This is a genomic window from Streptomyces sp. NBC_00078 (assembly GCF_026343335.1).
In the GTDB taxonomy this organism is placed as follows: domain Bacteria; phylum Actinomycetota; class Actinomycetes; order Streptomycetales; family Streptomycetaceae; genus Streptomyces.
Genome location: NZ_JAPELX010000001.1, coordinates 7,932,529 through 7,988,817 on the forward strand (window position 1 = coordinate 7,932,529; position 56,289 = coordinate 7,988,817).

The following is a 56,289-nucleotide window of genomic DNA, read 5'->3' on the forward strand; positions in this document are numbered from 1 at the left end:
CCCAGAGCAAGAAGTTCACCTTCGACTCGCCCGAGGTCGCCAAGGCGCTGGAGTACTACGCGAGCATCCCCCAGCAGGGCCTGGCGCCGACCGACAAGACGGACCCCCTGCCGGCCTTCGAGTCGGGGCGCAACGCCGTCTACACGGAGGGCCCGGCGGTGGGCGGTGGCCTCCACAAGGACCTCCCGGCGCTGAACGGCAAGTGGAAGACCATGCCGCTGCCGTACTCCAAGCAGCCCGCCGGGTTCGCCGGCGGCAGCGATCTGGCGGTGTTCAAGAACGCCAAGAACCCCGACGCGGCATGGAAGTTCGTCAAGTTCCTCACCGAGCCCGCCAACCTGGCGGCCTACGCCAAGGCCACCGGCAACATTCCCCCCTCGCCCACCGCCTGGGACGAGGCGCAGCTGAGCAGCGACGAGAACATGAAGGCGTTCGACGAGCAGCTCAAGGTCAGCAAGGCGCCGCCCGCGATCACGACCTGGCAGCAGGTCGCCGATGCCATCGACTCCGAACTGGAGAAGCTGTCCCTCGGCAAGGCCACCGTCGCCCAGGTGCAGCAGGCGCTGCAGTCCAAGGCCACCAGCATCGGCACCGGCCGATGAGGGCCGGCGCGCATCTCTCGTAGGGACGGATGACAGCCATGTCGACGAAAACGCTCCCCGGGCGGGACGACACCCAGGAGCCGAGCGCCGCGGGGCCGGAGCGCAGTGCTGATCGCCGGCACCGCGCGCTGCGGCGCACGGCGCACGGCAGGCAGGCCCGGGCCGCCTGGATCCTCACCGCGCCGTTCCTTGCCCTGTTCGCGGCCTTCGTGCTGCTGCCGGTGGTGTGGTCGCTGCTGATGAGCATGACCGACACGCAGAGCGCCGACCTGCGCACCCCGCTGAACGTGTCGTTCACCGGCTTCGACAACTATGTCCGGCTCTTCCAGGACGATCAGTTTGTTCACGCCCTGCGCAACACGGGCGTGTTCGTCCTGGTCGGCCTGCCGTTGACGCTGGCCGCCGGGCTCGCCGCGGCGGTCGCCCTCGACCGTGGCATCCGCCGCTTCCGGGCCGTCTTCCGGGTCGGCTTCTATCTCCCGGTGATCACCAGCATCGTGGCCGTCGCGGTGGTCTGGAAGTCCCTCCTGGACCCGCAGGCGGGACTGGTGAACACCGTCCTGGCCTGGTTCGGGATCGACGGCCCGGCCTGGCTGGCCGACACCCGGTTCGCCCTGCCCGTCATGATCCTGATGGCCGTGTGGCGCAACCTGGGCACCGTCATGATCATCATGCTGGCGGGTCTGCAGTCCGTGCCCCAGTCCCTGATGGAGGCGGCCGAACTCGACGGCGCCGGCGCCTGGCAGCGGTTCTGGCGGGTCACCTTCCCGCTGCTGCGCCCGGCTCTGCTGCTGACCGCGGTGACCACCGGCATCGGCTATCTGCAGTTCTTCGACGAGCCGTTCGTGATGACCCAGGGCGGCCCGCTGGACTCGACCCTGTCGGCCACGATGTACGCGTATCAGCAGTTCGGCAACGGCAACTACGACGTCGCGTCGGCCGCCGGCTACGTCGTCTTCGTCCTCATCGTCGCGCTGACCGTCCTGCAGTTCCGGGTACTGCGAGACAAGGACTGATACCTCATGAGCACCCTCTCCACCCTTCGGACGGCACAGCCGGGCACGGACCGCTCCTTGCGGCGCCGCCGCGTCCGGGAGACCTGGGGCCAGCCCTGGCTGTATCTGCCGCTCTTCGGCTGTCTGCTGCTGATGATGGCGCCGTTTCTGTGGATGCTCTCCGGCTCCTTCAAGCCCGAGGCCGACATCCGCAAGATCCCGCCCGTTCTGATCCCGACCGCGCCCACTACCGCCAACTACAGCAAGCTGTTCAGCAAGCTCGACTTCACGCCCATGTTCGCCAACTCGGTGATCGTGGCCCTCGCCGTAACAGCAGGCAACCTCCTCTTCTGCTCGATGCTGGGCTACGCCCTGGCCAAGCTGGAGTTCCGCGGCAAGCGTGCCGTGTTCGCCCTGGTCCTGGGGACCCTCATGGTCCCCGGCCTGGTCACCTTCGTACCGCTGTACGTGCTGGTGGCCAACATGAATCTGACCGGTTCGCTGCTCGGGCTGATCCTGCCGTTCCTGGCCGGCCCCTTCGGGGTGTTCCTGATGCGGCAGTTCATCTCCACCCTGCCCGACGAACTCATCGACGCCGCCCGCGTCGACGGCTGCCGCGAACTGGCCATCTTCTGGAAGATCATCCTGCCGCTGACCAGGCCGGCCCTCGCCACCCTCGGGATCATCACCTTCCTCGGCTCCTGGAACAACTTCCTGTGGCCGCTGGTCGTGGCCCAGAACGCGGACCAGTACACGCTCCCCGTCGGCCTCGCCCTGGCCACCAGCGGACAGGACTTCACTCGCTACGGCATCCTCCTCGCCGGCGCCGTCATCGTCCTGCTCCCCGTGATGATCGTCTTTCTCCTCTTCCAACGCCACTTCGTCGCCGGCATCGCCACCACCGGCCTCAAGTGACACCCCGGTGCCATGCGCCGCACCGGTCCCGCCGGGGGCGGCACAGGGCAGCGAGGCGAGCCCCGCCGTGGCAGGCGGCAGCCTCCCTGCGACGAAGCACCCGCCGCCAGCAATCAACCCCCCTCAGCGACTCATGACTTGGAGACCACAGTGGGACAGCCGGTCCGCTCTGCCGTGTACCTGGATCCGGACGCGTCCGTGGAAACGAGAATCGAGGACTTGCTGTCCCGGATGACCCTGGAGGAGAAGGCCGGGCAGTTGCTGATGCTCGACGCCCAACACGGGGACCTCGAGGACATCGTGTCGGCCAAGCTGGCCGGGTCGGTTCTGCACGTGACACCGGCGCGGATGCCGGAGGCCATGGAACTGGCCCAGCGGACACGGCTCGGTATTCCGCTGCTGACAGCCGACGACTGCATCCACGGCCACTCGTTCTGGCCGGGCGCGACCATCTTCCCGACCCAGCTGGGCATGGCCTGCACCTGGGATCCCTCTCTGGTCCACCGGATCGCCCGTGCGTCCGCGACCGAAATCGCGACAACCGGCATCCACGGCACGTTCTCCCCGGTCCTGTGCATCACCCGCGACCTGCGCTGGGGCCGGATCAACGAGACGTTCGGCGAGGACCCGTTCCTCATCGGCGAACTGGGCGCGGCGATGGTGCGCGGATACCAGGGCGAGGGCCTCGGCGATCCGACAGCCGTGCTGGCGTACGCCAAGCACTTCGCGGGCTACTCCGAGACCCTGGGCGGCCGCGACGCCAGCGAAGCGGATCTCAGCCCGCGCAAGCTGCGCTCGTGGTTCCTGCCCCCGTTCGAGCAGGCGGCCCGGGCGGGCTGCCGCGGCTTCATGCTGGGCTACCAGTCGATCGACGGGGTGCCCATCACCGCGAACGAGTGGCTCATCAACGACGTACTCAAGGGCGAGTGGGGCTTCACCGGCACGCTGGTGACCGACTGGGACAACGTCGGCCGGATGGTCTACGACCAGCGGACCAGCGCCGACTACACCGAGGCGGCGGCGGTCGCCGTCAACTCGGGCAACGACCTCATCATGGCCACACCGCAGTTCTTCGAGGGCGCCCAGGAGGCGGTCGCCCGCGGCATGGTCGACGAGAAGCAGATCGATGACGCGGTACGGCGGGTGCTGCGGCCGAAGTTCGAGCTCGGGCTCTTCGAGGACCCCCGTGCCCCCGACCCGGAGCGGCAGGCGCAGGTGATCGGCTGCCGCCAACACGCCGACCTCAACCTCGAGACCGCCCGACGCTCCCTCGTGCTGCTGCGCAACAAGGAGATCCTGCCCCTGGACGGCGGGCTGACCGCGGACGGCACCGGTCGCGCCGCAGGCACGGGCACGCCGCGCACGATAGCGGTCATCGGCCCCAATGCCGACAGCCCGGAGGCCATGCTCGGCGACTGGGCGGGTGCCACCGGCCAGGTGCCGTGGATGCCCGAAGGACACCCACGCGAGTTGGTGGAGACGGTGCTGGACGGCCTGCGCGCCGTCGTCCCCGCCGACTGGACGATCACGCACGCCCGCGGAGCCGACATCGAAAGCCCCGCCTTCGACCCCGACCAGTGGGTCACCGGGCCCGACGGCCAACCGCAGCCGCCCGCCTTCATCCCCGCCCCAGTCGACGAGGCACAGCTTCGGGAGGCCACCGCCGCGGCAGAGGCCGCCGACTGCGCCGTCGTGGTCGTGGGAGACACCATCGCCCTGACGGGCGAGGTGCGCTCCACGGCCACCCTCGACCTCCAGGGAGGCCAGATCGCGCTGCTGGACGCGGTCGCCGCCACCGGCACACCCATGATCGTCGTACTCGCCCAGTCCAAGCCGAGCACCCTCCCGGACTCCGCACTGAACGCGGCAGCGCTCATCGAGGCGTTCAACCCGGGCATGCGCGGCGGCCGCGCCATCGCCGAACTCCTCCTCGGCCTCACCGAACCCAGCGGCCGGCTCCCGGTCTCCTTCGCCCGCCACGTCGGACAGCAACCCGTCTTCTACAACCAGGTGCGCGGCCAGCACGGCGACCGCTACGCGGACCTCACCCAGGACCCCCAGTTCGCGTTCGGCGAGGGCCTGAGCTACACCACCGTCACCTACTCCGACCTCGTCGTGCACGACGACGACGTGTCCGCGGACGGCACCGTCCACGCCACGGTCCGGCTCACCAACAGCGGCAGCCGTCCGGCACTGGAGACGGTCCAGGCGTACGTCAGCGACCTGACCACCAGCGTCACCTGGGCCGAGCAGGAGCTGAAGGCGTTCACCCAGGTCGTGGTCCCTCCCGGCGACAGCGTGGACGCCCGCCTGAGCGTCCCCGCCTCGCAGTGCTCCATCGTCACGGCCGACAACCGCCGCGTGGTCGAACCAGGAGAGTTCGCCCTTCGCGTCGGCCCCAGCTCACGACGGCAGCAGCAGCTCAGCGCGGGCTTCCGCATCCGGGCCTGAAAAAAACGCCGCTTGAAGACCACACGGAGGCCGCTCGAAGCCCCCGCCCAGCCGATCCCTGACCCGGCTGGGCGGGCCCCTCCGAACCACCGAAAGGCACGCGCGTGTCCACCCCTCCCCGCGATCCGCACCACCCCGTCGCGCACCTGCGCCCGCCCCGCAACTGGATCAACGACCCCAACGGGCTGGTCTTCCACGACGGCCACTACCACGTCTCCTACCAGTACAACCCGTACGGAGCGACCCACGCGAACATGCACTGGGGCCACTTCCGCAGCCCCGACCTGCTGAGCTGGGAGCCGCTGCCGATCGCCCTGGCCCCGACCCCCGGTGGCGTGGACGCCGACGGCTGCTTCTCCGGCAACGCCGTCTCCGGTGAGGATGACCCGGCAGGGCCGGGCGTGCGCCTTGACCTCCTGCGCCGTCCTCGGCGCCTCCTCGAACCGGGGGCGGGCCTGCACGCGGGTGCTGATCTTCTCGCTGTAAATCTTGGCGCTCGGGATGCCGTGTTTGCTGAGCGCGTCGAGCTGGGAGTCGAGTTCCTGCCCGAGCGTCGAGCCGCGGGGGTAGCCGATGCGGATGTCGTCGCTCGGCAGGTCTGGGTCGATCGGCGCGGGGTGCCGGGGCGCCGCGGCCGGCGGCCGCAGCGCCAGCCGGGGCACTTGGTGAAGCGGCGGGTGTGGTAGGCGGAGGCGACCGCGCCGCCGTGCGGTCCGCTGGGCGGTTCTTCGCCGCAGCCTCCGACCTCACGGTCGGTGGGCCGTCATACGTGCCAGTCACTACCCGCTCTTCCCGTCTCCTTGAACGTCCAACCAGGTGGAAGGAAGAGCGGGGGACAGTCGAAAGCGCTCAGGTTTATCGGCCTGCCACTGGATCCAGGAGACAGGCACTTGTCCATACGCGCTGCCGTGGCAGTGGTGTTGACCGCCGCCGAGCGCCACCGGCTGAAGAAGATGGCTTACGGTCACCCGACGCCAACCCGTCAACCATCAACTGAGACTCGACAGGGCTATACGGGGGACCGACGAAATGCATGCATCGGAGCGATTGTCACAGGACGCCACCCTTTGGTGATGGTGACCTTCGATAGCGGCGGCCGTTGATCAGATCATGATGAAGCGAAGCATCCTCACCACTGCCCTTCTCACTGTCGGCACGGCCCTCCTCGCTGCTGTACCAGCCCACGCAGGAATCCTCGACGGCAGCGCCAACAACGCCGACGTCCTTGCCCATATCGGGCTGCTGAACACGAACATCAACAGCGACGTGACGAGCAACGAGCTCAAGAACGCCAACACCCGCGCCGAGGGCAAGGGGAACAACTCCATCCTCTGATTGGCAAGACGCTCACTGAGGCCCCACATACCCCAACGACGCCTCGATCCGCCCCGCCAGATGATCGCGCTGCACCCGCCCCCGCAGTGCCGAACCCACAAGCCACGTACGGCACTTGCTGGCGAGGAGCAGGCCGAAGGCCTCGGCCTCCTGCTCGTCGGCCAGGTCGAAGCGACTGCGGGCGGCCACCTTGCGGACGGCGGCCCTCAGGTCGGCGTCGTCGCCGAGCAGCCGGGCCGCGACCTTGGCGCCCTCGACGTGAAGGCCGCCGTGCCCGGCCCTGATGTGCCACAGCTCGTGCCCGAGGATCACCAACTGGTGGTCCGGCGCGGTCCGTTCCTCGATCACGACGAGATCCTGGTCGGTCATGTCGAGCCACAGCCCGCTCGCCGTGCCGGCCGGGAAAGCGGCCGTGCGGAAGTGGACGGGCCGGCCGCGGCGCCTGCTCATCGCGTCGCACAGCGCGCCGTACAGGTCCGCGGGCAGGGACGGTGCGGCAAGGGTGAGCTCGCCGACCAGCTCGGCGCACAGGCGGCGCATGTCCCTGCCGATGCCCACACCTCTGCCCAGGCTCACGACTCGGGCCGTTTGACGCTCTCCAGGAGCATGTCCAGCCACTCCGCCACCTTGTCGCGGTGCTGGTCGGTGGGCAGTTGCGCGGCCCGCCAGGCGATCCCGCGGACGCCGTGGTCCTGCAGCAGCCGCTCCAGCGGGCCGTCGGCGGCCGCGGCCGCCTCCCGCTCGGCGAGTTTGTGCAGCAGTTCCTGCTCGGTGCTCTGCAGGGCGCCCGTGAGGGCCTCGGGATCCTCGGCCGTGAGGAATCCGGCGTGCACCCGGAAGAAACGCTGGATGGCGTCGCAGTGCTCCATGGTGGGACGCCGGTCGCCGTTGATGAGTGCGCCCGCCTGCTGGCGGGACATACCCGCGCCGTCGGCGATCTCCTGCTGGGTGTACTTGCGCCCGTTGGGCTTGAGCCGGGTGTGGCGCAGCAGGTCCAGTCGCTGAAGGAAGCGTGCCTGCACATCGGGCTCGCCCGCCGGACGGCCGCTCAGCAGGGCCCTGACCACGGGCTCGGCGACCCCGGAGGCGGCGGACAGCCGGCCGGTGTCGAAGACCTCCGCATGCGGCACGCCGAGCCGGTCGGCGAGCGCGGCGACGCGAGCGACGACGGCCGGCAGCGCTGCGGTCGTCGCCGTGGTGCCCGGACCCTCGAAGCCATCCGTCACCGACAGATCTCCTACGTTTCTCACAGGCTTCTCACTAGCGGTTGCCGTGAACTCGACGGAGATTACCGGGTAGTTCGAACTCGCATCCAGGTGTCGCCACAACTGTGGCCAATTTCAGCCGTCAACCAGCATGAAATGCCACGATAGTTGACACCACTCAAGTCGGGGCCGCAGGATCAAGGCGCCGCGTGAAGGCCGCAGAGGCAAGAGGGGTGACCTCCCGATGGCACATCAGGCAGGAGGGCAGTGGTCCGTACCGCGGCCCGTCCCCGAGAGTCTCGAAGCCCAGGCGTATCTGCAGGACTACGCCACCCTCCTGGAGGCCGTCCCTTTTCCGTCCGTCGTCCTCGACCACCGCTGGGACGTTGTTCTCGCCAACAATGCTTTCGCGTCACTTTTCGGCGAGGTGGGCCCGCACCCGACTGCCATGCCGGGTGAGAACTTCCTCAGGTTCGTCCTCTTCCACCCGGACGCGGCCACGGTTCTCGGCGAGCACGAGTCGAGCTGGTTCCTGCCGATGCTGGCGCACTTCGCCGCCGCCGTCGAGCAGTACGGCCACGACCACGGACTCCAGTCCATCCGGCGCGACATCGCCCAGGACCCGATCATGGAGGCCGCCTACCGGCAGGGGCTGCCGCACTGGATCCGCGCGGTGGGTGAACAGGCCGTGGCGCACGACGGCGCCGTACGCCCCCTGATGCACCCCGATCCCCGCTGGGGCGCCACCGATTGCCGTGTCGTGGACGAGACGCCGAGGACGCTGCAGGGCTTGGGGTACACGCGGATGACGCTGGTCCTGCGGGAGACCCGCCGGGACCGGGCCAAGGCCCGCAGACCGCGCCCTGTGGCGGCGCACCTGAGGGTCGTGCCGGCCCCCGGGGCCTGACCACCTTCGACGAGATCGTGGTGACGACGCCCACGGCGCGCCCGGGGAGCGAGACGCTGCCGATCTGGATCTTCAACAACATGCCCCGCCCGCAGCGGGCGCGCCGGTGGTGAACGTGGTCGCGGCCGTGCTCGTGCTGCTGTCCGTCGTCCCGATCCACGTGGCTCAGCGGCTTTCGGCGGACAGGGTCGCGGCAAGCCGCGTGTGAGCGCTGTTCCCGGCCGTTCCGGCCGTTCCAGGTCATTCTCAGGGTCGGCGATATGTGACATAGTACTGATGTGAGTCAGCGTTATGTGACATGGTACTGACGTGAGTAGGCCTCTGACCTGCGACGTCGTGGTCGTCGGCGCCGGCATGGTGGGCGCCGCCTGTGCCCTGTACGCATCCAGCGCGGGCCTGGACGTCGTCGTCGTGGACCGTGGCCCGGTGGCCGGCGGCACCACCGGCGCAGGTGAGGGCAACCTCCTCGTGTCCGACAAGGAGCCCGGCCCGGAGCTCGACCTCGCGCTCCTCTCGAACCGCCTGTGGGCCGAGCTGGCGCAGGAGTTCGGCGAGGCCGTCGAGTACGAGCCCAAGGGTGGAGTCGTGGTCGCCACCTCACCCGGCGGTCTCACCGCGCTGGAGCGCTTCGCCGCCGGGCAGCGTGCGGCCGGAGTCGTCGCCGAAACCGTATCGGGCGACACGCTGTACGGCCTCGAACCCCGGCTCGCCCCCGGTCTTCCCGGCGCCGTGCACTATCCGCAGGACGCCCAGGTGATGCCCGCCCTGGCCGCCGCCCACCTCCTCCGGGCCTCGGGCGCCCGCCTGCACACCGGCCGGACCGTGACCGGAGTCCTGCGCACAACGGACCGTACGGTGCTCGGAGTTCGCACCGACATGGGCGACATCCACGCCCCGGCGGTGGTCAACGCCGCCGGCACCTGGGGTGCCGAAATCGCCGCGCTCGCGGGCACCTTCCTGCCGGTCCTCCCGCGCCGCGGCTTCGTCCTCGTCACCGAACCGCTCCCGCGCATGGTCCACCACAAGGTGTACGCCGCCGACTACGTGGCCGACGTGGCCAGCGACTCGGCCGCGCTGCAGACCTCGCCGGTCGTGGAGGGCACGGCAGCGGGACCGATCCTGATCGGCGCAAGCCGCGAACGGGTCGGCTTCGACCGGACGTTCTCACTGCCCGCCGTGCGTGCCCTCGCGGCGGGCGCGACCCGGCTGTTCCCCTTCTTGTCCGACGTCCGCGTCATCCGCTCCTACGCGGGCTTCCGCCCGTACATGCCCGACCACCTGCCCGCCATCGGCGCCGACCCACGGGTGCCAGGCCTCTTCCACGCCTGCGGGCACGAGGGCGCGGGCATCGGGCTGGCCACCGGCACCGGTCACCTGATCGCGCAGGTGCTGACAGCGAAGACGCCCGACCTCGACCTGACTCCGTTGCGCCCCGACCGTTTCCCGGAGGAGGCCGTGTGAACTCCCCACTGGAGCTGGCCGGGGCCCACCCGCGCCCGCCGTTCACGGTCACACTGGACGGCCGTGAGATCGAGGCACTGCCAGGCCAGACGGTCGCCGCCACGCTCTGGGCGGCGGGGATCACCTCCTGGCGCACCACCCGCGGTGCCGGACGTCCACGTGGCGTCTTCTGCGGCATCGGCGTCTGCTTCGACTGCCTGGTGTCCGTCAACGACCGCCCGGGCCAACGGGCTTGCCTGGTCTCCGTGCAGCCGGGCGATGCTATCCGCACGCAGGAAGGGACCGGTCACGATGACTGAGCGACCGCACCTCGCCGTGATCGGCGCGGGCCCGGCGGGGCTCGCCGCGACCGTGGCCGCCGCGGCGCACGGCGTCGCGGTCACCCTGCTCGACTCGTCCGGGCAGGCGGGCGGCCAGTTCTACCGGCAGCCCGCCGCCGGACTCCGCGCCGGCCGGCCGCAGGCGCTGCACCACGACTGGCGGACGTGGGAGCGACTGCGCGACGGGCTGGACTCGCACGTAAGGGCCGACGCAGCAAGGCACTTGACGGATCATCAGGTCTGGTTCGTCGACCGGCACTCCGGCCGGTTCACCGTGCACGCCCTGCTCGGCCCCGAGCAGGAGAGCCCGGTGACCGTGCGCGCCGACGCCGTCCTCCTGGCCACCGGAGGGTACGAGAAGGTGCTGCCCTTTCCCGGCTGGACCCTCCCCGGTGTCGTCACCGCGGGCGGGGCCCAGGCGATGCTCAAGGGCACCCTCGCGGTGTCCGGACGTACCGCAGTGGTCGCGGGGACAGGACCGCTGCTGCTGCCCGTGGCGACGGGTCTCGCCGCGGCCGGAGTGGAGGTCGCGGCGCTCGTCGAATCCGCCGCTGCCGGGGCGTTCGTACGGCGGACCCGGGCGCTGGCGGCACAGCCGGGCAAGGTCGCCGAAGGGGCCGGGTACGCCGCCCGGCTGCTGCGGCACCGGGTGCGCGCCCTCGCCCGGCACACCGTCGTCGAGGCGCACGGCGCGGACCGGCTGGAGGCGGTGACCGTCGCCGCGCTCGACGGCGAGGGCAGGGTGAGGCCCGGTACCGAACGCCGTATCCCCTGCGACACACTGGCCGTCGGCCACGGCATGCTCCCGCACACCGACCTCGCCGAGGCCCTCGGCTGCCGCCTCGACGGCCTGAACGTGCACGTCGACGACGAACAGCGCACCGACGTACCCGGCGTGTGGGCCGCGGGGGAGGCCACCGGCATCGGCGGCTCGGCCCTCGCGCTGGCCGAGGGCCACATCGCCGGACGGTCCGCCGCCGCACGCCTCGGCGGCACCATGCCCGACCCGCGCGAGTGGGCCGCGGCCGTGAAGTCCCGTACGCGACTGCGGGAGTTCTCCGCCGCGCTCGACGCCGTGTACGCCCCGCCCGCCCACTGGACCGCGCAGGTCACCGACGAGACCGTCGTGTGCCGCTGCGAGGAGGTCACCAGCGGCACGATCCGGGCGGCCGTGGCGGAGCTGGGCGCCGGCGATCTGCGCACCGTGAAGCTGCTGACCCGGGCCGGCATGGGCTGGTGCCAGGGCCGGATCTGCGCACCCGCTGTCGCCGGGCTCGCCGGATGCGAACTCACCCCGTCCCGGCGGCCGTTCGCGTGCCCCGTACCACTCGGAGTCCTCGCCCGCGAGGACGAACACCCCATCGATGGAGGGCCCTCATGACCGACCACCGCCCCTGGCGCGGCGTCCTCGTCGCCACAGCGCTGCCGCTGAACGACGACCTCTCGGTGAACTACGAAAAATATGCCGAGCACTGCGGCTGGCTCGTCGAGAACGGCTGCGACGGGGTCGTCCCCAACGGCTCGCTGGGGGAGTACCAGGTACTCACCCTCGAGGAGCGGGCCAAGGTCGTCGAGACGGCCGTCGGCGCGATCGGCGGTCAGCGGGTCATGCCCGGCGTCGCCGCATACGGGTCCGCCGAGTCCCGCCGCTGGGCCGAGCAGGCCCGCGACGCAGGCTGTCACGCGGTGATGCTGCTGCCGCCCAACGCCTATCGCGCGGACGAGCGTTCGGTCCTCGCCCACTACGCCGAGGTGGCGAAGGCGGGTGTGCCGGTCGTGGCGTACAACAACCCGATCGACACCAAGGTCGACCTCGTACCGGAACTCCTCGCGAAGCTGCACGGAGAGGGCCACATCCGCGCCGTCAAGGAGTTCTCCGGGGATGTCCGCCGCGCCTACCGGATCGCCGAACTCGCCCCGGAACTGGACCTGTTGATCGGGGCCGACGACGTCCTGCTGGAACTCGCGATCGCGGGTGCCAAGGGCTGGGTGGCCGGATACCCGAACGCCCTGCCCACCGCGAGCGTCGAGCTGTACCACGCGGCCGTCGACGGCGATCTGGCCACCGCGAAGAAGCTGTACGAGCAGCTGCATCCGCTGCTGCGCTGGGACTCCCGGGTGGAGTTCGTGCAGGCGATCAAGCTGTCGATGGACGTGGTGGGGCGATTCGGCGGCCCGGTACGACCGCCCCGCGTGCCGCTGCTGCCCGAACAGGAGGCGGCCGTCCGCGCCGCCACCGAGAAGGCCGTCGCCGCCGGACTCGTGTGACGGAAGGGGCCGAACATGCGCAGCACACTCGTCCTGCACGCCGTCGACTCGCACACCGAGGGCATGCCCACCCGCGTGATCACCGGCGGGATCGGGACCATCCCCGGGGAGACGATGAACGAGCGGCGGCTGTACTTTCGCGAACACCGCGACGACATCAAACAGTTGCTGATGAACGAGCCGCGCGGGCACTCCGCGATGAGCGGCGCCGTCCTTCAGCCGCCGACCCGCGCCGACTGCGACTGGGGGGTCGTCTACATCGAGGTGTCCGGCTATCTGCCGATGTGCGGGCACGGCACGATCGGGGTCGCGACCGTGCTCGTGGAGACCGGCATGGTGGAGGTCGTCGAACCGGTCACCACGATCCGCCTCGACACCCCGGCAGGGCCGGTGGTCGCCGAGGTGGCGGTGGAGGGCGGCGCGGCCAAGGCGGTGACCCTGAGGAACGTGCCGTCGTTCGCGGTGGCCCTCGACCGCAAGGCGACGCTTCCCGACGGGCGGTCAGTCACTTATGACATGGCATACGGCGGAAACTTCTATGCCATCCTCCCGCTGGACCAGTTCGGTCTCCCCTTCGACCGCACCCGCAAGGACGACATCCTCGCCGCCGGGCTGGCGCTGATGGACGTCATCAACGCCGAGGAGGAGCCCGTCCACCCGGAGGACCCCTCCATCCGCGGCTGCCACCACGTCCACCTGCTCGCTTCCGGCTCCACCGCCCGTCACTCCCGGCACGCGATGGCCATCCACCCCGGCTGGTTCGACCGCTCGCCCTGCGGTACCGGCACCAGTGCGCGCATGGCCCAACTGCATGCGCGAGGCGAACTCCCGCTGCGCACCGAGTTCGTCAACGAGTCGTTCATCGGCACCCGTTTCACCGGCCGCCTCCTCGGCACCACCGAGGTCGCCGGCCGTCCCGCCGTCCTGCCCAGCTTCACCGGCCGGGCGTGGATCACCGGCACCGCCCAGTACCTGCTGGACCCAAAGGACCCGTTCCCCGCGGGATTCGTGCTGTAGGCGACCCGATAATGTCCGGTGACCCAAGGAGGACGATCACGATGGCCCAGCAGCACCGCCCTGCCCTCCCCTCGCTCGGCGGCAGGAAGCCCAGCTTCCGGGAAAAGGTCGTGGACGTGCTGCGGGCCGCGCTGGTCGCGGGTGAACTGCGCCCCGGCCAGGTGTACTCGGCGCCGGCCCTCGCATCCCGTCTCGGCGTCTCCGCCACGCCGGTGCGCGAGGCGATGCTGGAGCTGGTGAGGGAGGGCATGGTCGAGATCGTTCCGAACAAGGGCTTCCGGGTCACCGCCGTCTCCGACGGGCAGCTCGACGAGTACACCCACGTACGGTCCCTGATCGAGATCCCGACGGTCGTCGGCCTCGCGGACACCGCCGACCCCGACGACCTCAGGGCGCTGCGCCCGATCGCGATGGAGATCGTCACCTCGGCGGCGAAGGGCGACCTCATCGAGTACGTCGAGGCCGACCTGAGCTTCCATCTGGGGCTGCTGGCCCTCGCGGGCAACGACCATCTCGTGGCGGTCGTACGGGACTTGCGCCGCCGTTCGCGGTTGTACGGGCTGACCGCGCTGGTCGAGGCGGGGCGGCTGCGGGCCTCCGCCGAGGAGCACCTCGAACTCCTCGACGCTCTGCTCGCCCAGGACACCGAGGCCGTGCGTGAGGTGATGACCCGGCACCTCGGGCATGTCCGGGGCCTGTGGGCCGCCCACTGAGACGGCGGCGAGCACCATGACGCAAGCCGTTGGCGTTTCTTGCGAGGACGCACCACTTCGGCAGTTCAGCGAAGTGAAGCCATACCGGACTCCGTGACCGCCACCCGCGAAACCCCACGCGCCCCTGGTGTGCGACTGGTCGCGTCCCGCACTCCGACCGACCTTCAACTGCCTTTGTACGACGGTGGCGGAGGCGGGCAGGACGACCACCTGCTCGCCACAGCCTCCCGGCTCGACACCGCCCTCGGAATCACAGGTCCAGTACAAGCCGCTTCCCACGGCAGCGGGACACACAGACCATCATCGTCTCCCCGCTCTCCCGTTCGGCGTCGGTGAGCACCGAGTCCCGGTGGTCAGGCGTGCCCTCCAGCACGTCGGTCTCGCAGGTGCCGCAGGTGCCCTCGGTGCAGGAGAACAGCACCTCGACACCGGCGGCACGGACGGCGTCCAGCACGGAGACGTCCGCAGCGACCGTGACGGTACGCCCGCTCTGCGCCAGCTCCACCTCGAACTCGCCGTTTTCGCCGCCCACTTGGGCCTTGGGCGAGAACCGCTCGACGCGCAGCCGCTGCGCCGGGCACCGCTCCTCGACCGCGTCCAGCAGCGGCCCGGGGCCGCAGCAGTAGACGAGCGTGCCCTCGGGCAGGTCGTCCAGCGCGGAGCCGAGGTCCAGCAGCCCGGTCTCGTCCTGAGGGGAGACGGTCACCCGGTCCCCGTAGCGCCCCAACTCCTCGGTGAAAGCGATGGAGTTGCGTGTACGACCGCCGTACAGCAGCGTCCACTCCGCTCCCGCGGCCTCCGCCGCGGCGAGCATCGGCAGGATCGGGGTGATGCCGATGCCGCCCGCGACGAACCGGTATCGAGGCGCCGGCTCCAGCCGGAAGTGATTGCGCGGACCGCGCACCCGCACCTTGTCGCCCAGCCTCAACTGCTCGTGCACATGGGCGGATCCGCCGCGCCCGTCCGGCTCCCGCAGCACGGCGATCCGCCACACCGAACGGTCCGCGGGATCACCGCACAGCGAGTACTGCCGTTCCAGCTCCGGCCCGAGCACGACGTCGACATGGGCGCCCGGCTCCCAGGCCGGCAGCTCCTCGCCGAGAGGGTGGCGGAGAGTGAGGGCGAGCACGCCGTCGGCGGCCGGCTCACGGCCGTCGACGACGAGTTCGGCTTCGTAGGCGCTCATGAGCTGTTTCCTTGCGGCCGGGGCCCTTCGGGCTGGTCGTGTCCTTCGGGATGCCCGAGCATCCACTCCCACATCCCGACCGGGTCCTGGGCGGTGTGCTGGGCGCCACAGTGACAGGTTCCGTGCAGGGTGTCGGTACCCGGCAGCCAGTCGATGCGGTAGATCTCGCCGGTGGACGTGCTCACAGGACCGTCTCCACGGGCTTGTCGCCCTCCTCGACCAGGCGGGCGAGGATACGGCGGGCGGCCAGGCCGCCGGTGTCGATGTTGATGCTCAGCTCCTGGTACCCGGTGCGCTCCGTACCGAGCGTCTTCTGCAGCAGGTTGAGCGCGTCGACGTCCTGCATGACCACGGTGTGGTTGTTGCCCCGCAGGAACTCCGTGACCTCCGTGTTGCCGATCGCCCAGTCGCGCGAGACCATCCAGAAGTCGTACACATGGCCGTCGTTGGACGGCGTGATGGCATACGTGATCTCGGTGTGGAAGCCGTTCGGGTCGCTGCCGTCCGCCTCCGGCACCACACCCACCGGCGCGATGCGGCTGTGCAGCAGATACAGGCACGGCGCGTGGTACTCGATGTCCTGCCAGCGCGTGATCCGGCCCTCGATCCCGGTGGACTTGGCGTAGAACGGCGGGCATTCGGCGTCGTCCATGTGCCGGCTGACCCGCACGATGCCCGCGCCCTCGTCGACCTCGGTGGTGATCGGCGTCTCGGCGACCTCGGGGGTGCCGATGTAACCGCCGTGCAGATAGGTCTCGTGCGACAGGTCGAGGAGGTTGTCGACGAGCAGCCCGTAGTCGGCGTCTATGGGCTCCATGCCACGGACGGTCGTCCAGCCGGGGGAAGCGAGGTGTCGCGCCCGCGGGATTTTCTGCGCGTCCGCGAGCGCCGGGTCGCCGATCCACACCCACACCAGCGAGTCCTGCTCGACCACGGGGTAGGAGGCGACACGAGCGGTGCGCGGTACGCGCTTCTGACCGGGCACGTACACGCAGGTCCCGGTCGTGTCGTAGGTGAACCCGTGATACCCGCACACGATGCGGTCGCCGTCGAGCCTGCTGGGCTTCTCGTGCAGTGGGAACCGGCGGTGCACACAGCGGTCGGCGAGTGCGACGGGCGTCCCGTCCTCCTCGGTCCGGTAGAACACGAGGGGCTCGTCCAGAACCGTCCGGCCGAGCAACTCCTCGCGCCCGACCTCGTGGCTGTAGGCGGCGACGTACCACTGGTTCCTGGCAAAAGCGGTGATGTGCGGCATGGCGGTTCCCGTCCCTGTCGGCGGGACGTCCTCGCCCCGCGTGCCGTGGTTGGAATCAGGGTCGTGAGGCTTGTATCGGCTCGGCAAGACGGCTTCTGCCAGGCGGAAAGGTTTTTGTAAAGATGCTGGTCAGAGCCCTGTTCTGTCAGCGAGGACGATCTTCTGGCGACCATCAAGGCCGAGCGGGAGATCTACCGGACCTTCTACACGTTCTTTCGGCTGGTGGACACGGGCCGGTACCGGCAGCTCGTGGAGTGCTTCACGAAGGACACGCTGATCGAGTACGACGTGATGGCCGGGCCGACCCAGCGCTTCCACGGGCGCGACGACTTCGCCGCCTTCGTGTCCGCGGGCCGGGCCGGCCGGCACGAGCCCACGGTCGCGCACGTCGTGGGACAGACCCTGATCGAGTGGACCGACGGGCGGCCCCAACCTTCCGCCGGCACCGTGCTCCACCAGAAGGGCGGCTACACCTGGACTCCAGGGGCAGCGCCCCGACGGCACCTGGACCCCCGTGCCCATCGGGTCGGACGCCCGCCTCACGGAAATCACGTAAACGCGGGAGCTTATCTCAGCGCAACAGTCCCCGTACGGCGTCGAACGCCGCCGCCACCGTCGCCGGATCCGCCCCCGGGCGGGCCAGCGCGCTCATGGGGATCGGGGTGACCGGGGGCAGCCCCTCGTAGGAGGTCAGGCCGTCCGGTGCCGGGCCGACCGCGGCGAGCAGGGCCACGCCCTGGCCCGTGCGGGCGATGTCGAGGACGCCGGCCAGATATCCCGCGTCGCCGACGACCGTGGCCTGCACCCCGTGCGCGGCAAGCGTCGCTATGGCCCGGCGGCGGATCGCGCAGGGGTCCTCGATGGCGACCAGCGGCACGGGAGCCGGCGCGGTCGGCGGCTCCCAGCCGGGCGTTGCGTGCCAGAGCAGGGGAAGGCCGCCGACCGGCGTGCCCTCGGTGGCCGCGGCCTCCGTTACGTACACCGCGACATCCACGCTGCCCCGCTCCACGGCCTCGACCAGCCGCGCCGAGCGGTCGATGCGGAACCGCACCCGGCAGCCGGGCCGCACCTCCTGGACGGCCGCGGTGAGGCGTGGCAGGAACTGGTCGGCGGCGTGCTCGGTGGAACCGATCGTCACGGTGTCGCCGTCCACGTCGAGCAGTGTGCGCACCGCCTCGTCGTGGACGGCGAGGATGCGCCGAGCCTGCTCGACGAGAAGGCGCCCCTGAGGGGTGAACCGCATGCCCCGGCCCTCACGTTCGACGACCGGGCCCCCGAGCGTCTTCTCCAGTCGGCGTACATGCTGGCTGACCGCGGACTGGCTGAGCGCGAGAGAGCGGGCCGCGCGGTGGAAGCCGCCGCAGTCGGCTATCGCGGTCAGGCTGCGCAGGGCCACGATGTCGAGGACAGGTTGGGGCATACGGCGACCGTAGCCCGTATCCGGCATCGATCGCGATTGCTGATCGGTTTCGATGCGGAATCGTCGTTGGACGTGGTCCGTCCCGGCCGGTCATGATGAGCACATGGTTCCCACGACCGCTTCCGCTGCCCTTCTGACGCAGCGCCGAGTCATCGACTTCGGCGTGGCGTGCAGCGCGCGCTGTCGTTGATCTCCGCCGCGTACCGGCGTTCCCGTTCTCCACACCGGCGCCCTCGCCGGGCCTGAGCTGATCACATCTCGCTTGTTCTGACACGTGTCGGCGGCCCCTCCTGCTCTTCACGTGTCCATTCCCCCTGCCCCGAAACGGGAGTTGCTTCCCCATGCCCTCCTCTCCTTCCCCCTTGCCTTCCTCCTCCTGGGACGAACCCGAAGGCCTCGCCGCGCGCGGCACGCTCATCGTGCTGGCCGGGCGGGGCGAACACGGGGGCGTGTACGAGCGGTTCGGCCGCCGTCTCGCCTTCGACGCCTACCGGGTGCGCGCCCTCGGCGACGCCTCCGCGGATCCCTCCGTGCTCGACGAGGCGGCCAAGCTCCTCGCCGACGAGTCGCTGCCCGGCCCCAAGGTGCTCGTCGGGTCGGACACGGGCGCCCGGTACGCCGCTCGGCTCGCCGCCGAGCAGACCGCGGGCGCCCAGCCGTCCGGCACCGGCGACGTGCGGCAGCAGCCCGTCGAAGACTCGCCGGCCTTCGGGATCCTCGTTGAAGCCCTGGTGGATGAAGTCGCGGATGGCCCGGCCGGTCTGCGAACGTCCCCATCCGTAGGCATGGTCGACGGGGCCGGCCGGCTACGGACCGCGCCAAGTACGACGACCTCATCTCCTACGCGTCCTACGAGGGGCCCTCGCCCTTGACGGCGGCTGGAGCGGCCTCGACCTGTCCGAACTCGCGCCGAAGCAGCCCCTGGAGTACGTCGACACCGACGCGGTCCACTCGGCGCTCACGATCTTCTCCACCGCCGATCCGGCCCGCCGGTGGACCCCCGATCAGGTCGCCCGCTACCTGGGCATCGGCGGCATCGGCCCCGTGGTGGTGGGCTCCCCGGCGACGGTCGCCGACGAACTGGAGCGCTGGGTCGAGGAGGCCGACATCGACGGATTCAACCTCGCCTACGCCACCACCCCTGGCACCTTCGTCGACCTCGTCGTCCCGGAACTGCGCAGCCGCGGCAGGGTCCCGGCCCCGTCCGGCGGCGCCACCCTCCGCGAACGCCTCCATGACGCGGCCGGCAGCCCCCGGGTCAGGGACGACCACCCGGCCGCCCGCCATCGCGAACTCGCCATTCGGGAGCGCGAATCAGCCGGAGCACACCAGCTTTCATAGTTTTCCCATCGGATTACTAGGGAATCGTTGACGGTGGTCGAAGAGGAGAGTGAGGATGATGAAGCCGACGCTTCACTGCGCATCGCTGCACTCCCACGCAGCCTCGCCGGGCACCGCGTCGTCCTCGGTCCCCTGTAAGGAAGACGCCATGACCACAGCACTGAGCTGTAGCGACAGCCGCAGCCGCATGAAGCGGGCGAGGATATGACGGTGACGGCGGACGAGGTGACCGACGCGGGAGCCGGGCAGGCCGACTGGCTGCACATAGCCCGTGAGATGGCGGACGACCTGGCCACGGACGCGGTCGAGCGCGAACAGGCCGGCAAGGCACCGCTCGACGAGGTGTCGCGGTTGCGCGAGTCGGGACTGCTGACACTGCCGGCGCCGGCCGAACTCGGGGGAGGCGGTGGGGACTGGCGCACGGCCTGCGCGGTCATCCGGACCGTCGCCGCGGCCGACGGGGCCATCGGCCACCTGCTGGGCAACCACTACTTCCTGTTCTGCAGCGCCCGGTTCTTCGCCGACCGCACGCGTGCCGCCCGCATCGAGCGGGAGTCGACGGCGGGGCAGTGGTGCTGGGGAGGCGGTATCGCCTCACATGAACCACCACTCATCCTGACCCCCACGGCGGGCGGCTATCTGCTCAACGGCTACCAGAGGTACGCCACCGGAGTCGGGATCGCCGACCGGCTGGTGGTTCGAGCCGCCAAGTACGGGACCGGTGAGCCGTTGGCCGTCCTGGTCGACCCCGCCCGCTCGGGCGTCGTGAGCGGCAGCAGCGGGGACGTCTTCGGTCAGCGGCTGGCGGCCGGTGGCGGCGTGGAGTTCGATTCCGTGCCGGTCGCGGCCGACGATGTGCTCGGCTCCCTCTCGCCGGACGAGGGCGTCCTGTCACCCTTCGCCTCTCTGGCCGCGCCGACAGCGCGTCTGGTCTCCGTCCAGTTCTGTCTTGGCGTGGCAGAGGGCCTGCTGGCCGAGGTTCGCGAGTGCGGAAGGGGCATGAGGTCCCCCTGGCAGCCCTTCTCGCCTCAGCCCTGGCCGGACAGCCCGCCGCAAGATCCGTACGCGCTGACCGTGTACGGCGAGCTCACCGTCGTCGCACGTGCCGCGTCCGCCCTGGCCGAGCAGGCGGTGGATGCCCTGGTGCGCGGCCTCGTACAGGGCGAGGATCTCGACGACGAGGAGTGCGCGGAGATCGCCGTCCTCGCGAGCGTGGCCGAGTCTGCCGCCTCCCGGGCCGCGCAGGAGATCACCACCCGTGCCCTGGACGTCATCGGCGCCGACGCCGCCTCCGCGCGGCATGGCCTCGACCGCTTCTGGCGCAACGCCCGGACACACACCCTGCGCGAGCCGGTCGCCCACAGACTGCTCGAGGTGGGCGACTACTTCCTCAATGGCGCGCACCCACCCTTCGCCCTTCCAGCCTGACCGGGAGGGTGACCGGTACGGGAGCCGACACGACACTGACGGACAATCGCGGTATGCGGATCTCGGCGCGGGCGGACTATGCGGTGCGGGCGGCACTGGAGCTGGCCGCAGCAGGGGGCGAGGCCTCGCTCAAGGCCGAGGCGATCGCCGCGGCACAGGGCATCCCGCACAAATTCCTGGAGGGCATCCTCGGCGACCTGCGCCGGGGCGGTCTTGTGGTCAGCCAGCGGGGCGGCAAGGGCGGCTACCGGCTCGCCCGCCCGGCGGACTCGATCGCCATCGCCGACGTCATCCGCGTCGCGGACGGCCCGCTGGTCTCACCGGCCAACTCAGGTCCCTCAGAGACCAGTTGCAGAGGCTGATGCCTCTGACTGCCTCCACTCGCCTCTGCAACCCGTCCTGGCAGGTCACAGCCTCATCGCCCCCACACAAGCGCAGGTCAGAAAGATGCGCTAGCTGTACCACTGGTTCCTGGCGAATGCGGTGGTGTGCGGCATGGTGGCTGGTTCCCGTCTCTGTGGCGTGGTGACATCGTCCGCAGGAGGTTCACGAGGCCGCAATACCGCTTCCGCCTCAGGGAAGCGGATTTCGAAGTTGCCTGCTCTTGGGGGCTGTTGGCGTGCGGGAGCAGGTTTCGAGCAACGGTGAAGGCGTCGACCCCGATCAACGTCGTCGATCGCGCCATGTGCCGCTCCGCGCATCAGGCCGGAACGGGCAGCAAAGCCCGGACAATCTGCCATTCCCCCTCCGCCACGTCCGAGCCGTAGCAAGGGGCACGGTCTGGGCCGTCCGCCGCATTGCCGAACCTGCTGGCGAGGCAGTCACACGCAGGAGACGACGAGTTGGACTCCACACACGCGAGCGCGAAAGACTGCGGCAACAGGGCCTCCCGGAACAGTTCGTTGGCTTCGACAACCCCCGAGTTGCCGCGAGGCCCTGCCTTCATGCGCCGACCCCACCGCGATCACCCGATCAAGACCCTCGTTCGACCAGACAAGCCCGTTGATCGGTAAGCGGATGGCTTCTCAGGCGGACAACTGACAACCGACAAATACCGGCAGAGCCATCCTTGCGAAAACCATTGGTCCCCGGCTTGCTCCGCTGATGGACTGACGTCCTACCGTGAGTCTGCCGCGTGACGGAGGTAGTGGTTGTGACAGGTTATGACGTGCTTGCCGAGGTGTACGAATGGCTCATCTCGGATGCGAAGTTGCCTCCAGCCGAATTCGCTGCGTCGTTCGACGACGTCCTCGATCTCCTGCCGTCGAACGCTCACGTCCTCGACTGTTCGTGCGGAACCGGACAGTTGGCGGTTGGCCTCGCCGGTCGTGGCATGCAGGTTGTCGCAACTGACGCCAGCGAGGCGATGGTTCGTCGGACTGCAGAGTTGTCTGAGGAGTTCGGGGCATCCGTCCGGGCCGTACGGGCGAACTGGGAAGAGTTGCCCGACCATTTCCAGGACAACACGTTCGACATGGTGTTCTGCGTTGGCAACTCGCTTCACCATGCCACGGGCGCGACAGGCAGGGGTGCTGCTCTGGAGTCGATGTCACGGCTTCTGCGCCCCGGCGGGCGCTTGGTACTCACATCCCGCACTTGGGAACTCGTGAGGGCCAGAGGTTCCCGGCTGGAGATCGGTGACCGACTCGTCCGCCGGAACGGTCGCGACGCCGTCGTGGTCTACCGCTGGGAGATTGCGCCGCATTGGGAGGAGGAGCACCACATCGAGATTGCGATCGCGCAAGTTGATGCGACCGGGTTGGTTCTTGTCCGCTCGGAACTGCTGTCCTGCTGGCCCTACCGGTACGAGGAACTCGAAGTCGAGCTGCACCGGGTCGGACTCCAGACGGAACTGAGCACGTTTGATCTTGAGGCCGAGAACTACATGGTGGTCGCGAGCAAGGTATAAACACCGGACTCTCAGTTCCTGGCCGGACCGCGCGGTTGCTCGCAGGACGATTGCGCCCTCTCATCGGTGCGGGTTCAAGTGGTCAACGCAACGCCTCGGACGAGGAGTGCTCGTCGATCAGACGGCGGTAGATCCGGGGTGACGGTGTGGCGCTGTTTCCTGGTCGCATCCAGATCAATGAGCAGGATCTCGTCGATCAGCGGCGTGAACGGATCCAGCTTCGACGGCCGCGCCGAAGCGGTTGTCGTGCGTGGCTGCGGCCAAGCCGAGGGCAGGCCTTGTTGACCGTGCTCCAGGTGACGCCGTACTTGCACTGCAACGCCCGGTTCGACATGCCATCGGGAGTCGCGCCGCAGCGCGGCGTACAACTCGACCTTCGACTGGCCAGGCAGCACGCTGCGAGGGTCGAGCCCTCGCTCTTTTGCCGGATGATCACCGGCAGGCGCTCACATCCAAACGGGGCGTCAGCCGCTTCTCAATCCGCCGGACCCGGCGGCCGTTCCAGCCGGTATCCGTGCCCTCGCAGCGTGGGATCTCCGGCAGGCGGACAGGACCGCTCCCGGACCGCACTGCCCCGGTCAGTCTGCGTCGCAGGCCCGCCATCGTCACGTCGAGAGTCTTGGTGGGTCCGAACCAGTTCTCGTCCCATACCTCGGAGGCGAGGTCGCGGCCACGACTCATAGCGGGTGTGCGGGGCCGCCCAGGTGGATGTCACCTGGGCGGCATCGTGCCGGGTGGGGGTTCAGCCGGTCGGTCCTGCCGGGGTCGTGGTGGTCTTGAAGCCCTCGGTCTTGTCGGCCTGGAGGGCGAACTCATTGGTGAACGTCTTGCTGAGATCCACCGAGCCCTTGACGTCGCCGACCAGCTGTTCCGTCGCCAGGGAGGTCTTCGGGCCGCCGGCCGGCATGAGGCCGTCCGGGAGGAACTGACCCTTGTCCTCGGTCAGGGCCTTGATGTAGTCGGCCTTGGTGACCAGTTGGTTGGACACGAATGAGGACGGCAGCTTGTTCGCTATGTCGGCCGCGCTGTGGGTGTTGATCCAGTGCATGGTGGCGACAAGTGCGTCGACGACCTTCTGCACCGTCTCCTTGTGCGAGTTCACCCAGTCGGTGCGGGCGAGCACACTGGCCGCGGGGTAGGCGCCGCCCATCGCCGCTGTGGCGCCCTGCGTGGTGGCCAGGTCGATCGCGGAGGCACCGACGCCCTTCTTCTGGATCGCTGCGACCGTCGGCTGTGTCGTCATGACGCAGTCGACCTTGCCGTTCTGCAGCGCGGCGATGGCGGTGGAGCCCGCGCCCACCCCGATCCGGTGGAACTGGCTGGTCTTGACGCCCTTCTTGGCGGCCAGGAACTGGGTGAGCGTGTCGGTGCCCGAACCCAGGTCGGTGACGCCGAGGGTCTTGCCCTTGAAGTCGGCGCCCGAAGTGACGCCCGACTTCTTGGTGCACATCTCGCGCTCGCCCGGCGCGCCGGAGAGCTGGACGACGTCCTCGACCGCTTTGCCCTTGGCCTGGAACTCGATGGTGTGGTTGTACCAGGCGCCTGCCATGTCCACCTGCCCCGAGGCCATGGCCTCTTCAGCGCCGACACCGCCGTCCTGCTCGGTGCTGAGCTGGACGTCGACGCCGTACTTCTTGTAGAAGCCCAACTGCTGGGCGAGCTGGTACGGCAGGTAGATCTGCTTGTCGAGGCCGCCGGCCATGAGCTTGACGGTCGGCGTGCCGCCGGAACCGCTGCCAGCCGTGCCGGCGCTGGAGTTGCCTGAACAGGCGCTGACTGCGCCGAGAGCGAGGACGGTGAGGAGAGACGCGGCGACGGCGACGGGTCGTCTGGACATGGCTGGCCACATTCCTTTGCTGGGTCCGAACAGGGGAGGGGAGAGGGGTCAGAGGGCGTTGGACGCCTCGGTGGGGGCCGGCGGGCGCCAGGACAGCAGCCGGTGCTCGAGCTTGCCGATCAGCCACTCGGCGCCGAGCACGATGACCGAGATGACGAGCATCGTGGCGAACACGCCGTTGGGGTCGAAGTTGTTCTGCGCGGTCTTGATGACCAGGCCCAGGCCGCTCTGTGCGCCGAGCACCTCGCCGACCAGCGCGCCGACGATGGCGAAGCCGAAGGCGCTGTGCAGGCTGGCGATGATCCACGTGAGGGCGGACGGCACGATGACGTGCCGGATGATCTGCATCTGCGAGGCGCCGAGCACCTTGGCGTTGGCGAGGATGTTGCGGTCGACCTCGCGGACGCCCTGGAAGGCGTTGAAGAAGACGATGAAGAACACCAGCACCGCGGCGAGCAGGATCTTCGGGAGTACGCCGATGCCGAACGCGACGATGAAGATCGAGCCGAGGACAATCCGGGGGATCGCGTTGACCATCTTGATGTAGGGGCCGAGCACGTCGGAGAGGTAGCGGCTCTGGCCGAGCGCCACACCGAAGATCACTCCGGTGACGGCCCCGAGGGCGAAGCCGGCCAGCGCCTCCTGGATGGTTGTCCAGACGTTTGAGTAGAAGGACCCGAACTCGGTGCCGTGCTGGAAGAGGTCGGCCAGCCGCTTGGCGATGCCGGACGGCTGCCCGAAGAAGAACGGGTCGACGATCCCCCAGGTGGTGAACGCCTGCCAGCCGCCGATGACCAGGACCGCGAGGCCGATACGACCGGCCCACACCTGGCCGGTACGGCGCCGGAGGGCGCGTTTGGCGGCGGCCGCGCCCGACGTCGGTGCGCTGCCTTTGACGGGAGTGCGCGAAACAGCGGACGTCGTGCTCATGCCGTACCTCCTGCGGTGCGTGCGTAGGCGCGCTCCACCTCCTCGCGCAGCGAGTCCCAGATCTGGTGCTGAAGTTCGATGAAGCGGGGCTGGAAGCGGATCTCCTGGACCGAGCCGCGCGGGCGGGGCAGGTCGATGTCGAAGACCGCCTTGACCGATCCGGGGCTGGAGGTCATGACGACGACCCGGTCGGCGAGGGCCACGGCCTCGTCGAGATCGTGGGTGATGAAGATGACCGACGGCCGGATCTGCTCCCACAGGCCGAGCAGTTCGGTCGACATGATCGCCTTGGTCTGCACGTCCAGGGCGCCGAACGGCTCGTCCATGATCAGGATCCGGGGTTCGTTGATCAGCGCCGCGGCCATCGCCACGCGCTTGCGCATACCGCCGGAGAGCTGGTGCGGGTAGCGGTCCTCGAACCCCGACAGGCCCACCCTGCGTAGCCAGTCGCGTGCCGAGGCCTGGGCCTGCTGCTTGGGCACCTTGCGGAAGACGGGGCCCATCAGCACATTGCCCAGGACGGTTTTCCAGGGCAGCAGTGCGTCGGCCTGGAACATGAAGCTGACGCCGTCGGTGACGCCGTTGACCTCGCGGCCGCCGACCTTGACCGATCCCTCGCTGGGCCGGTCGAGCCCGGACACCATGCCCAGCGTCGTGGACTTTCCACAGCCGGTCGGGCCGACCACCGCGCAGAACTGGCCGGGCTCCACGGCGAACGAAACGTCCTGGAGTGCTGTGAACACCTCACCCGCGGGAGTCAGAAATCGTTTGGTGAGTCCGGAAATCTCGACTCGCGCGCTGTCCTGGCCGGCTTTCTCGGCGACCGGGCTCACCGCCGCATCGTTTCGCGAAACCATCTGAAGCTGTCTCCTTCCTGACCTCGGAGGTCGAGGAAGGCAGACGCTAAAGGCCGGCGGGTGTTACGTCGCTGTTTCATCCGTATCCCGCGTTAGCCGTCTTAGCCCGGCTTTTGCTCGTTCTGCTCAGCCGGTCGGGGGTGGGCAGAAGGCCCTTGGCGGGGGCACAATCACGCCACCACGGGCGCGGCGCAGGGCCGCGCCCAGCAGCCGTACGACAGGCAAGAGACACCCGTGACACGCATCCGTATCCCGATCCGCCGCGTCGGCAAAGGGAAGCTCTCCGCGCGGATCCTGGCCAACCAGCTGGTGATCCTGGCGCTGACCGGGCTGATCGGTTTCGTGCTGTTCGCCTTCGCGCAACGGGGCGAGATCGACCGTGCCTACGAGAAGCGGGCCCTGGCCATTGCCAAGACCACGGCCGCGGAACCGCAGATCCGCCACGCCATGCAGTACGGGGGCGGTGGCGACGTGGTGCAGACGGCGGCCGAGCGGATCCGCAAGGCGTCGGGCGCGTCGTACGTGGTCGTGCTCGACCTGCGCGGTATCCGCCACTCGCACCCCGACCCGGCGCTGGTCGGTGAACCGACGGGGGACCGGATTGTGGTGCTGGACGGCAGAACGCATGTCGGCACCGACCAGGGCGCGACCGGCCGTTCTGCCAACGGCAAGACTCCGCTGCACGGGCCGACCGGCAAGCTGGTCGGCGAGGTGTCCGCAGGTATCCCCGAGCACTACGTGCTGGGTGAGCTGTGGCGCGAGCTGCCGACCTTCGGCCTGTACAGCGCCATCGCGGTCGTGCTCGGCTCGACGGCCGCGTTCCTGCTGGCCAGGCGACTCAAGCGGACGACGTTCGGGCTGGAGCTGGAGGAGATCGCCGGGCTGCTGCAGGACCGGGAGGCGATGCTGCACGGTATCCGTGAGGGAGTCGTCGCCTTCGCCCCGGACGGCCGGATCACGGTGGTCAACGACGAGGCCCGCGAGCTGCTCGGCCTCGGCACCGCGCTCGGCAGCACGCTGGAGGAGGTGCTGCCCGACGGGCGCCTGCGCCGCGCCCTGGACGGCACCCTGGCGGGCGGCGACATCAGCGTGCTCACCGACGACCACTGCCTGGTCGTCAACCGGATGCCGGTGGCCCTGCACGGACGGGAACTGGGCGCCGTGGTCACCGTGCGCGACCGCACCGAGATGATCGGTCTGTTGCGCGAGCTGGACTCGGTGCGCGGGCTGACCGACGCGCTACGTGCCCAGCAGCACGAGTTCACCAACCGTATGCACACGGTGGCCGGGCTGCTGGACATCGGCGACCACGACGCCGCCTACGAGTTCGCCGTCGAGACGGCCGGTGCCGAGCAGGCGCTGACCGAGTCCGTGCGGGAACGGATCGGAAACCCGCTGCTTGTGGGGCTGGTCGTCGCCAAGATCACGGTGGCCGCGGAACGTGGGGTGCGGATCGTCCTCAGCGAGGACTCCGCCCTCGGCGAGCATCCGCCGCATCTGCGTAGGCTGCTGACCATCGTCGGAAACCTGCTGGACAACGCGGTCGACGCGTCCGCGTCCGGACCGGCGCCGTCGGGCGGTGCGGAGGTTTGTCTGTCGCTGGTCGAGGCCGTCGACGTGGTGCGGGTGGAGGTGGCCGACACCGGCCCCGGCATCCCGCCGGACATCGTCGAGTCGATCTTCGAGGACGGCTGGTCGACCCGGCCGGACCGGGGTACGGCCCGGCGCGGCCTCGGCCTCGCGCTCGTCCACCGGCTGGTGCAGCGGCACGGCGGCACGATCACCGTGAGTGAAGGGCCCGGTGCCGTCTTCACTGTGATGCTGCCGGTGCCCGATACCGCGCCCGGACCGCAGGGGGCCCTGTTCACGACGGTTCTGCCGGTGCTGGACGGTGTGGCGGGAGGTGATCGCTGGTGATCCGGACCCTGGTGGTGGAGGACGACTTCCGGGTGAGCCGCATCCACTGCGACTACGTGTCCCGCGTCCGGGGCTTCGAGGTGGTCGGCCAGGCGGCGACGGTGGCCGACGCGCTGGCTGCGGTGCGCGACCTCCACCCCGACCTGCTGCTGCTCGACATCTTCCTGCCGGACGGCAGCGGACTGGACGTGCTGCGCCGGCTCAGCGGCGACGAGGGCGGCGACCGCCCCGACGCCATCATGATCACCGCCGACCGGGACATCACCTCGGTGCGGATCGCGATGAAGCTCGGCGCCGTCGGCTACCTGGTCAAGCCCTTCGGCGCGCCCGACCTCGCCGAGCGGCTCACCGCCTACCTGGAGCTCCAGGACCGTATGGACGCCCTGGGTACGGTCCCCGAGACCGACCAGGCTGACGTGGACGCGCTGTTCAGCGCCGCCCGGCCGCCGGTCGTGCCGCGCGTCCCTGCGAAGGGCCACTCCGCGCCGACGCTTGCCCTGCTGCACCAGACCCTGCGCGGCGCGCACGACGCTCTGTCGGCTGCGGAGGCCGCCGAACGCACCGGCGTCTCCCGCGCCACGGCGCAGCGGTATCTCTCCTACCTGGTCAAGGAGGGCATGGTCCGGCTCGAACTTCGCTACGGGGCCACCGGCCGCCCCGAGCACCTCTACCGCATGACGCACTGAGCGGACGCTTTCGTTTGTTGAGCCCGCCGAGCGGACGGCTGGGTGGATCTTACGCCAGGGGCGTGTCCCGCCACCGCGTTCATGCGGGTGCCTCCCGTCACCGGGGGCGGTGTTCACGGTGACGCGGGGCAGGGCGGGTGCCGATGACGCTCTGTCCGCGCGACCCTGCTCGCGGCTGTCTTCTGCAGCAGTCCGTAGGCGAGCACCGGCAGGAGCAGGTGTGGTTTGTCGGGCAGCGTGGTGGTGATCAGGACCGCGCTCGCGCTGCTGTTGTTCATGCCGCAGGCGAGCGTCAGCGAGGAGGAGGCGGGGCCGTCCAGATGCAGGAGCCGCGCGGCGGTCCGGCCCAACGCGAAGGACAACAGGCAGACGAGCGCAGCCACGGCCAGTGCCGCGCCGAACAGGAGGGGGCGAGGGTGCGCGAGGAACGAGCCCAGGGCGCCACTGGCGTTCACATATGTCAGGACCAGCGATCCGGCCAGCGCCACGGGCACGATCACGCGCAGGGCCCGGCTGAGCCACGCCGTGGACAGCGCGATTCGGAACAGGATGCCGACCGCACAGGGGAGGACCACGGTGACGAGAGTGAAGCCGCCGTGGGCTGTGCGGCCCGTCTCTGCGAGCGTGTCCGCGTAGCCGTCGTCAAGGAGTGGCACCAGAGTGGTGATGACCAGCGGGATGGTGAGCGGGCTGAGGAGCGTGGAGACGAGGACGAGTCCGACCATGGTGGGTTGGTCGCCGTCGCCCTTGCCGGTCCAGACGGTGGCTCCGGCGGCCACAGGCATCGCCACGATCAGGATCATCGCGGTGATCAGCCCGCTGCCGCCGTCGCTGTCTGGGGTCCGGTGCAGTCCGAACGCGACGACGGGGATGACCAGGAGAGGGATCACCAGGTGCAGGACCAGCCCGGCCAGCAGGGCGGTCGGCTTGCGGAGCAGGCGGCCCAGTTCACGGACGGGAACCTGGAGTCCGGCGGAGAAGAGCACCAGGGACAGCAGCAGCGGGGCGGTGCTCAGGGGCAGGCCGGTGACGGTGCCCAGCGGCACGGTGTGGTCGCGGCGCAGCCACAGGCCGGGCCCGGGCAGGACGAGGGCGGCGACGTAGGACAGCACGACGGCCCGGCCGAGCCGACGGCGCAGCCACGCCGTCACCCGGTCGGCAGGCGGTGGGGCAGTCGGACGGTCCAAGGCGGTCTTCTTCCATGGCGGCGGAGGGGACGGGGCGGAACGCCGCTATGCGGAAGCCGTGATCACGAGTCGTCATGGCACTCATGATGCTCGGGTGAGGCGGACGGGCCAGCCGGTGACGCACGGCGGTCAGGATGTGTTCAGGTATCGGGTGGCACGGTCGGGCCTCATGACATACGAGACCTCACAGACCCCTGCGGCCTCTGCGGCCGATCCCCAGGTGTCGCCCTCCGGCGGGCGGCTGGGCTGGAACAAGGTGCCCGAAGTCACCGTCTACTTCTGGATCATCAAGGTGCTGTGCACAACGGTCGGTGAGACGGCGGCCGACCTGCTCAACGAGAAGGCGGGTCTCGGCCTGACCGGTGTGTCGGTCCTGATGAGCGCCCTGCTGGCGGTCGTCCTGGTCGTGCAGTTCCGCACCACCGCCTACCGCGCGGGTGTGTACTGGCTCGCCGTCGCCCTGATCAGCGTCGTGGGCACGCTGGTCAGCGACAACCTCACCGACAACATGGGTGTACCGCTGGAGACCAGCACCACCGTCTTCGCGATCATCCTCGCGATCGTCTTCGTGGTCTGGTACCGGCGTGAGCGGACCCTGTCCATCCACCACATCGACACCACGAGCCGTGAGTCCTACTACTGGCTCGCCGTGCTGTTCACCTTCGCTCTCGGCACCGCGGCCGGTGACCTGGTCTCGGAGCGTATGGCCCTCGGCTACTGGCTCTCGGTGGTGCTGTTCGGCCTGGCCATCGCCGCGATCGCGCTCGCGCACTTCAAGCTCGGTCTGGACGCGGTGTGGAGCTTCTGGATCGCCTACATCCTCACCCGCCCGCTCGGCGCGTCCATGGGCGACTACCTCTCGCAGCCGGCAGGAGACGGCGGCCTGGGCCTGGGCACCGTCATCACCAGCGCGCTGTTCCTCACGGTCATCCTCGGCATGGTCGTGTATCTCTCGGTGACCCGCAAGGACGTGGCGCAGCCTCAGCACACCGCCCGACACGCAGCCTGAGCAGGCACGCGGCAGTCGTTCAGGAAGCGTTTGACCTTCTGACCAAGCCGGTCGCCAAGGGCGGCCTTGACCTCGGTACCGCGGGTTCCTCGGCCGTACTGCTGGCCGTTCTCGTCGGCCTGATGGCCTATGCGCAGGTGCAGGAGCGCAGAACACCGCAGATGACGGAGCGGGAGATGGTCGCCCGGCGGGCCGGCTGAGGCACGTCATCCGGCGGGCAGGTCGACCAGGAAACGTGCTGCGGGTGTGTGTCCAGGGCCGTGGGAGACCTCGCCGCCGACGGTGCGGGCCAGGCGCCGCGCAAGCGGCAGTCCCAGGCCCGCCCCGTCGTGCCCGTCGCCGGAGTCCGCGCGCCGGCCGGGCTGGAAGAGATCGTCGAGGAACTCCTCGGGTACGCCGGGACCGTCGTCGGTGACGTCGATGCGGACGCCGGCGGGCAACTGCCTTGCGGATACGGTCACCGTGGAGCCGGCATAGCGAACGGCATTGGCCAGCAGCCGGCTGACGATGCGTTCAAGGAGAGCGGAAGTGACGCCCGCCTCAAGCTGCTGGTCCGGTACGTCGGCGACGGTCTTCAGCTGCTCCCGCACATCGAGGCCCTCGACCAGCCCACGCAGCACGGGAGCCACAGCGGTGGCACCGACGGCCGTGGTCGTGTTCTGAACGCCTTCGCGGGCGTCGCTCAACAGCGGGTCGCAGATGGTTCGCATGGACTCGGCGGCCTCCGCGATCACCTCGTGGGTGGCGTGGGTCTCGGCGGCCTAGCGCGGGCGGGCCTGCCACCAGTCGAGCTCGACGACGATCCGGGTGAGCGGGGTGCGCAGTTCGTGGGACAACTCCCCGGTCAGCTGTTGCTCGTGACGCAGCACGGTGCGGATGCGGTCCAGCAGTGCGTCCAACAAGGTGCCCAGGCGGGCCAGTTCGGCCGGCTGGTCCTGGGCGCCGAAACGCTGGTCGGAGCCGACGGCGCTCCACTGGGTGGCCTGGTCGGTCATGGTGCGCACGGGGCGCAGTGCCCGTCCCACGGCCAGCCGCGTCAGCGCGTAGGTGCACGCGAGCATGACGGCGTCCAGGATCAGCGAAGCCGACAGCAGGGTGGCGGCGGAGTTGCGGTAAGGGGGGAGGCCCGCGGCCGTGATGACGGTGGCGGTGCTGCGAAGGCCCGACACGGGCTGGGAGCACAGGCGGACGAAACGGGGGTTGTCGGTGTGCACGCTCGCGCCGACCGGCCTGCCCCGCGCGGTGAGCCGATCGGCTGCCTGGGCCAGCGCACTGTCGGCCGTGGCGGACGGTGGTTTCTCCAGCTGCCGTGTCCCGGTGTAGATACACGTGTTGGCGTCGAGGAGGCGGTCGTTGACGGTCTCCAGGACCCGCACCCGGGGCCCGCTGGTGTCGATGGTCGTGGCGACGGCCGCGGCACGGTTGCGCAGTTGGTCGGCCGCCTGGTCCTGCAGGTGCCGGTCCATCACGGTGTTGAACACGACGGTCAGCACGGTCATCAGCAGCGCGGCGGTGGTCAGTGCCACGAGGGAGAGCCGACCGCGCAGCGTGCGGGGCGCCAGATGGCGGGCGAGCCGGTTCACGACAGGCGGTGTCCGATCCCGCGGGTCGTGGTGAGGCAGCTTGCGGCGCAGCCGGCTCAGATACTGGTCGAGGGTGTTGTCGCTGACCTGTGCGCCGTCCGGCCACGCGGCCCTAACCAGGTCGCGGCGGGACACCAGGGTGCCGCCTGCGGCCATGAGCGTGGCCAGACGGAACTCCGTGGGAGACAAGTCGATGTGGAGGTCGCCGACGTGCGCGCTGTGCCGGGTCGCGTCCAGGACCAGGTCTCCGGCGGTGGCCACGGCTGCGGGTGCGGCCCGTTTGAGTGCAGCCCGCAGCCGGGCGACGAGTTCCCCCGGCCGCGTCCGGGCGATGGCCGAGCGACCAGGTCAGGAAACCGTCGTCCGCCCACAACGGGGCGCCGTTGTGGCCGATCACCACCATCGTGAGGATGCCGAACGCCACCCAGGCGCCGAGACCGACGGTCCCGGCCAGGTCGGAGGCGTCGCGCCGGTTCATGAGGCCGTAAGCAGCGGGCGCAGGCGTCCGGAGGCCAACCATCCGGCCACCGGTCGCGACCACCGCCGCAGAGCGAGCATCAAGCCCAGGGCGACGAGCCCGCCGACGATCACCCCGGCCACGACGTCGTGTGGATAGTGCGCGCCGACCCACACCCGCGAGACTGCCATCGCCAGGGCCGCCACGGCCGCGACCGCCCCCAGCCGACGCGAGACGAAGAGCAGGGCCACGGCAGCGGCGGCCGCGATCGCCGCGTGGTTGCTGGGGAAGGACCAGTCGCCGGGCGCCGGACACGTCTCCAGGGTCTTCACTCGAAGGCTCTGGCACGGCCGGTCCTCGCGCACCGCGACCTTCGTCAGGGCGTCCACGCCATACGCGACGACCACGACCACCGGCACGGCCAGCGCCCTCACCGCAGCCGCATCCCCAATTCGTCGAGCGAACCACCAGCCCACTACCGCGAGGATGGCGAACACCGCGAGCCCGTACGTCGACCAGAACGACACCGCTGCGTCCAGCCAGGTCGGCGCATGCCGGGCCAGACGCACCACATCCAGGTACGCGGCGCCGTCGGCAGACGACCCGTCGAAGGCCATGATCATTTGCTTCCCCCCTCGGGCCGGCCATCCCGCCGAGCCCTGTACACCTCGGCGGCCAGGGGGATCAGCGACACGAGAACGATCAACGCCACCAGCGGGAGCAGGTAACGGTCGACGTTCGGGATCGACGAGCCCGGCGCGTACCCCGCGAGGGTGAGTCCGAGGCTCCACACGAGGCCGCCGATGATCTGCCACAACGTGAACGTGCGCACCGGTACCTCCAGCGCGCCGGCCATCGGATTGAGTACGGTCCGTACCACTGGCACGAAACGGGCCAGCGCGATCGCCTTCTCATGTCCGTATCGCTCCAGCAGTACCTCGGCGCGTTTGGCACCCTCATGCAGACGCTGCGAGCGGCTATGGGCCAGCAGTGCCCCACCCGCCTTCCGGCCGAGCGCATAGCCGCCCTGTGCCCCGGCCGGCGCGCCTGCCGCCGCAGCGACCAGGAGCGGTCCCAGCGACAGGTGCACACTCGCCTCCGCCGAGCCCGTGCACAGCAGACCGGCTGTGAAGGGCAGCGAGTCGCCCGGCAGGAAGAAGCCGACCAGCAGCCCTGTCTCGGCGAACATCACCACCCCGACGCCGAGCACGCCGAACGCCGCCGGCAGCGAATGAGCGTCCAGCACGTTCACGGCCAGCTTTGAGGCCGGATGGATCGGTGTGGTCATGGCGGGGATGCCTTTCCTGCAGACGGATTCTTCGTCCATCCGCGTGTACGTGGCCTGGAGGGAACCGCACCCGCCGAGCCTACATCTACAAGATGTAGTAGATGTTCTGTGGGTGGCCGGATGTGAACGGTCACTCAAACGGAACGTGAGGCGGAGGAGACGGGCGTCATGGCTGACACCTATCGCACAGGGACCGGCGCCTGGACGCTGCGGCGTGGGACCAAGGACGCGACGGCGCCACCCCCGACTCCGGCCCGGGTATCGGGTCTTCCGGGCAACGGCCCCCAGCAGTTGCATCGAGGGATGACCCTCGTGGCCACGATCAGCCTGTTCATCGGGACACGGTCCGCCTGGACGACCGCGATGGCCTCACGTCCGGCCGTCGCCGGCGTCATCTCTGTCTGCTACGCCTCGATCCTCATCTGCGCTGCTCTCAGCCTTCTCGTACGGAGCCGTCGGGCGCTGATCCGGGTCGACGCCGTCGTACTGATGACCGCCGTCGCGTTGGTGATCTGCGGCTACCTGCTCGATCACGCGGGCACCGACGAGGGAGTGCTGACCGCCCAGGCAGCGAACGAGATCCTGCACGGCCGTCCGGTCTACGGTCAGCCGTGGCCCTGGCTGTTCGGCACACCGAGCGTCGGGATCACCAAGACCATGTCCGGGGGTGCCGACTACACCTACGGCTACCCGCCGCTGACGGCACTGCTCGCGGCCCCGGTGCACGCCGTGGTCCACTCGACGTCGGCCACCACCCTGGTCACCACGGCCGCGCTGCTCGTCTCCTCGGTCCTGCTGTGGTTCCTGCTGCCGGCACCCTGGAGGCCGGCGGCCACCGCGGTCTGTCTCGGCTTCGGCCTCCTGCCCCACTACGCCTACGCCGGCTACCCGGCGATCACGGCTCTCGCCTTGCTCGTCCCCGTGGTGGTCCGCTGGCCTGCAACCGGTCAGGGTGGCCGTCTCGGCTCAGGCGGAGTGCTGCGGGCGGCGTGCCTGGGCGCTGCCTGCGCGGCCCAGCAGCTCGCCTGGTTCCTCGCCCCGTTCCTGCTGATCGGCCTGTACGCCGTCAGGCGCGGGGAACTCGGTCCGAGGCGGGCTCTGGCGGTGACCGTCCGTTACACGGCCACCGCCGCTCTCGCATGGGCCGCGGTCAACGTGTACTTCGCTGTCGAGGGCTTCTCCGCCTGGCTGCACGGCGTACTGCTGCCGCTCGACCAGAAGGCGATCCTGCACGGGCAGGGCCTGATGGGCATCTCCTATTACTTCGCCGACGGCAGCAGCCGCCTCGACTACTACTCCTACGGCAGCCAGCTGCTCCTGCTCGGCCTGCTCGTCGCCACCCTGCTGTTCGTCCGGCGGCTCGGCCCCGCCCTCACCGTCCTGCCGTGGGTGGCGTTCTACCTCGCCACCCGCTCCCAGGACGGCTACTTCTTGATGATGACCCCGCTGTGGCTCGCGGCCGCAGCCACCGTCCCGGCCGCCGCGTTCGCCACCGCCTGGCAGCCGCGTCTTCCCCTCGTCACCGGCCACCGTGTGAAGGCCGTCGTGGCGGGCGGCTTGCTCATCCCCGCCCTGGTGTGCGTCGCGATCGCCGCGGCGAGTGCGCCGCCCCTGCGTATGAGCCTCTCGGCGCATTTCGCCAGGCACCACGCGCGCGTGGGTGTCACCGCAATCGAGGTGCGGGCCGTCAACACCACCGGTACGGCGCTCACTCCGCACTTCGCGAGCCGCACCGGCCAGGGTGCCTCCAACTGGTGGACCATCGCTTCCGGTCCCGCGGTGCTCGCCCCGCACAACACCGGTGTCTACGACGTGAAACCCCCGGGAGGCTTCCGCGCGATGCCGGGTGTCCACGGCCCGGGTGCCTCTCTCATTGCCGTCACCGGCACCCCGATGACGATCACCACGGCCCACATTTCGGCTGCTCCTTCCGCGATCCAGTAGCGAGGGAACCAGGCGGGGGTACATCCACGGGCGGGCCTGGCGAAGCTGCGGTAGCTGCTGGCGAGGCGCGTTGCCGAGCCCGTACCCCGACTGTTCGGTGTTCGTGTTGGTCAGCCGTGGTCGCGCAGCGGGCCGACGCCGTAACCCCGTTCCTGGCAGGTGTCGAGGATCCGGGGCAGTGCGCCCAGTGCCGAGCGCCAGGCGCCCGGTGCCGAGGTGCAGTCGGAGTCGTGGAGCAGGATCGTGCCGCCGCCGTCCAGGTCGGCGGTGACGGTGCGGTGGACGGAGTGCGGGGTGGCGCGTGCCGTCCAGTCCTCTCCCCAGCAGGTCCACAGCACCGGGGTCATGTCGAGGCGGCGGGCCGCGAGGTGGGCCGCGGTGGACATGACGCCGTACGGGGGCCGGAAGAGTGTGGGCCGCCGTCCGGTGATCGCGGCGACGGTGTCGAGGGCGCGGCGGAAGTCGTCATAGGTGGCGCGCGGGCCGCGCAGCAGCAGGGGGCGGTGCAGCCAGCCGTGGACGGCGACCTCGTGACCGGCTGCGGCGATCTCGCGGACCAGGCCGGGGGAGCGGTGTGCCTCGCTGCCGAGTAGGAAGAACGTGGCGTGTACCCGGCGCTCGGCGAGCAGATGCAGGAAATGCGGGGTGGAGCGGGGGTCGGGGCCGTCGTCGAAGGTCAGGGCGACGTGGTCCGGGCGGCCGCGGCCGGCGAGGCGGGGCATGACGCGGTTGCGCAGCGGCCCGAAGGTGGAGATGACTGGCGCGGCGTGGGCCACGGTGAGGACGGGCAGGGCGGCCAGGGCGGCCGCGCGCAAGGGCCGGGCGGCGTTCACGAGTGGTGGTCTTTCGACCGGGCGGCGGTGTGATCCGGTGGGAAGCCGTCCAGGTCGAGGCGGTGGCCGATGGAGTGGATGAGGTCCGGAGTGCCGTAGGTCGTCACGATTCCGGTGGCGACGGCGCCCGCCCAGATGGAGGAGGCGAGGGCGCCGGTGGCGGCAAGCCGGCGTGGAGTGCGGCGTCGGCGCGTGACGGGACGCGGACTCCGGCCCGGGACTCCTGCCCGGTGCACGCGCGCAATCTCGGCTACCGGACCGGCGTCCGGGGTCCGGGCGAACAGAGCGAGCCCTGTTGCCCGTTGTCGAAGTCCGAGCGGGCCGTCGATCAGGTCGCACAGCACCGTCTTGAGGTCGGCAGGGTCGCGTATCCACACTGCCGCACCGGCCTCGTCCAAGGCTGCGGCGTTGGTCAGCCCGTGCCCTGGTATGCAGCGGTAGCTGGCCACGGGTAGGCCCGACGCGAACGCCTCCAGCGAGGTCAGCCCGCCGGCGTTCTGCACGAGGACGTCGGCGGCGTGCATCAGGGAGGGCATGTCGTCGACCCAGCCGAAGGCATGGTTGATGCCGTCCGCGCGCAGCTGCTTGGCGAGGGCCTCGTTGCGTCCGCAGACGACGACCGGCACGGCGGCGCCGCAGTCGCGTAGTTCCAGCGCCACCCTGCGGACCGGGCCGACGCCCCAGGACCCGGCGACCAGCAGGGCCAGCGGGGCGTTGCGCGGCAAACCGAAGACGGCCCGCGCCCGCTCGCGCCGCTCTGTGTCGCAGGGCCGGAAGCGCGGATCGGTGACCGGTCCGCATACGCGCACGTCCCGGGCCCCGACGGCCCGCGCCTGGGCGGCGGGCACGGCGTGGGCGGCGAGGTGGACATCCACGCCCGGCGCGACCCACAGCGGATGCACCGAGAAGTCGGTCAGGTAGGTGAGGACCGGCGCGGCCAGCCGACCGTCCAGGCGCAGGTTGCCCAGCACCCGGCTGGCCCCCGGATACGTCGAGACGATGGCCCCGGTGTCCGGGGGCAGAGTACGCAGTACCCGGTCCTGCGCCGTGCGCAGCAGCGCCCGCGCCAGCTGACCGCCGCCCCCGGCACGCTCGGTGCTGCTGTAGATCCGCTGGTAGGCCCATGGAGCCCGCACCAGCATCCGATGGTAGCCCTCCTGGACGGTCCGCCCGAGGTGGGCGGGCAGCAGGTCCAGCAGGTCGAAGCGGTCCACGGCGTAACCCTGCGCGCTGAGGCGACGGGCGAGCTCGGCGGCGGCACCGTCGTGACCGGCTCCGACACTGGCGGAGATGATCGAGACCCGGCCCACGCCGGATGTCGCGGCGCGTGGCCGGGGAACAAGGACTGCGGGCGCGCGTGTGGGCGTCGTGTTTGCGGCGTGGGGCATGGGGGCTTCCTCCGCGCATGACGGGAGCGGCGGAACTCTACGAGATGTAGTAGTTCGCGGGTCGAGCCCGGAGCATACCTCCTACGACTAGTAGGAGGTTGCGCAGTAGTCTGTCCGGGCCAACGGCGAAGGGAGGATTCCAGTGGAGGAGCGAGGGGGCGAGGGTGTGTCCGGGGTGTCGGGTCGGCGGGCCCGCGGTGAACTGGAGAGCGATGTCCTTGCCGCGCTCTGGGCTGCCGACGGACCTTTGACGGCGCGTCACGTCCGAGAGGCATTGCTCGGTGACCTGGCCTACACGACCGTCCTGACCATCCTGTCCCGGCTCTATGACAAGGAGATGCTCGTCCGGCACCGCGAGGGCCGCGGCTACGCGTACGAGCCGGTGCGGGACGAGGCGTCGCACACCGCCCAGCGCATGCGGTCCCTACTCGAGGGTGGTTCCGACCGCGAGGCGGTCCTGACCCGCTTCGTTTCGGAACTGTCCGAGCAGGACGAGCACGTGTTGCATCAGCTCCTGTCCGGGCACGATGCTCGCACCGCAGCTGATCGCTCAGGACGGAGGGCGTAAAGCCGTGCTGTTCAGCGTCTACGTCCCCTTCGCAGTCACGGCTGTGCTCGCCGTGCTCGCGCCCCGACTGGCGCAGGTGCTGCCCCCGCGCCGCGCCGCCTGGGCGCTGGCCTGCGCCGCGCTCGTGGCTGCGATCGGCTGGGCGGGGGCACTCGCCTTGCTCGCCTTCACCGGCGTGGCACAGATTCCGGAAGTTGCGGAGGAGGGCCGCTGGTCGGTGGCCGCCCTGCAAGCACAGGATCCGGTCTACCTCGTCGTCGCGGGAGGCAGCGCCCTGATGCTGGCCGTGGGCGTCGTCTCGCTGGGCGTGGCCGCCGTGGGGCAGGTCCGCCACTTCGCCCGGGCGCGGCGGGAGCGCGCCCGGCTGCCGGAGGAGACGGAGCTGGTCGTGGTCGACGACGATGTCCCGATGGCCTTCGCACTGCCCGGGTCGCCGGGCCGGATCGTAGTCTCCCGGGGGATGCTGCGCTGTCTCACCGACTGTGAGCGTGAGGCCCTCCTCGCACACGAGCGGGCTCACCTACGCTGCCGTCATCACCTCTTCCAGATCCTGTGGCGGCTCACGGCCGCCTTGAACCCGCTGCTGCGGCCGCTGGCCGTCGCGGGCGGCTTCGTCCTGGAGCGCTGGGCCGACGAGGAGGCCGCGCAGCGCGTCGGCGACCGTAAGGTCGTCGCGCACGCCGTCGGGCGCGCCGCGCTGGCATCCGCCGGTGCCTCATTCCCGGCCGCACTTGCCGCGACCGGCGGGGCGGTGCCGCAGCGGGTGCGGGCCCTGCTGGCCCCGCCGCCCCCGCGCCGGAGCCTGCCCCTGGTCGCGGGGGGTCTCCTGCTCGCCGTGTGCTGCGCGAGCCTCGCCAACGCCGTATCCGACAGTGATCAGATGGTGGACAGTGCGCAGTGCGCGGCGTACGCCGCCACGGCGAGCGCACCGTCGGCCGGAGACCACCCGCACGGGCCCGACTTCTGCTTCGGGGAACACGATCGCCAGGAACTTCAGGAGCACCGCCCGTAACGAGGCGGCCGGGACCTACCGGCCACGCGTTTTTCCACGGTCCAGCAGCGCACCTGGAAGGCGCCCCCGGACACCTTCCGGCTGCTGGCCACCATCGACCTTCCCACCGTTTTTCACCGAGTGGCGCCGTTCCCCGGAGTCAGAAGCGTGGAGAACCAGGCCGAAGCCTGGGATCACGTCGGCCCGCGAAGAAACCCGCAGTTCGACGACGGATCACAAGTCGACGAACAGCTCACCGAATACACGGCGGGGGCCGGCTTCGCCTATCAACTGACCGGCTTCACCAACGTCCTCTCCCGCCTCGCAGCCGGCGCCCGAGGCGAGTTCAACGTCAACCCCGACGGCGACGGCACGCTCATTCGATGGACCTACGAGTTCAAGGCGCTGCCCGCTCGCCGCTGGATCCTGGCCGGCCCCTTCGCTCCACTCTGGCGCCGATACATGGTGGCCGCCCTCTCCCGGTGCGTGCAAGTGATCGAAGCAGAGGCAGGTGGCGCGTAGGCGTGGCTTCGGTCCCCACCTACGAGCAAGAGCCGTTGCTTCGCATCGAGGCAAGGCACGACCCAGAAGAGCTTCGAAAGCGAAGCACCCCGCGTGTATCCAAAGACGAGGATGTTCCATGAAGGCAGTGCGTTTCCACGAGTACGGCGACCCGAGTGTCCTGCGTTACGAGGACGTCGAGCAGCCCGTCCCCGGCACCGGGCAGATCCTGGTCCGGGTCGCCGCGACATCCTTCAACGGTGTCGACGGCAACATCCGCGGGGGCTTCATGCAGGGCCCCATCCCGGTGACGTTGCCGCACACTCCCGGCATCGACGTCTCCGGCACGGTCGCCGCGCTGGGTGAGGACGTGACCGGCCTCGAAGTCGGCGACCGGGTTGTCGGCTTCCTGCCGATGGCGGACGACGGGGCAGCCGCGGAGTACGTGCTGGCTCCGGCCGGGATTCTGACGCCGGCGCCTCGGAGTATTCCGCTGTCCGATGCCGCCGCGCTGCCGTTGGTAGGTCTGACTGCCTGGCAGGCCCTGTTCGATCACGCGAAGCTGACGGCGGGGCAGCGCGTGCTCGTCAACGGTGCGGGCGGTGCGGTCGGCGGCTACGCCGTGCAGCTGGCCAAGAATGCCGGCGCCTACGTGATCGCCACGGCCCGGCCGCGCAGCAGTGAGCACGTCGAGGCGGCGGGTGCCGACGAGGTCGTCGACCACACAGTCACCGAGGTGAGCGCGGCGGTGACCGAGCTGGTCGACGTCGTGCTCAACCTCGCGCCCATCGACCCGGCGCAGCTGGCCGCGCTGCCCGCCCTGATCCGTTCCGGTGGAGTGCTGGTGAACACCACGGTGTGGATGCCCGCGCCCAGCGACGAACAACGCGCCGTGCGCGGCATCGACCTGTTCGTGAACAGCGACGCCGAACAACTGTCGCGGCTGGTGGCGTTGGTCGACTCCGGCCGCCTGCGCGTCGACGTGGCGCAGCGAGTGCCGCTGGCGCAGCTGCCGGCAGTCCACGCCCAGGCCGCCACGGGCGAGCTGCACGGCAAGGTCGTCATCGTCGCGCCGGCTGCCTGACACTCCTGCGAAAAGAGAGGACCATGACCCCGTGCCTGGAGCCGGAGACGGCCCAGGCGCCGGCCCCGATGGCCGTGACCACCGGGTTCCGTCTCGACCCGGCGTTCTACCAGCCCGTATCGCATGCCTCTGATGCAGGAGAACGTGCCCGCCATGGCCGTGCTTGCCCGGTTCTTCGTCAACGCCGTCGAATCGGGCAAGCACGCGCACGGGCGGCAACCAGAGGCGCCCTCCGCGACCCGCCCGGACGTCCGGCCGGCGCCACGTTCACCGTCACCGGGCCGCAGCAGATGCCCGAACCGTGCGAGCCGTCCACCCAATAGGTGACCGCGACGGTCGACGACTGTCCCTGATCCTCAACTGACCTTTGAACCTGACCGACCTTCGAAGGAGACAACCCCGATGATCCCCGACGACGACCCGTCCCGCCCGCTGACCGTGGTGGACCCCGACGACCCCAGCACGACGTACATCTCTCTGGTGGGCAACACATACGCCATGCTGATCACCGGCGAGCAGACCAACGGCCGGTACTGCCTGATCGACATGCGCGTCCCCGACGGCGGAGGCCCGCCGCCGCACCGGCACGACTTCGAGGAAATGTTCACGATCCTCGAGGGCGAGATCGAGTTCACCTTCCGCGGTGAGAAGCACACCGTACGGGCCGGGTCCACGATCAACATCCCCGCCAACGCGCCGCACAACTTCCGCAACGCATCGGGTGCACCGGCCCGCATGCTGTGCATGTGCACCCCCGCCGGGCAGGACGAGTACTTCACCCGTATCGGCGATGTCGTCGCGGGCAAGGACGCGCCGCCGCCCCAACTGTCGCAGGACGAGCTCGCCGAGCGCCGTCGGCGCGCGGCCGAGTTGGCCTCGACCTACCGAAGCGAGTTCCTGTGACCTACGGGTAGGGCAAGCCCGGCATCGGTCGCCAGGTGCGAGCTGGGCGCAGGTGGGGCCGGAGAGACAGCGCAGGGGCGAGCTGACAGATCGGCACAGGCAATTCATGCTCCTTCAGAAACAGTCCACCGGCTCCACCCTCGGCAAAGGAGTACGGGTGCCCCATCCAGGAATACCTCTAGTCCAGCAGTCCTGGGAGCAAGCCCCTGGGACCACTTGGAGCTCGCGCAGATAGGCGGCGTGGGGAGCCCTGGCAGCAAGGCGGGCGCAGGTTCCGGTGATCATGGAGTTGCGACGCTCTGTGATCACTGGGGGAGGCTGTGCCCGTCCTGCCGTCATGGCTGACCGACCCGCTCTGGGACCAATCCGCTGCGCTGCTGCCCGAGCGTCCTACGGTCGATCCGGCCCACCCGTTGGGCTGCCACCGCCGCCGTATCAGCGACCGGATCGTGTTCGACAAGTTGCTGCAACTGCTGCGGGTCGGCCGCTCCTACCAGGCGATCGCCGACACGACCTGCTCGGCGACCACGATCCGCAACCGCCGCGATGAGTGGATCCGGCTCGGCGCCTTCGCGCGGCTCAAGCAGATCGCGCTGGAGTCCTACGACCGGATCGTCGGGCTCGTGCTCGACCAGATCGCCGTCGACGGGTCCATCACCAAGGCCCCCGGCGGCGGCGAGGTCGCCGGCCGCTCACCTGTCGACCGCGGTAAACAGGGCTTGAAACGCTCGGGCATGACGGATGGTTACGGAATCCCGCTCGGTCGGGCCCTGGCCGGAGCGAACCGCCACGACTCCCCGCTGCTCGCTCCGACCCTGGACCTGCTGGACGACCTGAGACCGCTGCCCGACGACGTCACCGTGCACCTGGATGCCGGCTACGACTCGGACAGGACCCGCACCGAACTCGGCGCGCGCAGCCTGCACGGCCGCATCGCGCACAAGGGTGAGAAGGCGCCGATCCAGGCGAGCCGGCGCTGGCATGTCGAGCGCACCCACGCCTGGCAGAACGCCTTCCACCGGCTCGCCCGCTGCTACGAACGCCGCGACACCGTGATCAACGCCTTCTTCGACCTTGCCGACACGATCATCACCGTCCGCAGCCTGATCCGCCGGGCACGGGTCACCCACCGCTGGGGCACCCGCCCCCGACGCCTCCCATGACTGGTCACCAGGGCACGGGGGTTCCGTCCCAGGAGAAGAAGCCACCGGTGGGGCCGTCGTCCGGCAGCAGGGCCAGGCGGAGAGCACCTTGGGCGGCCTCGGCCGGGTCGCCGCCGGCAGCGGCGGCCCTGGGAGTCAGATCAGTGGCCCGCAGGCCGGGAGCGAGCGCGTTGACCTTGAAGCCGTCCTGGGCCAGCGTCTGGGCGTACAGGACGGTGAGGGCGTTGAGGGCGGCCTTGGACGACCGGTAGGCGGCGGCGCCGCCGCTTCCCGGGATGAACTGGGGGTTGGGATTCGTGCTCCAGGTCAGCGACGCGGTGCCACTGGAGATGTTGACGATGCGCGGGCGCGGCGACCGGCGCAGGGCGGGCAGGAAGGCATTGGTCACCGCCACTACCCCGAACACATTGGTCTCGTACGTGCGCCGGAACTCCTCGACGCCGGTGCCGGCCGGCGGGGCGAGCGACAGCGAGATGCCGGCATTGTTGACCAGCACGTCCAAGCGGTCCACCTGAGCCGCGGCCTGTGCGATGCCGTCGGGATCACTCACGTCGAGGACCAGCAGGCGGGCCCCGGCGCCGATCTCCTCGACGGCCCGCTGCCCGCGCCCGGGGTCGCGGGCGCCCACGTACACGGTGAGGCCCTCGGCGGCGAGCAGCCGGGCAATATGCTTGCCGATGCCCTTGTTGGCACCGGTGACCAGAGCTGTGCGTTCGTTCATGGCAACCACGCTTCCCTGGTCGCAGGCGCCCTGCCAGGGACAGTCTGTACCAGGCAGTGGGAGGAGGCGGTATGGCACGGCAGGAGCTGGCCCACTACCTGCGGGGGCGCCGGGCGGCCCTGCGTCCGCACGAGATCGGCCTGGCGGAGACGGGCACCGCCCGCCGCACACCGGGCCTGCGCCGCGAAGAGGTGGCGGAGCTCGCCCACATGTCGGTCGACTACTACACGCGGCTGGAGCAGGCCCGGGGACCGCGGCCGTCGGCCCGGATCCTGGACGCATTGGCCCGCGCGCTGCGGCTCACGCCGGCCGAGCGCAGCCACCTGTTCCGCCTGGCGGGTTCGAGCGCGCCGCCCGGCACCAGCGCCGTGCGGCGGGTGCGCCCGCACGTGGCCCGGATGCTGGACCGGCTGCCGGAGACCGGTGCCATCGTCACTGACGCGGCGTACCACGTCGTCGCCTGGAACCCCCTGGCCCAGGCACTGCTCGGCGCCGACCTCGGAGACGGGACGACGAACCTGGCCCGCCGCCACTTCCTGGGCCAGGGGCGGACGTACGAGAGCTCCAGCGCCGAGGAAGTCGGGCACATCGCGGTGGCGCGGTTGCGCCGGGCCGCCGACCGCTACCCGCACGACCCGCAGCTGGCCGCCCTGCTGGCCGAACTACACGACGGCAGTGAGGAGTTCCGGCAGATCTGGGAGACGCGTCCGGTCCACGCTCCCGGGCACCGCACCAAGACCCTGGACCACCCGGAGGCCGGCGCGCTCCGGTTGAACTGCGACGTCCTGCTCGTGCCCGAGGACGACCAGGAGGTCGTCCTGATGACGGCCGACCCCGGATCACCTGCCGCGCGGGCCCTGCGCAGGCTAGCCAGGCAAGCAGCCTGAGACGAAGGATGCGCACAGGTCTCGCCGGCGGTCACAGAGCGTCGCAACTCCTCATTCACTGGGGCCTTGTACCCACCTCGATGCCGAGGCTTTCCACGCCGCCTATCTGCGCGAGTTCTTAGCCAGGGACAATTTGTCCGCGGTTGGAACCACCCTTCATCCGGTTCCTGAATCGCGTCAAGATTGTTCTGTCGAACAGAGGAGGCAGGACGATGGACCGGGCGCTGCTGGCAGATTTTCTCCGAGCCCGTCGTGAGGCGTTGCAGCCGGAGGATGTCGGGCTTCCCCGCGGGCAGCGGCGCCGCACCGGCGGGCTGCGGCGCGAGGAGGTGGCGGCGCTGGCCGGGATGTCGGCCGACTACTACAGCCGCATCGAGCAGCAGCGAGGTCCGGCGCCGTCGGAGCGGATGCTCGTCGCGCTCGCCCGGGCGCTGCGTCTCAACCAGAGCGAGCGTGACCACCTGTTCATCCTGGGCGGGATCCCGGCACCGCGGCGGATCCTGCGGGACGACTACATCGGTCCCACGATGATGCGGATCGTCGCCGACCTCTCGGACGTGCCCGCGATCGTGCTGTCACGGCTCGGCGAGGCGTTGCTGCAGACGCGCCCGGCGGTCGCCCTGCTCGGTGACTACACCCAGTACACGGGCATGTCCCGTTATTTGGTCTACCGCTGGTTCACCGGTGATCCGCGGGTCCGTGGCCTGTACCCCGTCGAGGACCATCCCATTCGGGGCCGGGTCTTCGCCGCGGAGATCCGGGACGCCTACACGGCGGATCCCACAGGCAGGGCCGGCGAGATCGTCGCGGCGCTGCTGGAGGTCAGTTCCGAGTTCGCGAACATCTGGCGGTTGCACGAGGTGGGAGTGACCCACCATCACGACCTCAAGCGTTACCTGCACCCCGAGTTGGGGGAGCTGGAACTGTACGCCGAGATGCTGCTGGATCCGGAGCAGTTTCAGACGCTGCTGGTTTTCACCGCCGTGCCCGGTTCCCCGAGCCACGGCAAGCTTCGGCTCCTGACCGCCGTCTAACGGCTGCCGCCTCTCACACACCTGAACGCATGTCTCGAATCCGAGGCGTGCCCCTGTCTCACGACGATCCAAATTCGCATCATCCTCTCTGCCGCGAAAGGTGGCATTTGTTATGAAAGCAGTGCGTTTCCACGAGTACGGTACTCCGGACGTCTTGCGTTACGAGGATGTGGAACAGCCGGTCCCCGCGGCCGGGGAGGTCCGGATCCGGGTGGCCGCGACGTCGTTCAACCCGGTCGACGGCAACATCCGCGCGGGCTTCATGCAGGGTCCCATTCCGGTGACCCTGCCGCACACCCCCGGCATCGACGTCGCGGGCACGGTGGACGCGCTGGGCGAGGGCGTGGACCGGGTCAGGGCCGGCGACCAGGTTGTCGGCTTCCTGCCGATGACCGGCGCCGGCGCGGCGGCGGAGTATGTGCGCGCACCGGCCGGCCTGCTGACGACGGCGCCCGCGAGTATCCCGCTGGCCGATGCGGGCGGCCTGCCGCTGGTCGGGCTCACCGCCTGGCAGGCCCTCTTCGACCACGCCAAGCTGACTGCCGGTCAGCGGGTACTGATCAACGGTGCGGGCGGCGCGGTCGGCGGCTACGCAGTCCAGCTGGCCAAGCACGCCGGCGCACACGTGATCGCCACGGCCGGTCCGCGCAGCAGTGAACAAGTCAGGACGGCGGGCGCCGATGAGGTGTTCGGCCACGGGGTCCCCGAGCTGTCCGCGCTGGTCGACGTCGTGCTCAACCTCGCGCCGGTCGATCCGATGCAACTGGCCGCGCTGACCTCCGCGGCCCGCGACGGCGGCATCGTGGTGAACACGACGGTGTGGATGCCCGCGCCTTCCGACGAAGAACGGGGCGTGCGCGGCGTCAACCTCTTCGTCAACAGCGACGCCGCGCAGCTGGCGAGGCTGGTGACGCTGGTCGACTCCGGAGCGCTGCACGTCAATATCGCCCGCAGGGTGCCGCTGGCCGAGCTGCCGGCGCTGCACGTGGAGGCCGCAGAAGGCGCGCTCTCCGGCAAGGTCCTCGTCCTTCCCCCCGCCGTATCTCTCACCTAGTCGACCGGTTCCGGCACGTTCCCCCAAGGGGTGAGCCATCGCGGAGGGCCGCGCTCTGCCAGACCTGGCGGAGCACAGCCCCAGTACATTTCATGCCGGCCACAGCCGATTCCTGGCCCAGGACTCCAAGACTCGTAGGGTCCGACGGCCTCACCGAGTGCCAGGTACAGGCCGGACCACTCGGTGGCGCATCGGCCGTCGCGTCGTAGGCGAGCCCGACGGGCTCGTCACCGCAAGGGCACCCCAGCTCAGAGGTATGGCTGGCGCGTGATCTGCTTCTGGCCCGCCCGGTGCCGTGAAGACGCTCCGTCCGGAACTGGCGGCGGACGCCGATCACTGGGCACGGTTCGGCAGGGAGGCCGTCTCGGCCGCCCTGCCGGGCCACCCGGCGATCGTCTCCGTCTACGACACGGGCGAGGACATGGCCGGGGGCGGACCGGTCCCCTACATCGTGATGGAGTACGTCAGGGGCGGCGCCACGCTGCTCCAACTGGTGCGCGACGAGCGGATCACCGGGCCCGATCACGCCCTGGAACTCACCCTCGGCGTACTTCAGGCGCCGGAACACGCCCACCGTCACGGCATCGTCCATGGAACAAGCCGGGCGCCGTACCTCGCCGCCCGGCAGCGATCACGGCCGTGGCGACCGGCCAGAGCCGGCCGCGCGGGCGGCGGGCCGTTCAGCGCGGAATCACCCAGCCCGGCCTCCAGGTGCCGGCGGCGTCGTGGTCGGCCGTCGTGGCGGCGAGGTGGGTGCGGAGGGTGGCCAGTGCCGGGTGGGGGTTGTCGCGGTGCCAGAGGAGCGAGTGCGGGTAGACGGGCGTCGGGTCGGTGACCGGGATGCGGCGCAGCCCGTGGTCGGCGGGCCAGACGAGGCGGGTCTGCTCGCTCATGAAGGTGGCCAGGGCCGGGGTGTCGGCGATGGTGTCGAGGAGCGCGTCGGAGCCGAAGTTGGGGCCGGTCGCCTCGATGGTGAGGCCGAACTCGGCGACGAGGTCGTCGTAGTAGGCGGCCCATTCGCTGCCGGGGAGGATGCCGGGCATCCAGATCCGGTGTCCGGCGAGCCGGGCGAGGGGCACGGAGCGGGCGCCCGCCAGCGCGTGGGCGGGGCCGGTCATGAGCTGGAGCGGCTCGTCGAGCACCCGGACGGACTCGATGTCCTCGGGAAGGGGCCGGCCGGGCATCGCGACGGCGCGGAAGGACGCGTCGAGCGCGCCGGAGCGAATGGCGGTGACGGCGGTCTCGATGTCGAGCAGCATCAGCATGTCGAGGTCGATCTCGGGGTGCGCGTGGTGGAAGCCGCGCATCAGGCCCGACGCCGCGCCGCGTGAGGAGATCATGTCGACGCGCAGGGGACGGTGGCCGGTGCGTACGGAGGCGACCGCGCGCTCGGCGACGCGCAGCAGCTCGCGCGCGTGGGGCAGGAATGCCTGCCCGTCGATGGTGAGCTCAGCGCCGCGTGCGGCACGGGTGAACAACCGCACGCCGAGGGTGCGCTCCAGCGTGGCGATGCGTTTGGAAACGGCCTGCTGGGTGACCGACAGGTCTGCGGCGGCTTTCTGGAACTGGCCCGATTCCGCGACGGCGACGAAGGTGCGTACTGCTTCGAGATCCACGCCCACCCACCTTAGTGAACAACCAAGGGTTGTGCATGGCTGGTAGGTCAGTTGTTTGACCTGCTGTTGTCCTGCCCGCTTAGCTCTCGTTGGTCAACATCAGTTTGTTCGGGTGGGACTTCACGGGGAGCGCGCTGAGCATGATGGGCAGGAGAGCGTTGGGCCGGCAGTTCGGCTGGCTGTGGGCGGCGTATGCGGTGAGCGCGTATGGGTCCGGGCTGGGGTTCGGGGCGTTGCCGCTGATCGCTGTGCTGGCGTTGCATGCCGGACCTGCTGAGGTGTCCGCGCTGTCCGCGGTGGGGCCTGCGGTGGGTGCGCTGATCGCGGTGCCGCTCGCGCCGTGGGTGGAGTTCCGGCGCAAGCGCCCAGTCATGATCATGATGGATCTGGTCCGGTTTGCGGCCATGGCGACGATCCCGGTCGCCTACGCCTTCGGGCGGCTCGGTTTCGTCCAGCTGCTCGTGGTCTCGGCCGTGGTCGCCGCAGCCAAGATCGCGTTCAACGCGGCGAGCGGTGCCTACCTCAAGGCCCTCGTCCGGCCGGACGACCTTCTCGTCGCCAACGCTCGGTTCGAGTCCACGAACTGGAGCTCCATCGCGGTGGGGCCACCGCTCGGCGGGGCGGCGATCGGCCTGTTCGGGCCGGTCACCACCGTGGTGGCCGACGCGCTCAGCTACCTTCTCTCCGCGCTGGGCATCACCGCGATCCGCGGCCAGGAAGAAGCGCCGGGAACGCCCGACAAGAGCCCGGTCCGGGCGGGCGCATTGCTCGACGGCTGGCGACACCTCATGGGCCACCCCGGTCTGCGCGCCCTCTACCTCAACCAACTGCTCGTCGGCGGTCTGATCATGGCCACCGAGCCGCTGCTGGCGGTGCTCCTGCTTCGCCAACTCGGGTTCCCGCCCTGGCAGTACGGCCTCGCCTTCGCCGCCCCGTGCCTCGGCGGACTCATCGGCTCGCGGCTGGCCCGACGTGTCGTGGCCCGCTTCGGCCGGCAGTGGGTCTTCCGGACCGTCGGGACCCTGCGCGCCATCTGGCTGATCGGCCTGGCCTTCGTCCGCCCCGGCGTCGTCGGCCTCGTCACCGTGATGGCCGTCGAGCTGGCGATCATCATCAACATGAGCCTGTACAGCCCGGTACTCGCCACCTACCGGCTCGAACACACCCCCAAGCATCTCGTCGCCCGCACCCTGTCGGCCTGGTCGATCGGCCAGCAGGCGGCCATCGCCACCCTCACCGCACTCGCCGGGCTGCTCGCCGACGTCACCGGCCCACGCACCGCTCTCACGGTCGCAGGACTGCTCATCCTGACCACACCTCTCCTGCTTCCCCGACAGGACCAGACGGCGCAGCACGAGCCGGAACTGTCCCGCAGCCACTCATGAGGCACCGCAACTCACCACTGAGGCCCGCAGGCTGCAGCCGATCCGCCGGCGCGCGTCCGCGTCGGCCAGGCACACCACCAGCAGGGAGGGGGGCCGCGATCCCGGCCTCCAACATGCCCTTCGCCCCGCTGGCCCAAGGCGTCGGCCTTTTGCCCGGGGTGGCTCAGCGGCCGCACTGCTCAGCTGTGCTGTCGCATGAGGTTGGTGCCACGCCGACTGGCGCTTCCTGAGGTAACAGTCCCGGTGTGCGACGACGGCCCCTCCCCGGAGGACCGGTCAGGGCGCTCTTGACGGCACGAGCCTGCTGCTCGTCGACGTCGCCCCGCCCGCGCCGCGTACTCGGTGCCGGCGCGCGGTGCTGAGCACCCGTATGGCACGCCGAAGAACGTGCGCGGGGATGTCGATCCAGGCAGGCTCTGTTCGACGCAGGGGTGAGAGAAGGCCATCAACACGAGAGGCGAAGGCCATGCCCAAGGTCCGCGTACACAACGTCACGATCTCCCTCGACGGCTTCGTGGCCGGCGCGAACCAGCGACTCGACGCCCCGTTCGGCGACGGTGTCGGCTGGGGTGACGATCTGCACAGCTGGTTCGTCTCCGCGACGGAGGATTCCGCCGCGGGCCGGACCGGAATCGATGTCGACTACTTCACTCGCGGCGATCAGAACATCGGCGCCACGATCATGGGGCGGAACATGTTCGGGCCGCAGCGCGGGCCGTGGGAGGACGAGTCCTGGCAAGGCTGGTGGGGCGACAACCCGCCCTACCACCACGACGTTTTCGTGCACACCCACCACTTGCGCCCGACGCTGGAGATGGCAGGCGGAACGACCTTCCACTTCACCGACGAGCCGTTGGAGACGGTGTTGCAGCGCGCGTTCGACGCCGCGGGCGGCAAAGACGTCCGGATCGGCGGCGGCGCGGCGGCCATCCAGCAGTATCTGCGGGCCAGGCTGATCGACGAGCTCCACCTGGTGATCGCGCCGATGCTCATCGGACGCGGGGAGCGGCTGCTCGACAATCTGGGCGACGGGATCGACGGCTACCGGGTGTCCGAGCTGGTCGGCTCGCCGACGGTCACGCACGCGGTGCTGGTCCGCCGCTGACGCTCGGGGTCAGTTTCGCCGGGGTGGGTGTGCTGCCGCACCCGACTCGGTGGTTCGTCGTCGTGGTCTTGGCCCTCGTCGCTGCGCGGCGGGGAGTCGACTGTGGGTGTGGCAGGGGGTACTTCGCGGCAGGTGCTGGGCTCGGGCGCAGAAACCCACGGGAGGTCGCGCAGGGCGGCGAGGCCGTCGCGGTGCACCGCCTCGCGCATCCCGTCCGGGATGACTGCGGCGAGCGGGTCGATAGCCGCTTTGATCAGCTGGGGGCGGCGTTCGGCCGCGGTGACCTGAGAGACATGCCGGCAACATACCGACTTAGTCCGCCGAGTGAGTCGAACGATTGAGTCGCCCAAGTCGCTCGTCACCTTCTCGGTCGGTCGCGCCTCGCGAAGGACGGCGCCGGCGGCGGCCGACCCGCAGGGCTCGCGGTCGCGGGCGTTCCTTGTGGCCAGGGCGATGCTCGTCGCACCAACAGCAGGCAGCGGGATCGGTGATCCAGCCCTGCGGGTGGACGTACGCCGCAGAACGACCACGTCCTGCTGCCTGATCGCGGGCGCCCCGGCCGACGCGCGACTCCGCCTTCGCGAAGCCGGCGCCGGCCGGACACCGCCGCCCTGTCAGGGACCGATCAGCAGGTGGCCACACCCGGCAGCCACTCGGGGCCCTTGATGTAGATGACCGTCACCCACGAGCCGTCGGTCAGCTTCGCCCAGGCGTCGTTGGTGTAGCCCTCGGCCGTCACCTGCTGGGCGTGGGCCTGGCACACCACGTTGACCGTGGTCGGCTGCGCGAAGTAGTCGACCACGCCCGCGTTGACGTTCGGCTCGCTGTGCGTGCGCACCCCGGTGCCCCAGGTCTGGAACGCCTTGCTGCCGCCGCTCGGGGGCGGCGTGCTGCTGCCGCCGCAGTCCGGGATGCCGGGCAGCGAGGCCGGGCCCTTGATGTAGATGTTCGTCATCCACGAGCCGTCGGAGAGCTTGGACCAGATGTCGTTGGTGTAGCCCTCGGCGGTGACGGTCTCCGCGTGCTCCTGGCACTGGACCGACACCTGGGTCGGGCCGGCGAAGGTGTCCACGACGGTGGAGCGCGTGCTCGGCGTGGAGTGGGTGTGCACCCCCGTGCCCCAGGTCTCGAAGGTCGAGCCGCCGTTCGCGGGCGGCGGAGTGGGCGTGCCGGACCCGCTGACGCGTATCGCGCCCGCGTAGTCCCCGCCGGTGCGCACGGGTGCGACCCGGATGTGGGTGCCCGACTCGTACGCCTCCGCCATCTGTCCGCCGCCCAGGTACATGGCGACGTGGTGGATGTGGCCGCTGCCCCAGAACATCAGGTCACCCGGCAGCAGCGGGGCCGTGCCCTGCGAGGCGGAGAAACGGGCGGAGGCCTGCGAGCTGTGGAACTGGTCGTTGGCCGTCCCGTTGAGCAGGTCCTTGCCGGTCGCCTTCCAGTACGCGTAGCGCATCAGACCGGAGCAGTCGAAGCCCTTGCGTTCGTTGTCGTGCAGGCTGTCCGGGTCGGAGCCGTCGTAGTAGCCGTAGGTGGCACCCGGCGTCGCGCCGTGGCCACCGCCCCAGCTGTACCAGACGCCGATCTGCGAACAGGCCGCGTTCACGGCGGCCTGCGCGGTGGCCGAGGCACCCGGCGAGAGGACCCCGCAGGCGGTGTCCTGGGCGGCGGCGTGGGCCGGCGCGGAGAAGAAGGCGGTCAGGGCCAGGACCGAAGCCCCCAGGAGCCCGCCGCTGGTCCGGCGGCGCGCACTGCTGATCTTCACGGAAGTCTTCCTTCGTCGACATGACGTCACCGGGCGGCCCGGCGACAGCGGTTGGAGACGATGCGTGCCGGCTCCCCACCCCCGTTGGGGGAGCGGCGTTAGTGCCCCGGCGGCCTGTGCCCGGTGCGGCGAGAGTGCGTGCCGGGCGTCGCGACGGGGCGAACGTTGCCTGTCGGCTAGTTGTCGAGCGCGGCGCGCATCTTGGCCAGGCCGCGCATGCGGTTGCGCTGGACCGTGCCGCGGTGGGCGCCGAGCCGTTCGCCGGCGGTGTCGTGGCTGAGACCCTCAAGATCCACGAGGATCACCGCAGCGGCCTCCTTCTCGGAGAGCATGCTCAGCAGCGCCAGCGTGGTCGAGGACGCCTCGTACGAGGCCAGTCCGCCGTCCCAGCCCGCCTCGGGCAGCCGGTCGGTGGTCTGCTCCCGGCGGGAGGGATGCTGCCAGGAGTCGCGCAGCAGGTTGAGGGCGACGGTGCAGGCGTAGGCGTACGGGTGCTGCTGCCGCGTCAGATTCTGGGCGCGGGCGCGCCGGGAGAGCCGTAGATACGTCTCCTGGAGCAGGTCGTCGGCGTCGTGCGGATTGCCCGTCAGCGCCAGCAGCCGGCGGCGCAGCCGCGGCATGTCGGCGGTGAAGAAGGCGTCGAAGTCTCCCGCGCTCATCCGGTCTGTGTCCGTGCGCTGCGGTGGCGGGCAGGCGGCGCTGCTGATCTCCAATGCTGTTTCCCCCTCGGTCGTTCGGTGTGGCGTGCCGTGCTCGGGCCGGCGGCTGGTCAGGCCGTCGGGCCGGGCGGGGTGGCGGGTCCGTAGCGGGCGGCCGGGGCCCGGCGCAGCAGGGCCCAGTACCGGTCGCCGTAGGACCAGTGCCACCATTCGGTCGGGTAGTTGACGAAGCCGGTGGCGGTGAGGGCCCAGCTCATCAGGGCCCGGTTCGCACGCGCCTCGGCGCTGATGCCGGGCGCCTCCGTGCGGCAGGCACCCTCGCTCTCCTCCGGGGTGGCGTTGACCTCCGTGCCGAGCGGCAGCTCCCTGCCGTCCTGGTCGCACAGCGTCAGGTCGACCGCCCCGCCGCTGACGTGCGGCGCCACCTCCGGCGGGGAGATGTAGGCGCTGGCCAGCTCGCGGATCCGTTCGGGCGTCGCGTCCGGGTGGGCCAGGCGCATCGTCCGTGCGTACTGCTCGAAGTACTGCCGCTGCAGTTCGGGCGGCCGGTACCCCTCCACCACCAGGAACCGGACGCCGGCCGGCAGCAGGCGCTGCGCCCGGACGAGCCGGCGCAGCGCGCCGGACCGCAGCCGGGCGTAGCTGCCGTCGTCGTCGGCCTGCCGGTGGTCGAGCCGCAGATGGCCCGTGCCGCGCAGGTCGGCCAGCGGTTCACCGCATTCGGCCGCCGCGACCGCGGCGACCCGGGGGTCCGAGAGCGTGATGATGTCCGTCACGCACATCAGGATGGCGGGGACCGCTGCAAATGCTCTGCAGGTTGCCTGCAAGCGGCTCACCAGCACTTCTGCAGCCGCCCCGGGGCACTCGCCGGTGCCGGGTTCTCGCGCTTCGCGACAGTCCGGTTCCCGGACGACCGCCATGGCTTCGGTGTGGGCCTGCCGCGCGGAGGTCTCGTCGCCGTGGGCCGTGCGCATGCGGGTCAGGTTCGGGAGGGTGTGGGCGGCCATGGGGGGCAGTTATAGGGGCTCTGTCATGGCCGGTGTCTGGTCCGGTATTTTTGCGGCCGCCCCGGTTCACTCACTGGTGCCCGCTGCCGGGTTCGCGCGCTTCGCGGCAGTCCAGTTCCCGGAAGACCGCCATGGCTTCGGCGCGGGCCTGCCGCGCGGAGGTCTCGTCGCCGTGGGCCGTGTGCACCTGGGCCAGGTCCCGGAGCGTGCGGGCGCGCCACAGGGGCAGGCGCAGGGCCTCCCACATGGCCAGTGCCTGCTCCAGTGGTTCTCGGGCGGCGCCGGGATCGCCGGCCGCCAGGTGCCACTCGCCCAGGGTGCGCAGGACCAGCGCCTCCCCGAAGCGGTCCTGGCGCTCCCGGGCCACCGCCAGGCACCGGCCGAGCCGTACCAGCGACACGTCCGGCCGGCCCTGCCGCAACTCCGTCTTCGCCAGGGACTGTTCGGTGTACATGATCCCGAACGTGTCGTGCAGGCCGGTGAAGATCCGCAGTGCCTCGTGCAGCAGCCGCTCCGCCTGCCCCAGGGCACCCTCGGCCCGGTGGCACACGGCCAGCGACCGCAGGGTCAGGCCCTCGCCGTGCCGGTCGCCCGCCGCGCGGTACAGCTCCAGCGCCCCCGACAGGGCGTCCAGCGCCTGTGCGCCGCGCCCCTGTTCCCGGTGCACATAACCGATGCCGTACAGCACGCGGGCCCGAGCGCCGCGGTCCGCGGACTCCCCGTACCGCTCCAGCGCCGCGGCCAGCAGCTCGGACGCCTCGGCGTACCTGGCCTGTTCGCGTCGGGCCGTACCCATCCCGGCGAGCGCCAGCCCCGCACCCCACGGCACGTCGCCGCATGCCTCGAACAGGCGCAGGGCGTCGGCGAAGTAGGCGTAGGACTCCTCGAACCGGTCCTGCTCGTAACGCAGTTGGCCCAGCCCCGTGAGCAGCCATGCCTCTCCCTCGCCGTCCCCGCTGCGGCGCATCGCCGCAATGGCCGCGGCGTGCGAGCGGGACCAGGCGTCGAACTGGTTGTACAGCGCGGCCGAGCTGGCGATCAGCGCCCCGGCCAGGTCGCGTGCGGCGCGGTCCATCCCGTGGTCGGCGCAGTACTCCACCGCGGCCAGCAGACAGGCCTGTTCGGCGGCGAACCAGGCCGCGGGCCGCTCCAGCAGCTCGTCCTCGGCCTGCGGGTCGAGTGCGTCGAGCGGCCGTACGGCA

The 56,289-nt window shown here is 70.3% G+C and carries 52 protein-coding genes and 7 pseudogenes (2 of these 59 cut by a window edge); 34 read left to right on the forward strand and 25 right to left on the reverse strand.

Annotated elements, in window-relative coordinates:
- From OOK07_RS36790 to OOK07_RS36815, 6 genes and pseudogenes are all read left to right on the forward strand, one after another.
- Positions 1–602 carry the end of an extracellular solute-binding protein gene (locus tag OOK07_RS36790; protein WP_266800797.1) on the forward strand. 697 nt of this gene lie to the left of the window's left edge, so the window shows 602 of its 1,299 coding nt (coding positions 698–1,299); the start codon falls outside the window, past its left edge; the stop codon is at positions 600–602.
- Between the two features lie 29 nt (positions 603–631).
- On the forward strand, positions 632–1,618 hold the full coding sequence (locus tag OOK07_RS36795) for a carbohydrate ABC transporter permease (protein WP_406312967.1): 987 nt from the start codon (positions 632–634) through the stop codon (positions 1,616–1,618).
- 6 nt (positions 1,619–1,624) lie between these two features.
- A complete protein-coding gene (locus OOK07_RS36800) occupies positions 1,625–2,512 on the forward strand; it encodes a carbohydrate ABC transporter permease (RefSeq protein ID WP_266800799.1) in 888 nt (295 codons plus the stop codon).
- Positions 2,513–2,662: 150 nt separating this feature from the next.
- Positions 2,663–4,963: a glycoside hydrolase family 3 N-terminal domain-containing protein gene (locus tag OOK07_RS36805; RefSeq protein WP_266802181.1), complete on the forward strand. Its 2,301-nt coding sequence runs from the start codon at positions 2,663–2,665 to the stop codon at positions 4,961–4,963.
- Between the two features lie 104 nt (positions 4,964–5,067).
- Positions 5,068–5,346, forward strand: a pseudogene (locus OOK07_RS36810) (glycoside hydrolase family 32 protein); the annotation flags it as partial.
- Positions 5,347–6,073: 727 nt separating this feature from the next.
- A complete protein-coding gene (locus tag OOK07_RS36815; protein WP_266686457.1) occupies positions 6,074–6,298 on the forward strand; it encodes a hypothetical protein in 225 nt (74 codons plus the stop codon).
- 12 nt (positions 6,299–6,310) lie between these two features.
- Here OOK07_RS36815 and OOK07_RS36820 read toward each other — a convergent pair whose 3' ends face one another.
- Together OOK07_RS36820 and OOK07_RS36825 are read right to left on the reverse strand one after the other, a co-directional pair.
- Positions 6,311–6,856, reverse strand: a complete 546-nt coding sequence (locus OOK07_RS36820) for a toxin-antitoxin system, toxin component (RefSeq protein ID WP_266802183.1) — start codon at positions 6,854–6,856, stop codon at positions 6,311–6,313.
- Between the two features lie 14 nt (positions 6,857–6,870).
- Positions 6,871–7,524 (reverse strand): helix-turn-helix domain-containing protein, encoded by a 654-nt coding sequence (locus OOK07_RS36825; RefSeq protein WP_266686458.1) that lies wholly within the window; start codon positions 7,522–7,524, stop codon positions 6,871–6,873.
- Between the two features lie 223 nt (positions 7,525–7,747).
- On the opposite strand from OOK07_RS36825, the gene OOK07_RS36830 reads away from it, so the two are divergent.
- The 8 genes and pseudogenes from OOK07_RS36830 to OOK07_RS36865 all read left to right on the forward strand — a co-directional run bounded on the left by OOK07_RS36830 (position 7,748) and on the right by OOK07_RS36865 (position 14,189).
- Positions 7,748–8,410, forward strand: coding sequence for an MmyB family transcriptional regulator (locus OOK07_RS36830; protein ID WP_266800800.1), 663 nt, complete (start codon positions 7,748–7,750; stop codon positions 8,408–8,410).
- Between the two features lie 2 nt (positions 8,411–8,412).
- Positions 8,413–8,618, forward strand: a pseudogene (locus tag OOK07_RS36835) (ABC transporter permease); the annotation flags it as partial.
- 101 nt (positions 8,619–8,719) lie between these two features.
- Entirely contained in the window at positions 8,720–9,871 is a 1,152-nt protein-coding gene (locus OOK07_RS36840) for an NAD(P)/FAD-dependent oxidoreductase (RefSeq protein ID WP_266800801.1), read from the forward strand.
- A complete protein-coding gene (locus tag OOK07_RS36845; protein ID WP_266686462.1) occupies positions 9,868–10,170 on the forward strand; it encodes a (2Fe-2S)-binding protein in 303 nt (100 codons plus the stop codon). Before OOK07_RS36840 ends, OOK07_RS36845 begins: the two co-directional genes overlap by 4 nt.
- On the forward strand, positions 10,163–11,572 hold the full coding sequence (locus OOK07_RS36850) for an FAD-dependent oxidoreductase (protein ID WP_266800802.1): 1,410 nt from the start codon (positions 10,163–10,165) through the stop codon (positions 11,570–11,572). The genes OOK07_RS36845 and OOK07_RS36850 overlap by 8 nt, the downstream gene beginning before the upstream one ends.
- Entirely contained in the window at positions 11,569–12,459 is an 891-nt protein-coding gene (locus tag OOK07_RS36855) for a dihydrodipicolinate synthase family protein (RefSeq protein WP_266800803.1), read from the forward strand. Before OOK07_RS36850 ends, OOK07_RS36855 begins: the two co-directional genes overlap by 4 nt.
- Positions 12,460–12,474: 15 nt before the next feature.
- On the forward strand, positions 12,475–13,476 hold the full coding sequence (locus OOK07_RS36860; RefSeq protein WP_266800804.1) for a proline racemase family protein: 1,002 nt from the start codon (positions 12,475–12,477) through the stop codon (positions 13,474–13,476).
- Positions 13,477–13,517: 41 nt separating this feature from the next.
- Complete coding sequence (locus tag OOK07_RS36865; RefSeq protein ID WP_266686468.1) at positions 13,518–14,189, forward strand: GntR family transcriptional regulator; 672 nt, start codon at positions 13,518–13,520, stop codon at positions 14,187–14,189.
- A gap of 250 nt (positions 14,190–14,439) precedes the next feature.
- Here OOK07_RS36865 and OOK07_RS36870 read toward each other — a convergent pair whose 3' ends face one another.
- The 3 genes from OOK07_RS36870 to OOK07_RS36880 are packed head-to-tail and all read right to left on the reverse strand — an operon-like array spanning position 14,440 to position 16,630.
- Positions 14,440–15,375: a PDR/VanB family oxidoreductase gene (locus OOK07_RS36870; protein ID WP_266800805.1), complete on the reverse strand. Its 936-nt coding sequence runs from the start codon at positions 15,373–15,375 to the stop codon at positions 14,440–14,442.
- Positions 15,372–15,560, reverse strand: a complete 189-nt coding sequence (locus OOK07_RS36875; RefSeq protein ID WP_266686470.1) for a hypothetical protein — start codon at positions 15,558–15,560, stop codon at positions 15,372–15,374. Before OOK07_RS36875 ends, OOK07_RS36870 begins: the two co-directional genes overlap by 4 nt.
- Positions 15,557–16,630 carry a Rieske 2Fe-2S domain-containing protein gene (locus tag OOK07_RS36880; RefSeq protein WP_266686472.1) on the reverse strand — a complete coding sequence of 358 codons (1,074 nt, stop codon included), beginning with the start codon at positions 16,628–16,630 and terminating at the stop codon, positions 15,557–15,559. Before OOK07_RS36880 ends, OOK07_RS36875 begins: the two co-directional genes overlap by 4 nt.
- Before the next feature lie 171 nt (positions 16,631–16,801).
- Between OOK07_RS36880 and OOK07_RS36885 the strand changes: the two genes are divergently transcribed.
- Positions 16,802–17,296, forward strand: coding sequence for a nuclear transport factor 2 family protein (locus tag OOK07_RS36885; RefSeq protein ID WP_266802185.1), 495 nt, complete (start codon positions 16,802–16,804; stop codon positions 17,294–17,296).
- Here OOK07_RS36885 and OOK07_RS36890 read toward each other — a convergent pair.
- Both OOK07_RS36890 and OOK07_RS43835 read right to left on the reverse strand, forming a co-directional pair.
- Complete coding sequence (locus OOK07_RS36890; protein WP_266686478.1) at positions 17,202–18,050, reverse strand: LysR family transcriptional regulator; 849 nt, start codon at positions 18,048–18,050, stop codon at positions 17,202–17,204. The two genes, OOK07_RS36885 and OOK07_RS36890, sit on opposite strands and share 95 nt — an antisense overlap.
- Before the next feature lie 251 nt (positions 18,051–18,301).
- Entirely contained in the window at positions 18,302–18,799 is a 498-nt protein-coding gene (locus OOK07_RS43835) for a hypothetical protein (RefSeq protein WP_406313407.1), read from the reverse strand.
- Positions 18,800–19,094: 295 nt separating this feature from the next.
- On the opposite strand from OOK07_RS43835, the gene OOK07_RS36900 reads away from it, so the two are divergent.
- The 4 genes and pseudogenes from OOK07_RS36900 (at position 19,095) to OOK07_RS36915 (ending at position 22,728) form a co-directional block, all read left to right on the forward strand.
- On the forward strand, positions 19,095–19,391 hold the full coding sequence (locus OOK07_RS36900; RefSeq protein WP_266686502.1) for a hypothetical protein: 297 nt from the start codon (positions 19,095–19,097) through the stop codon (positions 19,389–19,391).
- 276 nt (positions 19,392–19,667) lie between these two features.
- A complete protein-coding gene (locus OOK07_RS36905) occupies positions 19,668–20,819 on the forward strand; it encodes an acyl-CoA dehydrogenase family protein (RefSeq protein ID WP_406313409.1) in 1,152 nt (383 codons plus the stop codon).
- 53 nt (positions 20,820–20,872) lie between these two features.
- Positions 20,873–21,178, forward strand: a pseudogene (locus OOK07_RS36910) (RrF2 family transcriptional regulator); the annotation flags it as partial.
- Between the two features lie 794 nt (positions 21,179–21,972).
- Positions 21,973–22,728: a class I SAM-dependent methyltransferase gene (locus tag OOK07_RS36915; protein ID WP_266802187.1), complete on the forward strand. Its 756-nt coding sequence runs from the start codon at positions 21,973–21,975 to the stop codon at positions 22,726–22,728.
- Between the two features lie 74 nt (positions 22,729–22,802).
- On the opposite strand, the gene OOK07_RS36920 is transcribed toward OOK07_RS36915, so the two are convergent.
- The 5 genes and pseudogenes from OOK07_RS36920 to OOK07_RS36940 all read right to left on the reverse strand — a co-directional run bounded on the left by OOK07_RS36920 (position 22,803) and on the right by OOK07_RS36940 (position 26,352).
- Positions 22,803–23,123: a hypothetical protein gene (locus OOK07_RS36920; protein ID WP_266686506.1), complete on the reverse strand. Its 321-nt coding sequence runs from the start codon at positions 23,121–23,123 to the stop codon at positions 22,803–22,805.
- An 80-nt stretch (positions 23,124–23,203) separates the two neighbouring features.
- Positions 23,204–23,409 (reverse strand): annotated as a pseudogene (locus OOK07_RS36925) (helix-turn-helix domain-containing protein); the annotation flags it as partial.
- Positions 23,410–23,470: 61 nt separating this feature from the next.
- Positions 23,471–24,565: an ABC transporter substrate-binding protein gene (locus tag OOK07_RS36930; RefSeq protein WP_266800808.1), complete on the reverse strand. Its 1,095-nt coding sequence runs from the start codon at positions 24,563–24,565 to the stop codon at positions 23,471–23,473.
- Between the two features lie 48 nt (positions 24,566–24,613).
- Complete coding sequence (locus OOK07_RS36935) at positions 24,614–25,495, reverse strand: ABC transporter permease (protein WP_266686509.1); 882 nt, start codon at positions 25,493–25,495, stop codon at positions 24,614–24,616.
- On the reverse strand, positions 25,492–26,352 hold the full coding sequence (locus tag OOK07_RS36940) for an ABC transporter ATP-binding protein (RefSeq protein WP_266800810.1): 861 nt from the start codon (positions 26,350–26,352) through the stop codon (positions 25,492–25,494). The genes OOK07_RS36935 and OOK07_RS36940 overlap by 4 nt, the downstream gene beginning before the upstream one ends.
- A 234-nt stretch (positions 26,353–26,586) precedes the next feature.
- Here OOK07_RS36940 and OOK07_RS36945 point away from each other — a divergent pair, with 234 nt between their 5' ends.
- Together OOK07_RS36945 and OOK07_RS36950 are read left to right on the forward strand one after the other, a co-directional pair.
- On the forward strand, positions 26,587–28,269 hold the full coding sequence (locus tag OOK07_RS36945) for an ATP-binding protein (RefSeq protein WP_266800812.1): 1,683 nt from the start codon (positions 26,587–26,589) through the stop codon (positions 28,267–28,269).
- Positions 28,266–28,955 carry a response regulator gene (locus tag OOK07_RS36950; protein WP_266800813.1) on the forward strand — a complete coding sequence of 230 codons (690 nt, stop codon included), beginning with the start codon at positions 28,266–28,268 and terminating at the stop codon, positions 28,953–28,955. The genes OOK07_RS36945 and OOK07_RS36950 overlap by 4 nt, the downstream gene beginning before the upstream one ends.
- A gap of 113 nt (positions 28,956–29,068) precedes the next feature.
- Here OOK07_RS36950 and OOK07_RS36955 read toward each other — a convergent pair whose 3' ends face one another.
- Positions 29,069–30,142, reverse strand: coding sequence for a bile acid:sodium symporter family protein (locus tag OOK07_RS36955; protein WP_266800814.1), 1,074 nt, complete (start codon positions 30,140–30,142; stop codon positions 29,069–29,071).
- 169 nt (positions 30,143–30,311) lie between these two features.
- On the opposite strand from OOK07_RS36955, the gene OOK07_RS36960 reads away from it, so the two are divergent.
- A complete protein-coding gene (locus OOK07_RS36960; protein WP_266686514.1) occupies positions 30,312–31,151 on the forward strand; it encodes a COG4705 family protein in 840 nt (279 codons plus the stop codon).
- Between the two features lie 206 nt (positions 31,152–31,357).
- On the opposite strand, the pseudogene OOK07_RS36965 reads toward OOK07_RS36960, so the two are convergent.
- The 4 genes and pseudogenes from OOK07_RS36965 to OOK07_RS36985 form a co-directional block, all read right to left on the reverse strand.
- Positions 31,358–32,734, reverse strand: a pseudogene (locus tag OOK07_RS36965) (sensor histidine kinase).
- Positions 32,731–33,046, reverse strand: a pseudogene (locus tag OOK07_RS36970) (winged helix-turn-helix domain-containing protein); the annotation flags it as partial. The pseudogenes OOK07_RS36965 and OOK07_RS36970, both read right to left, overlap by 4 nt.
- Before the next feature lie 162 nt (positions 33,047–33,208).
- Positions 33,209–33,814, reverse strand: coding sequence for a phosphatase PAP2 family protein (locus tag OOK07_RS36980; protein ID WP_266686515.1), 606 nt, complete (start codon positions 33,812–33,814; stop codon positions 33,209–33,211).
- Positions 33,811–34,479 carry a DedA family protein gene (locus OOK07_RS36985; RefSeq protein ID WP_266802189.1) on the reverse strand — a complete coding sequence of 223 codons (669 nt, stop codon included), beginning with the start codon at positions 34,477–34,479 and terminating at the stop codon, positions 33,811–33,813. Before OOK07_RS36985 ends, OOK07_RS36980 begins: the two co-directional genes overlap by 4 nt.
- 168 nt (positions 34,480–34,647) lie before the next feature.
- Between OOK07_RS36985 and OOK07_RS36990 the strand changes: the two genes are divergently transcribed.
- Complete coding sequence (locus OOK07_RS36990; RefSeq protein WP_323183016.1) at positions 34,648–36,423, forward strand: hypothetical protein; 1,776 nt, start codon at positions 34,648–34,650, stop codon at positions 36,421–36,423.
- Between the two features lie 110 nt (positions 36,424–36,533).
- On the opposite strand, the gene OOK07_RS36995 is transcribed toward OOK07_RS36990, so the two are convergent.
- Positions 36,534–37,256 carry a polysaccharide deacetylase family protein gene (locus tag OOK07_RS36995; protein ID WP_266800816.1) on the reverse strand — a complete coding sequence of 241 codons (723 nt, stop codon included), beginning with the start codon at positions 37,254–37,256 and terminating at the stop codon, positions 36,534–36,536.
- Positions 37,253–38,644, reverse strand: coding sequence for a glycosyltransferase (locus OOK07_RS37000; protein WP_266800818.1), 1,392 nt, complete (start codon positions 38,642–38,644; stop codon positions 37,253–37,255). The genes OOK07_RS36995 and OOK07_RS37000 overlap by 4 nt, the downstream gene beginning before the upstream one ends.
- Positions 38,645–38,786: 142 nt before the next feature.
- On the opposite strand from OOK07_RS37000, the gene OOK07_RS37005 reads away from it, so the two are divergent.
- From OOK07_RS37005 to OOK07_RS37030, 6 genes and pseudogenes are all read left to right on the forward strand, one after another.
- The gene (locus OOK07_RS37005; RefSeq protein WP_266800820.1) at positions 38,787–39,212 is read left to right on the forward strand and encodes a BlaI/MecI/CopY family transcriptional regulator; all 426 of its coding nucleotides are present in this window, start codon (positions 38,787–38,789) and stop codon (positions 39,210–39,212) included.
- A 4-nt stretch (positions 39,213–39,216) separates the two neighbouring features.
- Positions 39,217–40,224 (forward strand): M56 family metallopeptidase, encoded by a 1,008-nt coding sequence (locus tag OOK07_RS37010; protein WP_266800822.1) that lies wholly within the window; start codon positions 39,217–39,219, stop codon positions 40,222–40,224.
- A 54-nt stretch (positions 40,225–40,278) separates the two neighbouring features.
- Positions 40,279–40,725: pseudogene (locus OOK07_RS37015) on the forward strand (SRPBCC family protein); the annotation flags it as partial.
- A gap of 118 nt (positions 40,726–40,843) precedes the next feature.
- On the forward strand, positions 40,844–41,788 hold the full coding sequence (locus OOK07_RS37020) for an NADP-dependent oxidoreductase (protein WP_266800823.1): 945 nt from the start codon (positions 40,844–40,846) through the stop codon (positions 41,786–41,788).
- Between the two features lie 402 nt (positions 41,789–42,190).
- Complete coding sequence (locus OOK07_RS37025) at positions 42,191–42,691, forward strand: cupin domain-containing protein (protein WP_266686525.1); 501 nt, start codon at positions 42,191–42,193, stop codon at positions 42,689–42,691.
- Between the two features lie 320 nt (positions 42,692–43,011).
- Positions 43,012–43,854 (forward strand): IS5 family transposase, encoded by an 843-nt coding sequence (locus tag OOK07_RS37030; protein WP_266800825.1) that lies wholly within the window; start codon positions 43,012–43,014, stop codon positions 43,852–43,854.
- A 4-nt stretch (positions 43,855–43,858) separates the two neighbouring features.
- Here OOK07_RS37030 and OOK07_RS37035 read toward each other — a convergent pair whose 3' ends face one another.
- Positions 43,859–44,575: an SDR family oxidoreductase gene (locus OOK07_RS37035; protein ID WP_266800826.1), complete on the reverse strand. Its 717-nt coding sequence runs from the start codon at positions 44,573–44,575 to the stop codon at positions 43,859–43,861.
- 71 nt (positions 44,576–44,646) lie between these two features.
- On the opposite strand from OOK07_RS37035, the gene OOK07_RS37040 reads away from it, so the two are divergent.
- The 3 genes from OOK07_RS37040 (at position 44,647) to OOK07_RS37050 (ending at position 47,550) form a co-directional block, all read left to right on the forward strand.
- Positions 44,647–45,462 carry a helix-turn-helix transcriptional regulator gene (locus tag OOK07_RS37040; protein ID WP_266800827.1) on the forward strand — a complete coding sequence of 272 codons (816 nt, stop codon included), beginning with the start codon at positions 44,647–44,649 and terminating at the stop codon, positions 45,460–45,462.
- A 212-nt stretch (positions 45,463–45,674) separates the two neighbouring features.
- Positions 45,675–46,496 carry a helix-turn-helix transcriptional regulator gene (locus OOK07_RS37045; protein WP_266686530.1) on the forward strand — a complete coding sequence of 274 codons (822 nt, stop codon included), beginning with the start codon at positions 45,675–45,677 and terminating at the stop codon, positions 46,494–46,496.
- Positions 46,497–46,608: 112 nt separating this feature from the next.
- On the forward strand, positions 46,609–47,550 hold the full coding sequence (locus tag OOK07_RS37050; RefSeq protein ID WP_266800828.1) for an NADP-dependent oxidoreductase: 942 nt from the start codon (positions 46,609–46,611) through the stop codon (positions 47,548–47,550).
- A gap of 680 nt (positions 47,551–48,230) precedes the next feature.
- On the opposite strand, the gene OOK07_RS37055 is transcribed toward OOK07_RS37050, so the two are convergent.
- Positions 48,231–49,166 (reverse strand): LysR family transcriptional regulator, encoded by a 936-nt coding sequence (locus tag OOK07_RS37055; protein ID WP_266686532.1) that lies wholly within the window; start codon positions 49,164–49,166, stop codon positions 48,231–48,233.
- Between the two features lie 140 nt (positions 49,167–49,306).
- Here OOK07_RS37055 and OOK07_RS37060 point away from each other — a divergent pair, with 140 nt between their 5' ends.
- Together OOK07_RS37060 and OOK07_RS37065 are read left to right on the forward strand one after the other, a co-directional pair.
- Positions 49,307–50,551 carry an MFS transporter gene (locus tag OOK07_RS37060; RefSeq protein ID WP_266800830.1) on the forward strand — a complete coding sequence of 415 codons (1,245 nt, stop codon included), beginning with the start codon at positions 49,307–49,309 and terminating at the stop codon, positions 50,549–50,551.
- A 466-nt stretch (positions 50,552–51,017) separates the two neighbouring features.
- Positions 51,018–51,656 carry a dihydrofolate reductase family protein gene (locus OOK07_RS37065; protein WP_266686535.1) on the forward strand — a complete coding sequence of 213 codons (639 nt, stop codon included), beginning with the start codon at positions 51,018–51,020 and terminating at the stop codon, positions 51,654–51,656.
- A 625-nt stretch (positions 51,657–52,281) separates the two neighbouring features.
- Here OOK07_RS37065 and OOK07_RS37070 read toward each other — a convergent pair.
- From OOK07_RS37070 to OOK07_RS37085, 4 genes are all read right to left on the reverse strand, one after another.
- Positions 52,282–53,421 (reverse strand): C40 family peptidase, encoded by a 1,140-nt coding sequence (locus OOK07_RS37070; RefSeq protein ID WP_266686537.1) that lies wholly within the window; start codon positions 53,419–53,421, stop codon positions 52,282–52,284.
- Positions 53,422–53,597: 176 nt separating this feature from the next.
- On the reverse strand, positions 53,598–54,080 hold the full coding sequence (locus OOK07_RS37075; protein WP_266686539.1) for an RNA polymerase sigma factor: 483 nt from the start codon (positions 54,078–54,080) through the stop codon (positions 53,598–53,600).
- Between the two features lie 110 nt (positions 54,081–54,190).
- On the reverse strand, positions 54,191–54,856 hold the full coding sequence (locus OOK07_RS37080; protein WP_266686540.1) for a M15 family metallopeptidase: 666 nt from the start codon (positions 54,854–54,856) through the stop codon (positions 54,191–54,193).
- 301 nt (positions 54,857–55,157) lie between these two features.
- A protein-coding gene (locus OOK07_RS37085) for an AfsR/SARP family transcriptional regulator (RefSeq protein ID WP_266800833.1) crosses the window boundary here: on the reverse strand, positions 55,158–56,289 show its 3' end. The gene runs 1,976 nt beyond the window's last position; 1,132 of the gene's 3,108 nt are visible here — the last part of the coding sequence; the start codon falls outside the window, past its right edge — the gene reads right to left on this strand; its stop codon occupies positions 55,158–55,160.

What these genes read in the sequence shown, in the direction of transcription:
- OOK07_RS36800 (WP_266800799.1), top strand. Translation starts at nt 1,625, where the DNA reads ATGAGCACCCTCTCCACCCTTCGGACGGCACAGCCGGGCACGGACCGC.
- OOK07_RS36980 (WP_266686515.1), bottom strand. Translation starts at nt 33,814, where the DNA reads ATGATCATGGCCTTCGACGGGTCGTCTGCCGACGGCGCCGCGTACCTG.
- OOK07_RS37075 (WP_266686539.1), bottom strand. Translation starts at nt 54,080, where the DNA reads ATGAGCGCGGGAGACTTCGACGCCTTCTTCACCGCCGACATGCCGCGG.
- OOK07_RS37040 (WP_266800827.1), top strand. Translation starts at nt 44,647, where the DNA reads ATGGCACGGCAGGAGCTGGCCCACTACCTGCGGGGGCGCCGGGCGGCC.
- OOK07_RS36830 (WP_266800800.1), top strand. Translation starts at nt 7,748, where the DNA reads ATGGCACATCAGGCAGGAGGGCAGTGGTCCGTACCGCGGCCCGTCCCC.
- OOK07_RS37065 (WP_266686535.1), top strand. Translation starts at nt 51,018, where the DNA reads ATGCCCAAGGTCCGCGTACACAACGTCACGATCTCCCTCGACGGCTTC.
- OOK07_RS36865 (WP_266686468.1), top strand. Translation starts at nt 13,518, where the DNA reads ATGGCCCAGCAGCACCGCCCTGCCCTCCCCTCGCTCGGCGGCAGGAAG.
- OOK07_RS36880 (WP_266686472.1), bottom strand. Translation starts at nt 16,630, where the DNA reads ATGCCGCACATCACCGCTTTTGCCAGGAACCAGTGGTACGTCGCCGCC.
- OOK07_RS37020 (WP_266800823.1), top strand. Translation starts at nt 40,844, where the DNA reads ATGAAGGCAGTGCGTTTCCACGAGTACGGCGACCCGAGTGTCCTGCGT.
- OOK07_RS36940 (WP_266800810.1), bottom strand. Translation starts at nt 26,352, where the DNA reads ATGGTTTCGCGAAACGATGCGGCGGTGAGCCCGGTCGCCGAGAAAGCC.
- OOK07_RS37060 (WP_266800830.1), top strand. Translation starts at nt 49,307, where the DNA reads ATGATGGGCAGGAGAGCGTTGGGCCGGCAGTTCGGCTGGCTGTGGGCG.
- OOK07_RS36850 (WP_266800802.1), top strand. Translation starts at nt 10,163, where the DNA reads ATGACTGAGCGACCGCACCTCGCCGTGATCGGCGCGGGCCCGGCGGGG.
- OOK07_RS37045 (WP_266686530.1), top strand. Translation starts at nt 45,675, where the DNA reads ATGGACCGGGCGCTGCTGGCAGATTTTCTCCGAGCCCGTCGTGAGGCG.
- OOK07_RS36870 (WP_266800805.1), bottom strand. Translation starts at nt 15,375, where the DNA reads ATGAGCGCCTACGAAGCCGAACTCGTCGTCGACGGCCGTGAGCCGGCC.
- OOK07_RS36855 (WP_266800803.1), top strand. Translation starts at nt 11,569, where the DNA reads ATGACCGACCACCGCCCCTGGCGCGGCGTCCTCGTCGCCACAGCGCTG.
- OOK07_RS37025 (WP_266686525.1), top strand. Translation starts at nt 42,191, where the DNA reads ATGATCCCCGACGACGACCCGTCCCGCCCGCTGACCGTGGTGGACCCC.
- OOK07_RS37050 (WP_266800828.1), top strand. Translation starts at nt 46,609, where the DNA reads ATGAAAGCAGTGCGTTTCCACGAGTACGGTACTCCGGACGTCTTGCGT.
- OOK07_RS36985 (WP_266802189.1), bottom strand. Translation starts at nt 34,479, where the DNA reads ATGACCACACCGATCCATCCGGCCTCAAAGCTGGCCGTGAACGTGCTG.
- OOK07_RS36795 (WP_406312967.1), top strand. Translation starts at nt 632, where the DNA reads ATGACAGCCATGTCGACGAAAACGCTCCCCGGGCGGGACGACACCCAG.
- OOK07_RS36930 (WP_266800808.1), bottom strand. Translation starts at nt 24,565, where the DNA reads ATGTCCAGACGACCCGTCGCCGTCGCCGCGTCTCTCCTCACCGTCCTC.
- OOK07_RS36860 (WP_266800804.1), top strand. Translation starts at nt 12,475, where the DNA reads ATGCGCAGCACACTCGTCCTGCACGCCGTCGACTCGCACACCGAGGGC.
- OOK07_RS36935 (WP_266686509.1), bottom strand. Translation starts at nt 25,495, where the DNA reads ATGAGCACGACGTCCGCTGTTTCGCGCACTCCCGTCAAAGGCAGCGCA.
- OOK07_RS36815 (WP_266686457.1), top strand. Translation starts at nt 6,074, where the DNA reads ATGATGAAGCGAAGCATCCTCACCACTGCCCTTCTCACTGTCGGCACG.
- OOK07_RS36960 (WP_266686514.1), top strand. Translation starts at nt 30,312, where the DNA reads ATGACATACGAGACCTCACAGACCCCTGCGGCCTCTGCGGCCGATCCC.
- OOK07_RS37000 (WP_266800818.1), bottom strand. Translation starts at nt 38,644, where the DNA reads ATGCCCCACGCCGCAAACACGACGCCCACACGCGCGCCCGCAGTCCTT.
- OOK07_RS36890 (WP_266686478.1), bottom strand. Translation starts at nt 18,050, where the DNA reads ATGCCCCAACCTGTCCTCGACATCGTGGCCCTGCGCAGCCTGACCGCG.
- OOK07_RS36990 (WP_323183016.1), top strand. Translation starts at nt 34,648, where the DNA reads ATGGCTGACACCTATCGCACAGGGACCGGCGCCTGGACGCTGCGGCGT.
- OOK07_RS36905 (WP_406313409.1), top strand. Translation starts at nt 19,668, where the DNA reads ATGGCGGACGACCTGGCCACGGACGCGGTCGAGCGCGAACAGGCCGGC.
- OOK07_RS37035 (WP_266800826.1), bottom strand. Translation starts at nt 44,575, where the DNA reads ATGAACGAACGCACAGCTCTGGTCACCGGTGCCAACAAGGGCATCGGC.